This is a genomic window from Martinezella dioscoreae (assembly GCF_009176305.1).
Lineage (GTDB): Bacteria > Pseudomonadota > Alphaproteobacteria > Rhizobiales > Rhizobiaceae > Rhizobium > Rhizobium dioscoreae.
Window position 1 is genome coordinate 1 of record NZ_BLAJ01000006.1, and the last position, 56,004, is coordinate 56,004.

Here is a 56,004-nt window from a genome sequence, read left to right on the forward strand (position 1 = left end):
AGGATGTCATCACAGAGATTGCCGCGTTCCTGATGCCACATGCCATTGCCGCCGTGAGGCTGCGCAATTGAGCATTTTGCTCACAATCGTCCGGTTATGGACCAGCGACAAATCGACTTCGCTGACGAAGTAAACAAAGGGCTCACAGGTTCGTATCCCTTCACATCAACGGACTGGATTTTGTCGAACATGAGTCGATCTTTGAAAAGTGGCATTTAAGCCAGGCGAGGGGATGGCCACTTTGCTCCTTCCCTCCGCAACCTAATGTTCAGTCGATAAATTCAACCACTACGCCCGGCTTAACCATCCCTGCGAGCTCTTCCACATCCCAGTTGGTCAGGCGGACGCAACCGTGAGAGTCGACCTTGCCGATAAGTTCCGGATCCGGCGTTCCGTGAATCCCATAAGTTGGTTCCGTCAAATCAATCCAGACGGTGCCGACGGGATTATTCGGCCCGCTCGGCAGCTTTAATATCTTCTTATTGTGACCCTGCTGAAAGTTGATCGTCGGGTTGTAGATGTATGTCGGCAATCGCGCGACACCTTTGACCTTGTGCTTGCCGGAGGGAGAAGGTGTCTCCTCGCTGCCGATCGTAGCAGGGTAGACTGCCAATAACGACCCATCTTCTGCAAATGCGAATACCTGTCCCGATTGCCTATGGACCTCGATTCGTTTCACTACACCGCTCTTTCCAGCGCCGGTTGCTGCGACCGAGATCGTTTCACCGGGAGTGAAGGAGGCGGTCGGATTGAGCGCCTTGAGGAGGGCAATACTCATATGGAAACGTTCGGCTAGTTTCTCGGCGATGCTGGTATAACCAAGATGATCCATCTTTGCCTGCAAGGCATAGTCCTTGGGAATCTTCGGTACCAGGTCCTTCCCGTCGTCTGCGGTTATGGAATAACTCTGAACGACCGGGCCTTGCTCTTCGAGCCGCCCGAGCACGGCCGTATCGGGCTTATTGCCAGCTGGAAGTCCCTGCAATGCGTTAAATCCCGCAATTGCCTTGTTGAGGTTGTCCCCGCCAAAACCGTCGATCGCGCCCGGTGAAGCGCCAGTTCGATCTAGCAGAATTTGAAGTTTTACGATTGCCGCATCAGGATTGGTCGGTTTGGGGCTTGGTGCTTCGATGTGCACGGACGAAATGGAAGCGGCATTCACATCTTGTGCGGTTATGGTGGCGGCGACAGCCGGATACCATGATGTCAAAATAATCCAGATCGCAAGGTAACAGCGCGCGGTGGCCATAGGCAGAAAATCGCGATAGGCGCCAATTGGTTCCATCCGAATGGGCGGAATACTTATCTCGGGGCGAGGGCTGGGCGCTCACACATGTTGAGAAATGTGGTCCAAACGGGAATCTTCTGGGAGGTGCTCAAATGCCGTCGTCTGTGTGGTGACGTGCTTGGCAATTGCGGTGCGTGTTGTGCGATCGCGAAACTGGCGGCGGCTTTATCCATTGAGAAGCAGCCGTCATACGTCCGCAGAATAGGGCCGGAGTTGTTGCTCCGGCCATCATGGTTCAGCTTGGGTTCGCTTAGGAAAAATAATGACGATATTGATGGCTAGCGCCTCTCATTCGCGAGTGCGAATGATCGTTTTCCCTGTCCGCCGTCCGGTGGGAGTGAATGCAGCGACCGCATTATCCAAGGTCGAGATGTAGCCGATGTTCGTCCGAAGGCGTTCGTCACGTACCCGCTGAACAACCTCATTAAGTTGAGCGCGATCGGATTCCACGACGAAGTCAATTGCCCGGCCATCGACGGGTCGCGCTTCAACCGGGCCAACTACGGAAACGAGCGTACCTCCGGGTCGTACCAGACCTGCGGAGCGCTTCTGGATCTCGCCGCCGATCATGTCAAGCACGAGATCGACGCTCCCGATTTCCTCGAGCGTATCATTTGCCAGATCGACGAACTCGTTCGCGCCAAACTCCACCGACTTCTGCCGGTCGGCGGCACGTCCGGTGGCAATGACGTAGGCTCCGAACTCGCGCGCAAGCTGCGTCGCGATCGAACCGACCGCACCGGCGGCGCCATGAACAAGGACGCTCTGGCCTGCTTGGAGGCGGCCATGTTGCAACAGTCCTTGCCAGGCGGTCAGGCCGGAGATCGGCAGGCTGGCAGCCACTGTGAACTCCACGTCGCCGGGAAGTGGTACGAGGTTGCGAGCCTCTACGGCGACATATTCCGCCAGGGTGCCGTCGCGGTACCAGTCCGTCAGGCCGAACACGCGCTGTCCCAAAGAAAGGCCGGTCGTACCATAACCGAGAGCGGTAACCACACCGGCGAACTCATGGCCCGGGATCGATGGCGTTCGTTTTTGGCCGATGCGATCGGTCCAGGTGGAGGGCCAGCTCAGTTCGGTCGGCACGAAGCCCGACGCGTGAACCTCGACGATGACGTCGTTTATCGCCGCCTGCGGCTGCGGGTGCTCCGCCAATGACATGCCGGCCGCGCCGGCGGCTTCGTCGGTTGCTATGATGGCTTTCATCGATTTGTCTCCTTCGATGCTTTGATGATTTGAGGTGATACAGCGCGGAAGACCACTTCGATCTTCCTTGGGTGCCGTGGGTAGATGTCTTTGGGTCCGGTGTCGGCTCGTGAGAGGAACGATTGCAGATGACGGGCTAGTCAGCGTGGGAGCGGCGGACGCTTCATCGCCAGAAGCTCTGTCACATCCTGCAGCTCATCTTTGGACAAGACTGGAAGCGTTAGCCATTTCCCGTCGATGTAGGTCTTCGCGTCATCGTAGGCTCTGACCAATCGCGGGCGCCAGAAATAACGCCGCTCCTCGAACTTCTCGCGTTCGGCTCCGCCCATCACGACGATGGCGGAGAACCGCTGATATTCCGGCACCAAAGTAGTAAGCGCCCTAGTCTTCTTGAAGCGCAAGGACCAACCGCGCTTCTTTCCGCCGTAAAGCCAGTCGGGTGCGAATACTCCGGGATAGGATGCATCGATCCAGGTCCGCAGTTCGCTCCATTGACCGTATGCCTCTGAGCCCAGCCATTCGCGGATGGCGCGGTCATCGGGCGGTGTCGAATTGCCGGTGATCCTGTCACCGATCTTGGGAAGCGTAGACGTAGATAAGATCATCTGAAGCCTCATGTTGATTGGCCGGCGGCGTCGGATGGTTGATGAACAAACGTTGGAAGCTGTCGGTCCCTCAGTGTGCGCTTGGCGATGCGTGCCTGGGCAAGGCGAGGTCGGCATGGTTCCAGCCGACGCTCGCGACCATTGCGGGTTGATCCTGGATTTCGGTCAGGCGCTTCACGGCGGTGACGTCGAGAGCTGCAAGCGTCTTGTCTCTCGTCTCTGCCGCCTGCTCCCAGTTAAGGAAGGCCGTTCCTTGAAGCGGGAAAAACTGCTGGCTCTTCAGCCCGATCGAGCTAAGCGCAATCGACAGGTAGGGGGTCAGAAAATCCGGTTGGTTGGCGCGCTCGCCGGTGAAGAAGCCGCCGGAAGCCACGCCGATAAGGACCGGACGGTCCCGAAGCATTCCGACCTTCCCGACCGACGTCGATTTTATTGTACGGCCTACACGCAAGATCTGGTCGACCCAGGCCTTCAGGACCGAGGGAATGGTCAGATTGTGCATCGGCGTTCCTATGACGACCACATCCGCCGCTTCGACTTCCCGCACAAGCTGTTCGGAAAGATCGAGCGACCCGGCCGGCGGGGCCGCCAAAGTGGCCGGTGACGCCAGTGCAGCGGCATAAAGGGCCGCGGTCTGAGGTAGGGGATCAGTGCCGAGGTCACGTCGGATGATGTCCGCGCCAGGTGCAACCTCAAGAAGCCTTTTAACGATCGCCGCCGAAAGCTGACGGCTATGGGATTGTTGGCGCGGACTGTTGTCGATGTGGAGAATGTTCATGGGGTTGATCCTACAGATTCATGAGACTAGGAGAGATGGGACTCAGATCGCGCCGGCCGGGGCAACGGCAGGAAAGTCCTTGTCCGGATCGAAGACGTTGTTGAACAGGTTCGTCAGGGTGTACATTGCGACCAGAGCAACGATCTCGATGATGTTCGCTTCGGTGAATTCGGCATCGCGAACAGCCTTCAGATCCGCGTCACTGACTTTCCCGCGGGTCTCGATAACCTTTCGCGCGAATTGCACCGCCGCATCCCGCTTCGAGTCGGTCGCATGGCCCTTGCGAGCGAGAATGATCTCTTCGGCTGGCAGCTTGGCCATATGTTCGGCAGTGAAGCTGTGAACCGTCAGGCAGTAATTGCAGCCATTCACTTCGGAGACGGCAAGGCCGATGCTGTCTCGAGTCCTCACGTCAAGCACCTTGCTGAGCGACCCGAGTAGGGCAGCCCATGCGTTGAAGGCGATCGGGCTTTGAGCAAAGGCCGCCATCATGTTTGGGGTGAACCCGATGTTTCTTTTGAAAGCATCGAGGGTCTCTTTGGATGCAGCCGGCACCTGTTCCGGCGTCAGAACGGTCGTTCTGGTCATGGTCGTCTCCATAAATGTTGATTGAGTTGCGGGTTATGCGAAGGACAGGACGTCGGCTACGGGCAGGCGTGGCTTCTGCGGCCAGTTGCCGGACCGCTCGGGTCCGACGGTCAAGAGCATGACCGGGATTTCATCTTCGGCGAGGCCAAATTCGCGATGCACCGCTTCCGCGTCGAAGCCGATCATCGGCGTGGAACCGAGGCCGAGCGAGCGCGCCGCGTAGATGATCGCAGCCGTACCGAAGGTCGCGGAGCGCACCGCTTCGTCCCGCTGCCGTTGGGGTTGGTTGTCATAGAGGCCGCGGGCGGGCGCCTCCCATTCCGGCACCAGGTGGGCCGGCATGATGCCGGCTTCCACGACCGGCGCCAGACGGGCAGGCACGGCGCTGGCATCGGCCAATTGGCCGACGATAACGAAGGTAACCGCGGCATCGAGGATCGCGGGCTGCTTCCAGGCGATCGGATGGAGCCGAGCCTTGGCGTCAGGTGTGCGGACCGCGATAAACCGCCAGTTCTGAAGGTGAAAGGAGGTCGGCGCCGACGTGCCGATGCGCACCAGATCTCGGATCTGATCGTCGCTCAGTGTGGCGGTGGAGTCGTAATATTTAGCGGCGCTGCGGCTGAGGATGGCTTCGATGACCGCATTCGTCGGTACCGCTTCGGAGGCTATGTTGTTGATGTAGTTCATCGGGTGGCTCCCTCATCAAGTGATTACGGAGCCGATTTTACGACCGCATGTGATATTATCGAGATTGAATTGCCTCAATATGATGCTTAAAAGGATCAAACCTCAGGCCGGCGCTAACTCGCACTTTTCCCGCCGGTCTGCGCGAGCCTGCGCCATTCCCCTGGCGTCATTCCCATTTTCTCGGCGAATACGCGCCGGAATGCCGAAACAGATTGATAGCCGACCGTTTCGGCGATTGTCTCAGTACTGATCGCTGGCTTCTTGAGCTCGTTGGCAGCCAAACTCATGCGCAAATCGGTCAACAGGTCGAGGGCGGAGCAACCGAGCCTGTCCCGGAAGTGTCGCATGAACGTTGCGCGAGACATGCCACACAGCTCTGCCAGATCAGGTAGTTTCCAGGGCTTGGCGGGATCAGCGAGCATGGCGCTGATTGCCGGCGCCAAGCGCGGGTGGCCGGCCAGTGCCAGCAGACCCTCACGAGCTGTTGCTGATTGGCTGGCTGCACGCAACACCAACGTAAAAAGAGCCGAAGACAGTGCATTGAGAACAGCGCGTCCTCCGGGTCGATCGCCGGCCGCTTCCATTCGCATCAACCCCACCAGATTAGAGAGTTGGCCAGTTGCGGACGCGACACCCTCTTCTCCTGGGGCATCCATGGTCCGTGCCACCAGATCGAGGGGCAGGTAGTTGCGGACCAATCGATCGTGAGGAGGCGAAATGAAAAATCGGCCACACAACAGATCTAGTTGTTCGCCGTCGCTGTCGTTCTCGCTCAGCATCCACCCGGCAGTACTCTGCCGCTGCTGCGTAGGAGCGGGCGTCTGCCCGCTGCCATCGTGCAGCACATGCGCCGCACCGTGCGGTAACAGCACGATATCGCCGCTCGTCAACTCCCGCCGGGTTCTTGCCTCCGGATCCTCAAAGATCGCTCGGCCCCTGACGACGACGTGGTAGGGAATTTCGTTCGGCGCAGCCCGGTTCCACATAATGCGCCAGGGAGCGCCATAGGCGCAGCGCACCTCGAGCTGGCCGGTGACCGTGATGATTTGAAGCAGTTGGCTCAACCAATCGAGTTCAGACATAGGATCTCGTCAACGTGAAGGGTGCCGGCATCCTATTCTATCTGCACCAAGGCTCAATGCACCGCCTGCAAGGCAACATGGCGGGCAAAGTGTAAGCCGAGCTCAAGCTCATGCGCCAAAATGAAATCAAATACTTCGGCATCTGGAACCAAGTAGGGCGTTGTGGTTCAGATCCCTTCAAGAGCTTGAGACATTGGACCGGAGCGCGATGCCTATCGAAGGAGCTATCCTAGCAGTTCTTCATCATCTGCGGCTTTGCGTTATTTGCAACAGCAACGAATCCGGCCCAACGATCGCATCGAACTCGACGCGCTGGATGCAATCGCTGTACTCGTTGACCGCGGGATTGGTGTTTCGCTCGTCCCGGATCGGGTGCTGCCTTGGCCGGGAGGCTTGTCGATCGTAAGACACCGCCTCCCTGATCCGGCTCCCGAACGAGTGCTTGGACTGCTCTGGTCGCAGGCCCCGGCACACGCGCGGCTCATTCAGGCTGTAGAGCGTGAAGCCATCCTGACGCTCGGTGGTGCGGAAGCGACGAACTCTGCAGGTCCTTAGCGCAAAAAAACATGGCGATAGAGCGACCAAACCTTGCAGGTACTCTCAGCTCCTAGTTCCGACCTGCTCCTTGTTTTGCAAAGATGCCGATCGTCGCCGCGATGATCCCTGATGCCGCCGCAATGGCCATCGCCCAGCGCGGGCTTTCATGATCGGCCACCCAGCCGACGATGGGCGCTCCGATCGGCGTGCCACCGAGTGCGATGCCGACGCGCAGCGCCATCACCCGCCCGCGCATCGTAGCCTCAGTCGAAAGCTGCATCAGGCTGTTGGTGGCGTTGGTGAAGGAGAGCGCGGCGACGCCGATGACGACAAGCGCCACCGCGAAGAGCCAGTAGCAGGGCGCAAGCGCCGCCAACGCGCAGCCGAGGCCAAATACCGTGGCGCTTACGATCAGATTGCGGAATTCGATGCGGTCGCGGCCGGCATTCAGGAATGCCCCCGTAATCGTCCCGACCGCCATAATAGACGACAACAGCCCGTAGCCGGTGGCATCGGCATGGAAGATGCGCACGCCCATTGTCGAGACGAAGATCGGAAAATTCAGGCCGAAGGTGCCGATGAAGAACAGCATGAACAGGATCGCCACGAGATCGGGGCGGCCCCGGACATAGCGCAGGCCCTCGACAAAGCGGCCCTTGCCACGTGGCGCCCGTCTGTTCGGCCGCAGCTCCGACCGCCGCAGCAGCGTCAGAGAAATCAGGACGGCCAGGAAGGATACGCCATTGACGAGAAAGCCCCATCCGGTCCCGATAGTGGCGATCGCGACACCCGACACGCCCGGACCGATCATCCGCGCGAGATTGAACGACATGGAGTTCAGCGCCACCGCATTCGGCAGATCGTCGTCGCCGACCAGCTCCGCGACGAAGGTTTGGCGGACCGGCGCGTCGAGCGCGGCCACGCTGCCAAACAGGAAGGCGAACACATAGACGTGCCAGAGCTGCGCGAGGCCCGTGGCGGTGAGAATACCGAGCGCCAGCGCGAGCGCGCCCATCGTCGCCTGCGTCGCCATCAGGAGCTTACGCTGGTTCAGACTGTCGGCGGCAAGACCCGACCAGGGAAGCAGCAGAAACTGCGGTGCAAACTGCAGAGCCATGACGATACCGACAGCCGAGCCGTTATGTCGCGTCAGTTCGGCGAAGACGAGCCAGTCCTGTGCGGTTCGCTGGACCCAGGTGCCGATATTCGACACGAGCGCCCCCGCCGCCCAGAGCCGGAAATTGTAGTGTCGGAGCGACCGGAAGGTCCGCAGCATCATTGCCGTTCCGGCGCGTTCCCGCCATGGAACCGGCCGAAGTGACGCGCGCAAAACAGCGCGATGGCGAAAGCCCCGAGGCCTGCAGATAAGACATCCGTGGCGCCATCCCAATTCACGCTGCCGAAACGGATGAGAAGCAGATAGGCCAGTACCAGATTGGCGAAGCCCCATAGGACATTGACGGTCGACGATGACAGGCCTTCACCGGGTGGCCTGGCGAAGGGCGATTGAAAGGGCCGGCCGAGAACGCCGCTGACGAGGTGCGGAATTGCATTCATCAGAAATGCACCGCCGGCAAGCAGCGAGAGAGTGTGGAGGAAGGTCATCCTTAAGCGTTCCGCTTTGCGAGTTCGGTCATGATCTCTTCCGTCGTGGCGGTTTCGCCGAGCCGGGGAAAGACGTTCTTGATGCTGTAGGCATGGGCCTCGGGCCGGGTATCGGTCATGGCGTCGATCGCGAGCGCGACATTGTACCCGGCCTCGAAGGCCTGCCGCGCGCTCGCCTCGACACCGGTACCGGTTGCGACGCCAATGACCACCACCTGAGTTACGCCGAGGCATTTGAGACGGGCGTCGAGGTCGGTCGTTGCGAAGGCGCCCCAGCTGTATTTCGTCACGACGATATCGCCGGGCTGCTGGTCGAGATCAGGAATGAAGTCCGCAAAGCCGTCCGGCAGCGGTCCGATGTGGCGTCTGGGCTGCTCCGCGCGCCCGGGCGCGGTGCCGGCAACCTTAACGAAGACGACGGGCAGATCGTGCTGCCGGAACGCGCGGATGAGCGCGACGGCGCGTTCGATGACGGGAGCGATCGGCTCGATGAAGGCCGCGCTCATGATCCCTTTCTGGAGGTCGACCACAATTAGGGCGGTCTGTTGATCCAATGCGGTCAGGGCCATGGGATATCCTAAGGTGTGAGGAAGGAAAGGACGGTCTAATCCTGCTCGACTAGTCGCTGCAGCAGGCCGATGGCGGCCAGCACTTGGCTTTGCTCTCCCGGCGAAAGCCTGGCTTCGATGGTGCGGCTGAGCCAGTCCTGGCGGGCGGCGCGGCCTTCCTGGATCAGGCGGCGGCATCGCTCCGTCAGCGAGAGAATGGTTTGCCGGCCGTCAGAGGGGTCGGGCATTCCCGAGACGAGGCCCATCGCATCCAGCGCCGATAGGAGCGTGCCCATCGATTGCGGGCGCATGCCTTCGGCGCGCGCCAGCGCCGAGGTGGTCATCGGGCCTTCTTTTTCCAGTCGGACGAGCGCCGACGCCTGACTTGGCGTCAGGTCGCCGGCGTGGCCCTGCTCGCGCAGCTTGCGCTTCAGCTTGCTTGCGAAGCCTCTGAGCTCTTCGGCAACTGTGGAGGCGAGGGGTGATTTGTCGGCGTTCTCGATCATGGCAGCATCTCTACTATATATGAAGGTAAACTGTAAAGATTAACTCCATACATCATCGCGCCACGAAATACGCCCCCTATTTCCTGACGATGTTCTCAATCGTCCGCTATGCCCGCGGCCAGAGCATCCTATGCCAGGGGTGGGGATCGGCCGCCAATTCCGCCGTCTGCTATATCCTCGGCATCACCTCCATCGATCCTGAGGCCAACAATCTGCTCTTCGAACGCTTCGTTTCCCAGGAGCGCGACGAGCCACCCGACATCGATGTCGATTTCGAGCACGAGCGGTGCGAGGAGGTGATCCAATGGATCTACAGGACCTACGGCCATGACAAGGCCGCCCTGTGAGCGACCGTCACGCGCCAAGGGCGCAATTCGAGATGTTGGCAAGGCGCTCGGCTGGTCGGAGCACGTGATCGAGACGCTATCGGCGGGCATGTGGTCGTGGCCGAAGGAACTAGTGACCGAGCGTAGCCTACGTGAGCTCAATCTCAATCCAGAGGATCGCAGGCTTGCCTTGACCTTGAAGCTGGCCCAGCAGCTGATGGGCGCTCCACGCCATCTCGGCCAGCATCCCGGCGGTTTCGTGCTCACACATGATCGTCTCGGCGATCTCGTGCCGATCGGGCCCGCCACCATGGCTGACCGGCAAGTGATCATGATGAGATCTTCAGGGTGCCGGCCGGCCGCGGCGACGAGTTCGCGCATGGGTCCCTGTCCGAAATGGTGTGGCATTCGCGCATGTTTCCCCACAAAGTAGAAAAACCGACTTGGCAAAGTCGAATTAGTCCGATACAAACTCTCCATCGCTGCACATCAAACAGAGGAGGCGTTGCATGACACCAGCATCCATCGAAACGCTTCCGTCCGGAATGAACCGAAATTAGATCATTCCCATTTGTGGCCCGCAGTGGGCACGCATGAAGCGGTTTTTGTTTCCTTCACAGTTCGATTGATTTGCCGAGGTCGGCTCGTTTCCGTTCCGGCAATGTCCGTTAACTCTCGATTTTTGGGGCCGACCGCCGAAATGTGCGGTCGGACTGGTTAAGATGACTCGCAAGAAGCTCGACTTCCGCGCCGATGCTTATCGCAATGTGCTCGGCTTTGTTTTTCGTCAGTGGACCCATCGTCCCGCTTTGGTGGGCACCATCATCCTGCTGGTAATTGTCAGTACGCTAGCCGAAGTTCTGGTGCCGGTGTTTTCAGGCCAGATCGTCGATGCGATTGCCAGCGGCAGTGCGGCGGCCGATGCCATCCGCGCCTTCGTTGTCGTCGTCACCCTTGGCTTGACCAGCGTTACGCTGCGCTGGTTTATCTTCGACGGGATCATCCGTCTGACGCTGCGCATCATGGCCGACGTGGTCAATAACGGCTTCCACAAGGTGCAGCGCTTCTCGACCGATTGGCATGCCAATAGTTTCGCCGGCTCGACGGTGCGCAAGATCACTCGTGGCATGTGGGCGCTCGACTCGCTCAATGACCTGTTGCTGATAGCCTTACTACCCTCGATCGTCATGCTCGTGGGCGCCAGCGTCGTGCTCGGTAGTTATTGGCCGGTCATGGGGCTGATCGTGGCTGCGGGATCGCTGATCTATATCGGCGTGACCATCTTGCTTTCGACCGGATACGTGTCGCCATCGGCGAAGCTTGCTAACGCATGGGATACCAAGCTGGGCGGCGCACTGGCGGATGCCATCAGCTGCAACTCGGTCGTGAAGGCTTTTGGCGCCGAAAACCGCGAAGAGGAACGCTTGCGCCAGGTGCTGCTCAAATGGGACAGTCGAACACGGCGGACATGGAAGCGCGGGACACTGAACGGCACGATCCAGGGTTTCATGATGGTCTCCATGCAGGCCGGCATTCTTGGCACTGGCCTTGTCATGTGGCGGCAGGGACTGGCGACGCCGGGGGACATCACATTCGTGCTAGCGATGTTTTTCATCCTGCAGGGTTACCTGCGCTCGGTCGGACAGGACATTCGAAACCTGCAGCGCGCCGTCAACGATATGGAAGAACTTGTCCTGCTCGACAAAACGCCGCTGGGCATTGAGGATAAGCCAAACGCGAAGGCGATCAAGATCGATAGGGGCGAAGTCCTGTTCGATCGCGTCACCTTCCAGTACGGGGCGCATCCTGCACCGCTCTATGAGGATTTCTCGGTGACGATCAAACCGGGCGAGCGTGTCGGATTGGTCGGCCATTCCGGCTCGGGCAAGACGACCTTTGTCAAGCTCATCCAGCGCCTCCATGACGTTAAGGCGGGGTCGATCCGCATTGACGGCCAGGATATCGCCCATGTCACTCAGTCCAGCCTGCGCAGCCAGATTGCCATCGTGCAACAGGAGCCGATCCTGTTTCATCGCACGCTTGCCGAAAATATCGCCTACGGCCGACCGAACGCGTCACGGCGCGAGATCGAGAATGCAGCGAAGCAGGCCAGTGCCCATAGGTTTATCATGGACCTGCCAAAGGGCTATGAGACATTGGTGGGCGAGCGCGGCGTCAAATTGTCGGGCGGCGAGCGTCAACGTGTCGCCATCGCCAGGGCATTTCTGGCTGATGCGCCGGTGCTGATCCTGGACGAGGCGACCTCGAGCCTCGACAGCGAGAGCGAGGTGCAGATCCAGCAGGCAATGGAACGCCTTATGGAAGGTCGCACGACGCTGGTGATCGCGCACCGACTTTCGACGGTACGAGCTTTGGATCGACTTTTGGTCTTCGACAAGGGAAAGATCGTGGAAGAGGGTGACCATCAGGCGCTCATTCGCCTCAATAACGGCATTTACCGCCGGCTGTTCGAGCGTCAGGCGCTGGAGTTGACCAAGGGCCTCGTGGCCTGAGGCAAACTCTTGAAGTGACAATCCTCTCTTACAATATGATCCTGGGAGAGGTCCTTGGCATGGAAAGGAGGAAGAAGATGCCACTCAACGATATTCCGTGGACCCGTCCGGTGACGATCAGGCTCCAATGCGGGCTGGAGCGCACCTTTACAGGCGTCTATGACGCTCTGGACTTTCTGGAAAATGAATGGCCGCTGCGGCATGGCGAGCGCCACGAACGTGCGGTGAAGACCTGCCGCGGCGCGCTCAATCGGGTTGTGCCTGCTGTCATAGCAAGAGAGGCGTTCCTGACCGCCTGTCTCGAAGCGGGAATGCCTGTGGTCCTGGCGCCGTCGAAGATAGCGCCGAAAACGCAGCCTATGCGACCGGCCGGCGCGCTATCCTTATAGTCTGCTGGCTTTTGGAGCTCGCCGCCTCTGAAGGCGAGCTCTCGAAAGCTGCATTACAAACAACAGCAGATTAGTCTTCGCTCATTGAAACGCGTCGATGCAGGTACGCTGCGTTGGAGCAATGCAATCACGCGACTTTTGCCGCGAGCATTTCATTGATGCAGTCTTCGTTCAGTGCTTCCAATTGCTGCAGCGGAAAGGCGTTGATGAAGATGCGAATTGTCTCATCGAAATTGGCGCCGGATTGGGACCAGGCAGGCCCAATCAATCTGCTTGCCGGCAAGATCCTCGACCTGGACAGGCCGCAGGTTTCATCGGCCTCGTCGTCGACCGCAAGCTCAAACGTACCGAAGTGCCGATCTCCATCAACAGCGAGCCATGGACCTCGTCGGTCGATGGCGGCTTTGGCTCGTCCCAGCAAAGTTCCTCGTCCAAGGTTGGGTGGTCCGTAACGTCTTCCGGCATCTCGCGCATTCTGTCGAGATGGCGAAGCATCTCGCGACTTGCCACGGAAGCGGGGCAGGTCGTCCCTGAAGGTGTCAAAGGCATCCCGGCCCCAAATGGCCGACAAACTCATGTAGTATCTTCGCTTGGTTCTGAGTGATGGTGAGGACACTTTCTCTCGGGTGCGGCTCTCTCGAATATTCAAATAGCTTGCCCGCTGGAGCAGCCTTATTCTGCGATTTCCACCACGACACGCCCCCTAATTTTGCCCTCGACGATATCCTGAGCAAGGCTCGGAAGCTCGGAGAAGGGCTCGATCCTTGCCAATGTCTCGATCCTTTCTGCTTTCAGGTGTTCGGCGAGGGTCTGCCATGCGCGGATCCGTTTGGACATTGGTGCCATAACGGAATCAATGCCAAGCAGTGCCACGCCGCGCAGGATATGCGGGAGTACCGTTGCCGGCAGGTCTGCGCCGGCTGCAAGGCCACAGGCAGCAACTGCCCCACCGTATACGGTCTGTGAAAGTGTGTTTGCGAGCGTCGTCGAGCCCACAGAATCAACCACGCCGGCCCAGCGCTCCTTTTGTAGAGGACCGCCCTTTTCTGAAAGCGATGCCCGGTCAACGAAAGCGCTCGCGCCGAGCGATCCGAGATAGTCCCGCGTTTCAGGGCGACCGGTCGATGCGGTTACTTTGTAACCCTTGTCCGCAAGCAGGCTGATCGCCACCGAGCCGACACCGCCCGCCGCACCGGTCACGAGAATTTCGCGATCGTCGTTGAGGATCGTGCCCCAATCCTCAAGCGCATTGACACAAAGCGCCGCCGTGTAGCCGGCCGTTCCAATTGCCATTGCCTGCGAAAGGCTGAAGGTTTCGGGAAGTGCGATCAGCCATTCCGCTTTCAGGCGCTGAAATCGCGAATATCCGCCCCATTCTGTTTCAGACAGCCCCCATCCGTTGACGATGACCTTGTCGCCACGCGCCCATTTGTCAGATCGGGATTCAACTACGATTCCGGCAAGGTCGATGCCTCCGACCATGGGAGTACGCCGGGCGATCCGCCCTTTGCCGGTCAGGGCCAGGCCGTCCTTGTAATTGACGGTCGAATAATGAACCTCGACGAGAACATCATGATCCGGCAGATCGGAGAGTGAAAGCTGGCGGAACCCGGTCTGCGGCTTGCCATCGGCCATGTCGATGACCATTGCCTGGAATGTATCGGACATGCGTCCCCCTTTTCCCACTTGAAATCGGCCGTTCGCCTTCTCAGGTCTGAGGCGCCGCCTTCATCCTGTCGCGTGCGTCCATCGCGGCTGCGTAGCTGTTGCGAATGTAGGCCAGCAGGTCCGCCAATGCCCTTGTCGCCGTCTCGGTGTCGCGCTTGGCGACGGCCTCCATGATCTGCCGGTGAAAGCCAGCGACCTTGCGGCGCTCGCGAACCCGGAACACGATCATGTTGGTTATGGGGATGAAGGACTCGATCACCGTATACATCATCAGCTTCAGCGGGCCATTGCAGGTGGAATCCACCAGCGCGCGATGAAAGCGCACGTCGGATGCGCAGAAGTCCTCGTCACTGATCGTCTCATCGCGTTGGATCTCGATCTCCGCCGCCATTCGTTCCAGATCGGCAGCGCCGTGATTTTCGCAGGCGAGCCTGCAACAGATCGTCTCCGTCTCAAGGCGGGCCGTAATAATCTCGTGGATATCGAAGGCGCCGATGCCGACTAGCAGGGTTGCTGCTGCGGTGATCGCCTTGGAAAGCCCTTCCGGATCCGGCCGTTTGACGAAGTTTCCGCCGAGCGGGCCGCGCCTTGAATGGATGAGATTTTGCGCTGCCAGACGTTTTAGCGCCTCACGCACGGTCGGCCGCGATATGCCGAAGCTTCTCGCGAGATCCTCTTCCGTGGGAAGCCGCTCGTCGATTTTCAGGCGGCCATCCATGATCGCGGATTTTATGTTCTCCGCGACCTGCTTGGCGATGCCAGCCCTCACGACCTCATCAAATTTCAGCGTCATTGATTGTCACCCTTACCTCGATTTCATAGATGCCACGGCCGCTTCGAAAACGCCACTGAAAATTGAATATAGGTTTGACAAATATCGGATAGACGATAACCTGCCCTCGATCCAGATAACCAAGGGGAACGAAATTGGGCGGATCGACTGGTCGGGCGGAGAGCGCCCAAGGTGCCCGTGCGCCTGTTGGCCGGCATGCAGAATTGCTGCGCCGGCTCGACGGAAGGATCGATAGTAAGGCCATTCTCGCTGGCGACGACGTCGGCGATGGCTATCGTGGTGACGCAACGGACGAGGCCGGCGAGCGCCCGATAATCGTTTTCCGGCCCGCGGATACGGCGGAAGTGTCCGCTATACTTGAAGAATGCAATCGTCTGGGGCAGCCCGTCGTGGTCCAAGGCGGCAGGACGGGCCTTGCCGGCGGGGCGAGGCCTCAAGTCGACGAAGTGTCGCTTTCGCTTGAGCGAATGGTGAACCTGTCGCCGGTGGATGAGAATGCCGCCACCATCATCGCACAGGCCGGCGTTACGCTTCAGTCGGTACAGGAGGCTGCGGCAGGCTGTGGGCTGTTTTTCGGTGTTGATATCGGCGCGCGCGGCACGTCCACGGTTGGCGGTAATGTTGCCACCAATGCGGGCGGTATTCGTGTCCTGCGCTATGGCATGTATCGGTCGCAGGTTCTGGGGCTTGAGGTTGTGCTGGCGGATGGCTCCGTGCTGACCAGCTTGAAGGGATTACCCAAGGACAATTCGGGCTTCGATCTCAATCAGCTCTTCGTTGGAAGCGAAGGTGTGCTTGGCGTGGTCACGCGGGCCTGTTTGCGGCTGCATCCTGAGCCGCGGTCGCAAGCGAACGCCTTTTGCGGATTGCCGTCGTTAAGTGCCGCTATTGCCCTTCTAAAACATTTACGCTCTACGCTCGGCCCGTCGCTGTCGGCCTTCGAAGTGATTTTTCCGAATGTTTATAACGGGGTTCTGTCGCAGACCGGTGCTCAGCCACCTGTTGCAGCAGGTGCGGGGATGTACGTTCTTGTGGAAATGCAGGGGCAGGACGAGGCCGGTGATCACGCGCGTTTTTCCGAAGCGCTTATGGCGTGCTACGAAAGCGGCGTCGTGACGGACGTGGCTGTTTCGGGGTCGCCGCGCGAATATCACGCAATCTGGAAACTTCGCGAGGCTGCCAGTGAATTCATTTTCTCGATGGACCACGTCTCCGGCTTCGATGTCAGCCTGCCCTTGTCCCGCATGCAGGCCTTCCTTGATGCTGCCAGCCGTGAGATCGCGGCGGCCGATCCAAATGCCGAGATCTATATTTTCGGCCATCTCGGCGATGGCAATTTGCATTTTCTTGTCCGCACTCACCATCATGAGCGGATCGCCGACATAATTCTTCCTGCCGTGATCCGGGCCGATGGCGCGATTTCCGCCGAGCACGGAATTGGCCTTGAGAAGAAGAAGTGGCTGCCTCTCGGCCGAAGTGCCGCCGAGGTGAATGCAATGCGCCGCCTGAAGGCCGCCTTCGATCCCAACAATATTCTCAATCCCGGCCGGGTTTTCGATATGCCGTTGCCGGGCGTGCCGGAGCGCGCGTAGATGCAGAACCTGTCCGAGACGGCCCGCGCATTGCCCAGTGAAAAAGGTCCGAGCCTTGATGACCGGTATACGGTCAATCATGGAAAAATCCTGGTGTCCGGCACACAGGCGCTGGTGCGTCTTCCGATGATCCAGCGACAGCGCGATCTGGCAAAGGGCCTCAACACTGCCGGATACGTCTCCGGGTATCGCGGTTCGCCGCTCGCAAGCTTCGACCGCGAGATGGCGCGCGCCAAGACCTATCTAGACCAGAACCATATCCGCTTTCAGCCCGGCCTCAATGAGGACATGGCGGCGACGGCTGTATGGGGAACGCAGCAGACGGCGATGTTCTCCGGCGTCCGCTACGACGGTGTCTTTTCGATGTGGTATGGCAAGGGGCCGGGCGTCGATCGCACCATGGATGTGATCCGGCACGCCAATGCCGTCGGCACCAATCCGAATGGTGGCGTGCTGCTGCTCGCTGGCGACGATCATGGGGCCGTCTCATCGACCTTGCCACATCAGAGCGAGCACAACTTGATATCGGTCATGGTGCCCTTGCTGTCGCCCGCCGGCGTCGCCGAATATATCGACTACGGTTTGCTGGGATTTGCGCTTAGCCGCTATTCGGGTGCATGGATCGGCTTCAAGTGCCAGACGGAGATTGTCGAATGCACGGCAACCGTCGATCTCGATCCGGCTCATCCGGCGATCGTCTATCCGGATGCGCAAGGCAATCTGTCGCTTCGCTGGCCTGACGGGCCGCATGCGATGGAGCGCCGGCTGGAAGACAAGCTTTCTGCCGTCCATAGATTTGCGCGTCACAACAGGCTTGACCGCACCATCTGGCAGGGGCAGCGCACCAAGGCGCGTCTCGGCATCGTCTCGACCGGTAAATCCTGGCTCGATCTGATGGGCGCGCTTTCGCGCCTCGCCGTAGACGAGCGGCGCGCAGGCGAGCTCGGCATCCGGCTCTACAAGGTTGGCCTTGTCTGGCCAATCGAGCCGGAGGGGGTCGCACGGTTTGCCGCCGACGTCGAGACGCTGCTGGTCATCGAAGAAAAGCGTCCGATTATGGAAGACCAGATCAAAGCTCTGCTCTTCAACATGCCGTCCGATGAGAGGCCGAGAGTGTTTGGCAAGCTCGGGCCGGCGGGCCGGCCGCTCCTGTCAGCCGTCGGTGAGATCGATGCGGTGGCCGTCGGGCGCGCCATCCTTGCCGTGCTCGAGCCGCAGGCCGACGATCTCGATAACCGGTCGCGGGAGATGGAGGCAATTGTTGCAGCCAGCGTGACGGAAAGTCCGGCACTCAGGCGCGATCCGTATTTCTGCTCCGGCTGTCCGCACAGCGTCTCGACCAGACTGCCCGAGGGAAGCCGTGCCTCGACGGGTATCGGATGCCACATGATGGTCATCGGGCTTGAAGACCGGAACACCTCGACCTTTACCCAGATGGGGGGTGAGGGCGGTGCATGGATTGGGCTTTCTCAATTCACCGATGAAAAGCATATCTTCGTCAACATGGGCGACGGCACCTATTTTCATTCGGGCCTGCTTGCGATCCGGGCTGCGATCGCCGCGAAGGTCAACGCCACTTACAAGATCCTCTATAACGATGCCGTCGCCATGACCGGCGGTCAAAAGCACGATGGTGAGGTCTCTGTTCCCGGTATCGTCGGCCAGATGCTGGCCGAAGGGGCTGCTAGAGTGGCTGTCGTCGCCGAGCGGCCGGAGCTCTGGCGCGGCCGCTTGCCACGCAATGTCACGGTCAATCATCGCGACGAACTCGATCAGGTGCAGCGTGAACTGCGCGAGATCGAGGGGGTGACGGTGCTGGTCTACGATCAGGTCTGTGCGGCAGAGAAGCGCCGGCGTCGCAAGCGCGGGGCGCTGGCGGTCTCGGACAAGCGAGCATTCATCAACGAACTGGTCTGCGAAGGATGCGGCGATTGCTCGGCCGTTTCCAACTGCATCTCGATCGAGCCGCAGGAAACGGAGTTTGGCCGTAAGCGCAAGATCAACCAGTCGAGTTGCAATACCGACCTTTCCTGTATCAAGGGCTTCTGTCCGAGCTTCGTCACGGTGGAGGGCGGAAAGATCAGAAAGCCGGCTGCGAAAGCCCAGCAAGCGACGTTCGATGACATGCCGTTACCTGTTCTGACGGAGATCGAAGCGCAGCCCTATAACATGCTGTTGGCCGGTATCGGCGGGACGGGGGTGATTACCGTCAGCGCTGTCCTCTCAATGGCGGCGCATCTCGATGGCCTTTTTGTGCAGACGCTGGATCAGACGGGGCTCGCGCAGAAGAACGGGGCCGTCATTTCGCATCTTCGCGTGGCGCGGATGGCTGGTGCTTTGTCGTCGGTCCGTATCGGCGTAGGCGAAAGCGATCTGGTGCTCGGCTTCGACATCGTAGTGTCGGCCGGTCGCAATGCGCTATCGACCTTTGGCGCTGGCCGCACGCACGCCGTCCTCGACAATCATTTCGCGCCGACGGCATCTTTCGTTCAGAACACAGCGATCGATTTCCAGCAGGAAGCGACGCTCAAAACGTTGCGTCGCGCAGCCGGCGAAGATGCCGTTCACCTCGTCTCGGCGACCAAGCTTGGCGCGGCGCTGATGGGCGATGCGATTGCAGCCAACATGTTCCTGCTTGGTCATGCATGGCAGCGCGGTCTGGTGCCGATCAGCCTTGCCTCCATCGATCAAGCGATTGCACTCAATGGGACCAGCGTTGCGATGAACCGTGCCGCCTTCGGCTGGGGTCGGCGCTCGGTGGTCTCCCCCGATATCGTCGCCGGCGCTGCGGGAGCTGATCTAGCCGAGGTCAGGCCCGCCGAGACACTCGACTCGATCATCGAGCGCCGTGAGGCTTTTCTTGCCGCGTATCAGAGCGCCGCCTATGCACGCCGGTACCGGGCACTGGTCGATGCTGCGCGGCAGGTTGAAAACGGGCTCATGGCCGGCGAGGAGTTTGCAACCGCCGTTGCCCAAAACGCTTTCAGGCTGATGGCCTACAAGGACGAATACGAGGTGGCGCGCCTGCACCGAGACCGGAGCTTCAAGGCTGCGATCGAAGCGCAGTTCGAAGGCGACTTCAGCATCAAGCATCATCTGGCGCCACCAATCCTGTCACGGCGGATCGACAAACGCACCGGAAATCCGGCGAAGATCGCCATCCCGCGGAAAATGATCGGCCCGGCCTTTGCGCTTCTGGAAAAGCTGCGCTTCCTCCGCGGCACGGCGCTGGATCCGTTCGGCTATACCGAAGAGCGCCGGATGGAGCGGCGACTGATCGCTGACTATCAGGCGATGATCGAGGATCTCACGAGACAGCTTTCCGTCGAAACGCACGGCCATGCCGTCGCACTTGCCCGGCTGCCGGAAGAGATCAAGGGATTCGGCCCCGTTAAGATGGCGTCGATCGGGCGTTTTGAAAAGAAAATGGCGGCCTTGCTTGCAACGCCGGCCAATGACGAGAAACGAACAGGGATGCCGGATCAGGACACGGCTAAGAGGAAAAGCATATGAGCACTTCCGATACCTTCGAGACGATCCTTTACGAGAAGGACGGCCACGATAAATTCGCGACGATCATCATCAATCGTCCTGAAAAGCTCAATGCGATGAACAAGACGACGGTGCGCGAAATCGACCGCGCCGTCGCCATGGCTGTCGCCGACAAGGAGGTCAACGCGCTCATCATCACGGGGGCGGGTCGTGCATTCTCGTCCGGCTATGATCTTCAAGGCGCCGATTACGATGTCGATATCGAGGACTGGCATGCGGACATGTCGGAGAACGCCCAGGCGCTCCTCAACATCTGGAAGGCACAGATCCCGGTCATCGCGTCCGTGAACGGTTATGCTCTTGCGGGTGCGCTTGAGCTGATGATGGCCTGCGATCTGGCCATCGCCAGCGATAATGCGAAGTTCGGCGAGCCGGAGGTGCGGCACAATTCCGGCCCGCCGGCACTGTTCATGCCCTGGCTGCTGGCCACCCGTGACGTGCGTTGGCTGATGTATACAGGCGATTTGGTCGATGCCGAGGAGGCCTTGCGCATGCACCTCATCAACAAGATCGTGCCCGCCGATCAATTGAGGGAAAAGACCGAGAACCTGGCCCGCAAGCTGGCTCGTATGCCTGTGCCCGCCATCAAGTTCGCCAAGTCCTCCATCAACAACCAGCAGATGGCCGCTGGCCTGATGACATCCTTCGATTTCAACGTCCACGCTATCGCCGCCCTGCATGTTAGTCGCGATGGGCAGGAGTGGATGCGCAATCTGCAGAAGATGTCGCTGAAGGAATATCTCGAGTTCCGCGATGCCCCGTTCAAGGGGCTCGACTGACCCTGTTTTACGATATCGCCCGGCGGCACCCATCCAGTGCTACCGCCACCGCCGATCAAGGAAGGAGGCATCCAGGATGCAGACGATCATAGCGCCGGATGAGGTGCAGGACGCAATCCCCGTCATCGATATTGCACCATTCATCGCAGGCGCGGAAGCCGGCCGGAAGGTCGTCGCTGCCATCGAGGATGCCTGCCGTCGAACCGGCTTCTTTCTCGTTACGGGGCACGGCGTCAGGGCTGACGTGACAACCCGTCTTTATAACCTCGCTCGCGATTTCTTCGATGAGCCGCCGGAGTGGAAGATCGGGCAGGGAAGGGGAACATCGATAGAGGGTGGAGTTGCCTTCTCGCCGATCGCCGACGAGGCGCTTGCGGCGACGCTCGGCATCAAGACGCCGGGCGATTACAAGGAAAGTCTGAACTTTGGCCCGCGCCTGCCTGGCGATCTATGGCCAACAAGGCCGGAAGGGCTGGAACAGGCCTTCGCCGACTATTTCACAGAGATGGAAAAGCTTGCGGGCCATTTGCGCCGGGCATTCTGCGAGGCGATAGGCCTCGCCCCGGATTATTTCGAGCCGGCGTTTGAAAAACACCTCTCGGCGCTACGGGTGATCAATTATCCTGAGCAGAAGGAGAGTCCGCTTCCGGGGCAGCTCCGTGCCGGCGTTCACACCGATTACGGCTTCATGACCATCCTGCGTTCGGAAGCCTCTCCGGGCGGACTGCAGGTGAAAAACCGGGAGGGTGACTGGCTGGATGCACCGAATGTCGAAGGCGCCTATGTCATCAATATCGGCGATGCCTTCATGCGCTGGTCCAACGATGAATGGCTGTCCACGCCGCATAGGGTCGCCAATCCGCCCAGTGCTTTCAAGGGAACGACGCGTCGCCAGTCCATCCCGTTCTTCCTCAATCCGTCCAGGGACACCGTGATTGAATGCCTCCCGCCTTTTGCAGCAAAGGGCGCCGCCAAATACGAGCCGATCACCTACGGCGACTACATTTCACTGAAGACCAGCCAGGCCTTCAGCAAGATCTGATGGCAAGAAGCGGAATGCCGCCTGCCCCGCAATGCATGACCAAGTCAGAACCAGTTTGAGGGAACGTCGATGATGAACATGAACAGGCGGCAGGTTCTTGCCGGAATGGGTGGAGTGACAGCGGCGGCCATGGTTGGCCTGCCGGCATGGGCGCAATCCAAGACACTTGTCGTGCCGACGCTCGGCGGCGCATGGGAGCAGTTTTGGCGCCAGACGCTGGCACCGGCCTTCACTCAAAAAAGCGGCGCGCAGGTGACGCTGGATGCGGGCAACGGGCGTGTCTGGAGCGCCAACCTGCGGGCGGCAGGGCCGCAGAAGCCGCCATATTCGATCCTGATGACCAATGAGGCATTCGCATCGAGCCTGCGCAAGGAAGGCTTCTTCGAAAAGCTCGATCTGGCGAAGTTGCCAAACTATGCCGACCTCTATCCGCTTGCCAAGAAGACCGACGGCTGGGGTGCCGTGGCCATGGTATCGCCGATCGGCCTCGCCTATCGCACGGACATGGTCCAGACGCCACCGAAAGCCTGGAAGGACCTCTGGGACAACCCGGAGTTCAAGGGGCGCATCGGACTCTACAATTTTGCCAATACGGCCGGCAAGATGGAACTGATGCTGGCTTCCAAGATCTTCGGCAAGGATCAATATGATGCAGATGCCGGCTTCAAGGCGCTGGAAAAGCTTGGCCCGGTCATCCAGGCCGATTTCAACCTTTCCACCGGCATCGCGTCCGGAGAATTCGTCGTCGCTCCCTTCGATTTCGGCGAAGTGGCGCGTCTGCGCGGCCAGGGTCTTCCAATTGACGTCATCGTGCCGGAAGAAGGGCTTTTGATGTTCGATCAGACCCTCAACATTCTCGCAAACGGTCCCGAGAAGGATCTGGCCTACCAGTACGCCAACTTCCTTCTGTCACCTGACGGCCAGCTGCCGCTGATGAAGCAGTTCTTCGTCTCGCCAACCAATGCGAAGGTTGTCGTCCCTGACGATCTGAAAAAGGACGTGCCGATTTCCGGTGAAGTGATGGACAAGATTCTCACCTGGGACTGGGACTTCATGAACGAGAAGCAGGCAGGCTTTGCCGAGACCTGGGCCAAGATCATGAAATGATCTTTGTCTTCTTCATCAGGCCACAAAGGATCGCCTTGTTGGGGCGGTCCAGCATTCTTCCCTGACGCAGCGAGATTTGCGGTACGCCGCACAGACAATCTGGAAGATCGATCATGACCGAGGTGAGCATCGAAGGGCTGACCAAGCATTACGGAGCCTCGCGCGCCGTCAACGGCATTTCCGTCAAGATAGGGCAGGGGGAATTCATCTCGCTGCTCGGGCCTTCGGGATGCGGCAAGACGACGACGCTGAAGATGATTGCCGGTTTCGAGGATGTCACATCCGGCGCCATTCGCTTCGATGGACAGGATGTCTCCCATGTGCCGGCTGAAAAGCGCGATATCGGCATGGTGTTCCAGAACTATGCGCTCTTCCCGCATATGACCGTGGCGCAAAACCTCGCCTTCGGGCTGGAAATGCGCAGGATTTCGCGGCCAGAAATCGCGATCCGCACGGCCAGGGTTCTGGATATGGTGCAGCTATCCGGATATGCCGACCGCTATCCGCGCCAATTGTCCGGCGGACAGCAGCAGCGCGTGGCGCTTGCCCGCGCGCTGGTCATCGAACCGCGTATCCTGTTGCTTGATGAGCCGCTTGCCAATCTCGATGCCAAGCTTCGCGACGAAATGCGGGTCTTCATACGCGACCTGCAGCAGCGCGTGGGCATCACCACCGTCTATGTGACCCATGATCAGGCCGAAGCAATGACGATGTCGGACAGGATCGTCGTGATGTTCGGCGGGCAGATTGCGCAGTATGGCACCCCGTCTGATGTTTATGATCGACCGGCAAGCCTGGAAGTCGCGCAGTTCGTCGGGCAGGTGAATACATTGCCCGGCCGCCTGAAGGGCAGGACGGATGACGGTACGTCGGTCGTCGAAACCGCACTTGGAACGGCGAATGTCAAGGGTACCCTGCCGTTAAACGACGGCTTCATCCCCGTATTGCTGCGGCCGGAGGCCATCGAACTTGCGGCTGCGGAGGGCGATGGCTCGGGCATCATCGCAACGGTTTCGCAGAGCTATTATTCTGGCAGTCTGATCGACTATCGGCTGGTGCTCGAAGGCGGCGAAACGTTGAGCGTCCAGACCTTCCCGCGAAGCCGCTTCCAGCCGGGTGATCGCGTGACGGTGAAGGTTGACAGTGAGCGTTTCTGGGTGCCGGGAACGATCGCATGATACGCCGTACCAGATCCGCCTATCCGCTTCTCCTGATCGCGCCCTCGGCATTGCTCCTCGGGCTGTTTCTTGTTCTGCCTTATCTCAATATTGTGGTGATGAGCCTGCGCAACCCGGCCAACGGCTCGCCCTATGCGCCTGGATTCACGATCGGCAATTACCTGAGGCTGGCGACCGATGCGTTCTACATGCGGCAGGTGGCGAACACGCTCTTGATCGGTCTGGTCACGACCCTTGCTTGCCTCATTCTCGGTTTTCCGGTTGCCTGGCAGCTGTCGCGCGAGAAGATGCGGTTTCGCGGCCTTGCCTATGGGCTCGTGCTGTCGCCGCTTCTCGTCGGCATTGTTATCCGCAGTTACGGGTGGACGATCCTTCTTGGGAATAACGGCATCATCAACAAGACGCTGATGAATTTGGGCCTGATCGAGCGTCCGGTCGGGCTGATGTACAACGCACTCGGCATCGTCATTGCGCTCGTCCACGTCTTCCTGCCCTTCATGATCCTGCCGTTGATGAGCGCGCTGCAGGGGATCGACCCGTCGTTGAAGTCGGCCGCACGGTCGCTTGGCGCCGGAAAGCTGACGGTCTTCAGGCGCGTAATCCTGCCGCTGGCCATGCCGGGTATCCAGGCGGGCTGCATTCTGGTGTTCGTGCTTTCATTGAGTGCCTATGTGACTCCCGCCCTGATCGGCGGCCTGAGGGTGAAGACAATGGCAGTCAGCGTCGTCGACGCGCTGATCGACACGTTCCAGTGGCCGTTCGGCTCCGCCATGGCGCTGACGCTTTCCCTTGCCGGAGCGGTGATCGTCGTGATCTTCGCGCGGCTTACCCGCATGAAATGGAAGATGAGTTGATGTCCAAACATATGTTGAATGGCTATTGCCTCATCATCTACGGCTTTCTACTGCTGCCCATTCTCGTGGTCGTCGGTGCCTCCTTCAACGCGGGGGCATTTCTGACCTTTCCGCCGCAGGGTCTCTCATTTCGGTGGTATGTCGTCTTCTTCCACAACGATGTCTTCTGGCGTGCCATCCGAACCTCGCTTTGGATCGCGGCCGTGTCGACCCTGATTTCAGGTGTCATCGGCACGATGGCTGCAATGTTCTACGTGCAGCATGCCGGGCGATGGAAGGAGAGTGTCCGGCTTGCGATGCTGTTGCCACTGCTCTTGCCGGAGGTTCTGACGGCGATCTCGCTTCTGTTCTTTGTCTACGCGATCGGCATCGGCACGACGACAATGGCCGGCATGCTGATCGGGCATGTGCTCATGACGCTACCCTTCGTCTTCATCAACGTGTCTGCGGCGATGGAAGCCTATGAACCGTCGTGGAGCCTTGCCGCCCGCAGCCTCGGTGCCGGGCCATTCACGCGCTTCAGACGCATCATGCTGCCGTTGATCAAGCCCGGCGTCATCGGCGGCTGCCTGTTCGCGTTCATCATCTCGTTTGACCTCTTCACTATATCGTTCATGTTGAAGAATGTCGGAACGGCCACGCTTCCGATCCAGATCTACGATTATCTCAGAACAAACTTTACCCCGGAGGCGGCGGCAGTATCGACGTTGTCTATCGCTATGACGGTGGTCGTGGTCGTCGTCTCTGAAAAGCTTTTTGGTTTGCGGATACACCGTTTTTAGATGGCTTTCGATCCTACGAACATCACTGTCGCAGAACCTAGGTTATGTGGAATGAGAGTGCCCGCGATGGTCGTCCGGCATTAGTGATCGCGCCGGCCGTGACGAAGCACCATAATCCGAAGTTATGTGCCGAGGTCAGAATTGTCAGTCATTAGAATTTTGAACAAGGTGTAGTCGGTTCAGATCCCATCAAGAGCGCAATTCACTCCTCGCAGGATCTCGGCGTTGGCCGCGCGGTGCGCGCGCTGGCAGTTTGTTCGGCGCTTTGAACAGCGTGGCTAGTTTGCCCGCAATGGGGGTTCCGATGCCGCTGCACGGGTCAGGGCCGATGCGAGCGCGAAAATAACCGTTGTCGCCTTGAGTGATGTCGTTGAAGCATGTGTGGTTGAGCCAAAGCTGCGGCGTCACGAAGCCGAGCTTGCGGCCGAAGGCGGCAAACAGCCCGGCATAAAGCGGTGCCACGGCGCTGGTGCCGCCGATTACTTCTTGTCGGCCGTGGACGAAGATATTGTATCCCGTAGATGGCGCGGCATTAGCCGAGACGTCAGGTATCATGCGCCCCGGTCCGTGCGGCGCCCCCGCCTGCCATGTCGGCATTGGCTGGAACAGCTTGGAAAAGCCGCCGCCTGTCCCCGAGCCATTTGGATTACCGGGGTCGTCGTTCCATACGGTCTCTTCCGCATTGGCGTGAGGCTTCATGGTACCGCCGCAGCCAACCACGAACGGACAGGAGGATGGGAGATCGACATTGGCCGAGTCCGCCCCGCCGTCAGACGAATCATTGTCGCCCGAAGCCGCGAAGATGATCATGCCGGTCTTCGCGGCTGCCTCCGCCGACGTGCTAAGTCTGTCGGGATAGTCGATGCCCACTGCCGCGGCCGCCGCCTTCCAGTTGGCCTCGTCCGAACCCCAGGAGATCGAGCAGACGTCACAGCCGTCGGCCGCAGCCGCGGTGATGGCGGTCGCCATCGAGCCCCAGTCGTTGGCGTCCGCCCAGTAGAACCGGATGCTTGCGGCTTCGCCGGTGGCGACGGAATATGCGGCGGCTGCGACTTCGATGTCGAGTGCAACCTCGCGGTCGGGATCGGCGGCAGGGTCACCCGAGTGCTTGTTCGGATCATTGTGGCCGGGTCCGATCGGCACGTCGACGATGTTCGGCACCGGCAGGCCCGTCGAGCGGAAATAAGTGTCGATATCCTTCTGGACCCAACCGCCGCTGAACTCGATGATCGCAATCACGCCGCCGCCGGCGAGGTCGCTCGGCCAGGAATAGGCCCGGCACAGATCCGACATTTCCCAGGGCTCCGCGCCTGCCGCGGCCGGACGGAAGGCGCCGGTGCCCATGCCAGGTAGCTTGAAATAGGGCCGGATGATATTGGGCACTAAATGCGACAGCTCTGCCCTGGCGCGCAGACGCGCACGGCGCGTGCCAACGGCACGGTCATACATGGCAGCGAGATCGGCTTTCATGGCCGTTCGTGAAGCACTGTCGAGATAGATCATATGTCCGGAGGGATAGTTCTGGATCGTCAGATTACGGCGCACCTGGGCGTCCTCGAGCGGCATCGCATCCAAGGTGAGCCTGGTCTGGAAAAAGGGCGTCACCGAATCGTAGTAGCCGTTGGCCGAGAGCACCAGTAGGTCGGGGTTGGCGGCCATGGTGGCGGCAAGATCGCCGGCCGTATAGAGCGTCGGGTTACCCTGGCGGTCCGGCTTCTGGACCGCGCCCGTCGGATCGGTGTGGCTGAAATCCCAAAACTGGAACGCCTGGTCGTTGAGGTCAACGAAGTTCGAGGTAGCGGTGAACTTAAGGTCGTTGTTGAGATAGCTGTTCCACATAGTGGTGTAAACGCCGCCCACGGCCGCCATGGTGGGGTCGTTCATACCACCGTCAGGCGAAACGATAGCCGCGATCCCCGTGTCGATCCCCGTCACTCGCCCGTCATAGGCGCCAAGTGCCAGACCCCGATCCTGCAGAAGCGCGACCAGGAAGGCAGAATGGCCGAGCCGGTCGGCAGTCTCTACGTTCAGCCGCCAGGCCTCGAGCATATTGGCGGGAAGGCCTAGATAGCGGCTCAGCGTCTCCTTCGCGATTGGATCCGCCTTCGGAAAAGCCTTGAGTGCTTCGGCGTAGGGACCCTCGGCGAACTGCGTCACGGTCTCCATGAATGAAGCGAGGTCCGCCGGCGGCGGCTCGATGCCGGTCTTTTTGTGAAACCAAGCGTCGGCGGCAAAGGTCGGCATCAAGCCGACGGCGTTGGAGAAATTCGCCGGGTAGTCGAGCACGCTGGACTGCAGCGTGATGCCGTTGAGGTCAAGGCCATCCTCGTGCAGCAGCCAGGCGAGCACGCAGCTGCGAGCCGTGCCGTAGGATTCGCCCAACAGGAAGCGCGGCGAGTTCCAGCGATTGAAGGCGCTGAGATAACGCTTGATGAATTGCTTGATCGAGACGGCGTCTTGATCGACGCCCCAAAAATCCCTGTTCTTGAAAGGTGCGATTGCCGCGGAATAACCGGTGCCAACCGGATTGATATAGACCAAATCGCTGCGGTCGATCAGGCTATCGGGATTATCCTCCATGGCGTAGGGCGGAGGCGGCGTGAACTCCGGCATGCTGGTTCTGATGCGCCTGGGTGCAAAGGAACCGAGCAGAAGGAAGACCGACGAGGAACCTGGGCCGCCATTGTAAAAGAAGGTCACCGGACGGGTTGTGAGGTCCAGGCCATCCGCCGTAAAGGCCACATAGAAGAACTTTGCGGCGGGCTTCGAGCTCGACGGATCAACGGTGACGAGATGACCCACAGTCGCGGTATAGGGAATAGAAACCCCGTTCACCATAGCCACATGATGGGTAATGGCTGCGTTCTCGGTAGCGTCTGAAATCGCGTCGTCCGGTCCGGATCCGTAAGCCGTGGTGTCAAGGAATGGCTGATCTTGTTGATGCTGACCAATCCCCGAGCCGTTGTTGACCGTCTTCGCCATGGCCGACCTTCAAACCTTGAGTTCACGCAAACCGATATCGTCCGGCTGACCCCAGTTACGAATGTCTTTCCTGCTGAATTCGTGAAGTCCGATACTATACTTCTGCAAGGTGCAAAAGTCGCAGGGATATTGTACCGCTGTTTCGTGTAGCCGACAAGTTTTGAGCTAGCTCCGCCAAACCGACAAGGGGTTCTGCCGACGTCGCCGTTCGCTCGTCATGTCGTCGTCGACCACATTGATTGCCGAAGAGACAGGTGGCAAGGAGGCGGGGTCCGCCGCCTTGCGCGGCACCTCTGCCGCTCGGCAGACGCCAACCTTCGCCTAGCTGGACGTCCATGCATGCTGGGCGCACGGTCCGGTGTGCCGATATCTAGTTCGCCGACCGAAAGTGCCGCCAACAGCCTCCTCAATGCCCGCATGAACAAGCAGCGCAAGAAGCGCTAGTCACCGATTGGCGCTCATCGGGTCTTGCGGGTCCGAGCCATCGTCGTGGACGGTCGCCTCAAGCAGGTAAAGCTCAGTCTTGCAGCGTAACCCCATCCTTTTTCCACTCCCCTTGCAATTCCGGCCTCCGCGAATCAAATGTAGTTGCGCAACCACAAATTCCGGGGTCACGAACTTTGGAGCTTATCATGACCGTCACCATGCTTTCAGGCCGTGAACTCAATCAGGATCTTGGGCGCGCGAAGCGGGCCGCGCAGGCTGGGCCCGTGATCATCACTGATAGGGGACGGCCCGCGCACGTCCTCTTGTCGTTCGACGAGTACAAGCGGCTTAGCGGCAAAATGCGGACCCTCGGTGACATGCTGGCCGCGCCAGGAGCGGATGACGTTGACTTGCCGCTCCCGCGGCGCGCTGAGTATGCCAAGCCGGTTGACCTGTCCTGATTGTTGCTCCATGCCAATGTCGTCTCCGAGCTCCGCAAGGTCGCGAGCGGCAAGGCCGACCCAATGTCGCGGTCTGGAACGAAACGGTAGATCCGGCCGAATGCTTTATTTCATCCGTAGTTCTGCACGAGCTAGAGATTGGGGTCCGGCTGGTCGAACATAATGACGCACTCGCAGGCAAGATGCTGCGCGGCTGGCTAGAAAATATCGTCCTCATGGCATTTTCCGGCCGCATCCTGCCTCTGGACGAGGCGGCGGCCGTTCAGGCGGCGAAATGGCATGTTCCCAATCCCAAATTGTCGCGAGCACGGCCAAGACCGCGACCCTCATCTATCGACAGGAGCGCTAATGAATGGTCCGTGCGCCGCATTGGTCTTCGCAACGCGCTCTTATGGTTCGGATCAGACTGGTGGCATTGTTGATGATGGTCTGGTTGTTTGGACTGCAGTCCGTTGCTAGATCCCACGCATGAGGCAATGAGCGGGAGCGATCAGTCGCAGCTCTGCGAACCCGCTTGCTCCTGGTTGGCCGACGTCGAGGTCATCGCGTTGGCCTGATTGTTGCAGCCGCCACTATTCTTGCTCGAATCCGTCTTCGTCTTCTTGCTGGAGTCCTGTGCGCCATTCCTTCCAGCTTTGTTGTCGCCTTGCACCGATTTGTCCTGGTTTGTTTCCGGATGGGGAGATAACTGATCGCTGGCCGCGCCATTGGAATTGCTGGATTGCGCCAGGGAGGCCGTCGCCAGGCAAAGTGAAATAAGCGCGGTCGCCGCGATTTTCGAGAGCATGGCTTTCTCCTCAACATTCTTGTAAGTTCACTTGGAACTTTTGCAGCTGCCCGAAGTTCCAACGCCCGTCGCAGATATCTTGGGCGGCCATATGTTTTCCGTTGCCGAGCGCGGCAATTCACTTCGATCCTACTCCTGTCGCTTGAGCCCGCCCGAATACTGGTTAATCGAGGGTATTTTCAATGGAACGCAAACGTGCTCGGGGCCATACCCGCCGCGCATTCCTCTCATCCACGGCAGTCGCCATCATCCTTGGGTCCGTGCAACGGGCGAGCGCTCTCGTCATCGGCGGGGAACGTCCCTGGATCCCATTTGACGCCAGTCCGCCGGATGTGCCCTCGGCGGCGGCGCCCGGACGATGGTTTTTCTTCACCGATGAGGAAGCGGAGACGATCGGTGCCATTACCGAGCAGTTGATCCCGGCCGATGAGCTTAGCATCAGCGGAAAAGAGGCAGGCTGTACCGAATATATCGACCGGCAGCTGGCAGGTTTTTTCGGCAACTTCGACCGGCTTTACATGCGAGGTCCTTTTCAGCCTGGGACGCCTGAACAGGGCGATCAATCGCCGCTTGCTCCGCGTGCCCGTTACCGCATCGGCATCGCGGCCCTCAACGAACACTGTTCCGCCACCTTCAAGCAGCCCTTCGCCAAATTGACGAGCGAACAGCGCGATCAAGTGCTGACGGATCTTCAGCATGGAACAATCGCCATGCGGGACATCGATTCGATGTCCTTTTTTTCGCTCGTCCATGCCAACACCATGGAGGGGTTCTTCGCCGATCCGATCTACGGTGGCAACAAGGACATGGTCTCCTGGAAGATGCTCGGCTTTCCCGGCGCCCATTACGACTACCGAAACTACGTGGAGCGCCATAACGAGACGCTTGATCTGCCGCCTGTCGGCATTGCTGGGCGGCCCGAATGGAACATTGGAAAGGATTGATGATGGCGACGAAGCTGCCTCACACCGATGTCGCCATCATCGGCCTTGGCTGGACCGGTGCCATTGTAGCAAGCGAACTGACGGCCGCTGGCCTCGACGTTGTCGCGATCGAGCGCGGACCATGGCGCGACACGGCGCGCGACTTCAGCATTGCGTCCGTTCCGGACGAACTCCGCTACGTCCACCGGCAGGAGCTCATGCTGCGTACGGCCCAGAATACGGTGACCGTCCGCAACAATCCTTCGGAAACCGCCTTGCCGATGCGCAATTGGGGTTCCTTCCATCCGGGAAACGGGACGGGTGGCGCGGGCAATCACTGGGCCGGCATCACCTTCCGCTTTCAGCCGGAGGAGTTCCGGCTGAAGAGCTATTTGCAGGAGCGTTACGGTGCAACAGCCATTCCGGACGAATTGACCTTACAGGACTGGGGGACCGATTGGAATGAGATGGAGCCGTTCTATACGGCCTTCGATCGCATCGTCGGGACTTCCGGCAAGGCCGGCAATCTCCGCGGTCAGATTCAAGAGGGGGGCAATCCGTTCGAAGGGCCCCGTTCGGAAGAATATCCAACGAAGCCGCTTCGCCAGCCTTATGGGCCTGTTCTCTTCGCCAGGGCCGCGGCGGAGATGGGCTATCGTCCCTTTCCTGTGCCATCCTCGCTGATTTCCGAGCCTTATACCAACCCTCTTGGCGTAACCATGGGGCCGTGCACCTTCTGTGGATTCTGCACCAATTACGGCTGCGCCAACTATTCCAAGGCCAGTCCTATCGTGAACATTCTTCCGGCTCTTGTTCGCCGGAAGAATTTTATGGCGAGGACGAATTCCGAAGTCTTGAAAGTGCTGACCGACTCGACCGGAAAAAAGGCGACTGGCGTTCTCTTCGCCGATACCTCCGGCCAGGAATGGGAGCAGCCGGCGGATCTTGTCGTTGTCGGCGCCTTTACCTTCGAGAACGTGCGTCTGATGCTGCTGTCCGGGATCGGTAAACCCTACGATCCGTCAACCGGAGAAGGTACAACTGGCCGCAATTATTGTTATCAGACCGCGAACGGCGTGCAGCTCTTCTTCGATGACAAGAACTTCAATCCCTTTATCGGCGGCGGCGCGGTCGGCATGGGGATCGATGAGTTCAACAACGACAATTTTGATCACAGCGGGCTCGGCTTCTTCGGTGGCGGGTCGATCCGTGTCACGCCGATCGGCGCTGCTCCGATCAGCTATCGGCCCGTGCCGCCGGGAACGCCCACCTGGGGCAAGGAATGGAAGAAGGCAACGGTGAAGAATTACCTCTCGGCCATGTCGATCGGCTGCGAGGCCTCGAGCTATGCGACCAGGAACAATTATCTCTCACTGGACCCGTCCTATACCGACCGTTTCGGGCGGCCGCTTTTGCGCATCACCTTCGATTTTCCCGAAAACGACCTTCGCATGGCGCAATATTGCACGTCGAAGGTTGCCGACATCGCCAGGCACATGGGGCCACGCCAGATCGTGGAGAACCCGATGAAAGGTCATTGGAATACGGTTCCCTATCAGTCGTCGCATGTGGTTGGTGGCTTTATCATGGGTGAAAACCCCACCAACAGCTGCGTCAACAAATATCTGCAAAGCTGGGATGTGCCGAACCTGTTTGTCGTCGGCGCTTCCGCCTTCCCGCAGAATCCCGGCTACAATCCGACCGGCACCGCGGCCGCCCTTGCTTTCAAGGCTGCCGATGCAATCAGGAACATCTATCTTAAAGATCCAGGCCCCATGGTGCGCGCATGACGAAGGCCCTTTGGAAATTCCGGCTCGGATTGACGGCAGCAGCAGTTGGGGGCTTATCGTCACTTGCCATGTCGCAATCGCTGGGCGACGCGGAGTTCAACGTGGTCGACCGGGGCCGCTATCTCTCCATTCTAAGCGATTGCGCTGCCTGCCACACCGCGCCAGGAGGGCAGCCCTTCGCCGGCGGTCTGAGCATCGAAACACCCTTCGGCGATCTGATCACGCCGAATATTACGCCCGACCGTGAAACCGGCATTGGCAAATACACGAAGGAAGACTTCCAGCGCGTCATGTCCGAAGGGATTGGCAGGGGCGGTTATCATCTTTATGCGGCCATGCCATATCCCGCCTACACCAAAATGACCGCGGAGGACAACGCAGCGATTTTCGCCTATTTGCAGACATTGCAGCCGGTTAAAAATCAGGTCGAGGTCAACCAGCTGCCGTTCCCTTATAATCAGCGCTGGTCGCTATTCGGCTGGAACGCCCTGAACTTCACCGCAGGTGTTTTCAAACCGGACACAAACAAGAGCGAGCAATGGAATCGCGGAGCCTATCTCGTGGAGGGGCCTGGGCATTGCGGTACATGCCATACGCCAAAGAATGCGCTCGGAGGCGACAAGGACAGCGAGGCGTTGCAAGGGTTTGTCATACAGGGATGGAATGCTCCCAATATCACCACCGATCAGCATACAGGCATCGGCGGTTGGAGCGTGAACGATATCGTTGCCTACCTCAAGAAGGGCGCGAACCGGTTTGATCTGGCGTCCGGACCGATGGCGGAAGTCGTTACCAAGTCCACATCCAAGATCAGCGATTCCGATCTCGCGGCGATCGCCACCTACCTCAAGGACAGCGGGGAGACGTCAACCGCGGCATCTGCCGCCATCGCGCAATCCGAGCCTGCCATGAAGGCGGGAGCGGCTCTTTATGCAGATCGTTGTTCCGGCTGTCATACGCCGGCGGGCGAGGGGATACCAAAACTGTTCCCAAGACTTGCCGATGCGCCGTTCGTCAATGCCGTCGACGCGACATCGTTGATCCATGTGGTCCTCGCCGGAAGTCGAGCCGGTAGCACCGATGCCGTCAGTACGTCCCCCGCCATGCCCGCCTTCGACTGGAACATGTCCGACGAACAGGTTGCAAGCGTCCTGACCTATGTTCGCAATAGCTGGGGCAATGCCGCACCGGCGGTGAAGCCCGCGGACGTCGCAAGCCTGCGTGACCATTTAAAGAAGCAGTGATCATGCAATCCAACGGTTTCTCGAAGAAATCCAAATGCGGCATGATCGATAGGGTATCATCAGGTCGTGGCTTGGTCGGTGTGTTCGCTGATCTTGAGGCTTTTCTCAAAAAATCGCGGGCGGGACCCCGGATTGACGGAGAAGCAGCATGATTGGCGCCAGCAATGGCCTAGACCTCGGAACCGCTTCTTCTCGATCAGCTGCGAACTCAGGAATGCGCGCGGCTGCATTCATCAGCAGGACCGGAAGGCAGAACGAGGACCGCTCCGGTTCGTCGGTAAACGGCAAGGGAAAGCTCACGTAGACGGTCAACCGCGGGGCCGAGGTTGCTCAGCCCTCCTCGCGCGAGCTCTGTCTTATCGACAATTCGGGTTAATCAAACAGGTTTGCCCACGTCTTTGCTCGGCCAGAAGCCACGCCGGCAGCGCTTACTGCTCGATAAACACCGTATGCAAGAATCCATAGGGAAACTACAAAGGTAAAAAAGCGTTGTCTTGCTGTGAACCTACCAGAAGGAGATACCAATGGCGGATAACAGCACCATGACGATAAGCGCCACGTTCCAAACACGGCAGGCCGCAGATCTTGCCATCGAACATCTGGTTCAGCAGCATGGAATTTCGAGGCCGGACATTTTCGTTCAATCCTCGAGCAGCGAAAACACCTCGGGTTCATCACCCTCGGGAGGAGATGCCTCGCACGACGACGGCGTTCGCCGTGACGCACGACTCGCAGGCGAGATCGAGGTCTCGGCGGATATTACGTCGAGCAAAGCTGTCACCGTCAGGCGCAGTCTCGCGGATGCCGGTGCGCTGCGTGTATGGAGCCGCTGAGCATGACCAACATTCTTTCGAAATACCGCGCCAAGCGCGACTTCAAGAAGACCAGCGAACCGAGTGGGAAAACGCGTGTTAAACCGTCGAATCGCCGGCGGTTCGTTATCCAAAAACATGATGCCACGCGACTTCATTATGATCTGAGGTTGGAACTCGATGGTGTCTTCAAATCCTGGGCGGTGACAAAAGGACCGTCACGCTCGGAGAAGATGCCTGGTAGTGCCGTGTTCTGAAATCTATTTCGACACGCAGAGCTATACGGGTAGTGGTGTCAGTAGCCAGCCTCTTTCTGATGTCGGAAAGCGAGGACAAACACGATATCGCCATCAGGCTCATGTCGGTAAAGCGCGACGTAGCCGGAGTCCCCAAAGGGAATCACCAGTTCACGCAATTGCGCGTCGTCCGGAAGCGGGCGGCCAATAAGAGGCGTTGATTCCACTAACAGGAACTGGCGTTCGATAGCCCGGCCCGCCCGACTTGCGGCAGTCGGCGCCTTAGCCGCCAGAAATCGCCTGCAGCGCTCCAAACCCTGTGCCGCACCTTCGGTAACGATCACTCGTGGCACTCAGGTACCATCTCTTCCGCATCGGTGCCCCAGGTGTCCAGCCAAGTGCGTACCTCCTGTCCGGTAAGATGTCGGCCGGTCTCCTGATAGGCCGCCCAGGATGCCAAAGCCTCCTGTTTGAAGTTTTCGCGCGCTTCCTCACGTTCGACATACTGCTGAATGGCTTCGAGCATGATCCAGTGTGCCGAGCGCCGTCTTTGGCTGGCGAGGTTCTGAACTCGGTTCTTTAGCTCGTCATCAATCTTGAGAGAAGTAGCCATGGCAGCCTCGTATTACCAGGTATTACCTAGCGATAAGATAGGCATTGTTTTGCTTTTTGTCCATGATCTTACTTTATGACGAACGCCACCCCAATTTGATCGTGTTTCCTTCTGGCGGCATCGTGGCCGGCGGACTGTGAAGTGATGCATTCCATCACAATGACATGGCCAGAGTAGGATTTTTGATCGCTCTTTAAGCAAGCGCAACCTCACTTAAATAAGTGCCAGACTAAGGTAAGCGGCCTTAAATAAGCGAGTTTTGGAGAAAGCACTCTGCAATCAAAGAGTCGCCGATCCGTACCCCTTCAAGAGCGGGATGCTCAGAGTTCAAGCAACCATTAGCTGCTTGCTCATTCTGCCGGAGAGCATTCACGCTTCATCACCCTTGCAGCAAAAATCCGCGCGGCAACGGACCAGCCGTTTCCATGTATCGTGCCCCACTTTGTCAACATGGCCTAGCGTGCTTGAGAGACCTGCAAAGCTTCTTTAATGACCTCTTCGAGTTCCGCACGCGTCGCCCCGTCTCGAGCCTGGACGGACATGCCCTGAAGCACGGCCACCAGAAAGCGAGCGAGGGAGCGGGATCGGGCCGGATCGAGCCAGCGTCCCAATGCGTCAGCAATAGCTTCCCGCATAGCGTCTCGGCGGTCGGACAAAACCCGCGCGAGAGAGGCGTGTTCTTCGGCACACTGCAGCATGCCGCTCGAGACCATGCATCCTCTTTCTCCGGCGGGATCGGTTACGGCGTCGGCGGCTTGACGCAATATCGCTGCCACCGTTTCATCAAGCGTTGACGCCAAACCAAGGTTCATCGCGCCCGACACTGTGGAATAATGATCCAAGGTCTCACGATATAGCTGGGCTTTGCTGCCGAACGCAGCATAGAGACTCGGCGGCGCGACGCCGATCGCGGCCGTCAAGTCGTTGAGCGAAACACCTTCATAACCGTGTTGCCAGAACAGCCGCATAGCGATGTCGACCGCCTGTTCACGGTTGAATGTGCGCGGTCCGCCACGCCGCTTTCTGATTTCCTTATCCATAGTGATCACTAAATACTGCTTGACGGGGGAGGTCAAGTCGCTAGTTTGTAGTGATCGCTAAATATTACACGATCCAACAAACAAAGGTAAAATCGATGACCGGAAATTCTCTTACGAGGGCGATGAAAAGCATGTTCGCCGTCGTCTTACTCGTGGCGACCGCGTCCGCAGCTGCGGCTGCCGGCAAGGAATACACCGTCAAATCATCCGATGGCGTGGTGATCGCTGTCGAGGAAACCGGAAATCCGCAGGGTTGGCCAATCGTGTTCATCCATGGTCTGCTCGGCAGTCGCATCAACTGGGATAAGCAAACGTCCAGTCCCGACCTGCAGAAATTTCGGACCATCACATACGATCTCAGGGGTCATGGCCGTTCGGGGAAGCCGGATAGCGCGGACGCCTACAAGGATGGCGGTCGTTGGGCAGACGATCTCGCTGCGGTGCTGAAGCAAAGCAAAGCCAAGAAACCCGTCCTCGTCGGCTGGTCTCTGGGTGGCGTAGTTCTCTCAAACTATCTCGCCGCTCATGGCGACGCCGGGATTGGTGGTGTCGTTTATGTCGACGGTGTTATTGAGCTCAAGCCGGACTTCATCACACCGCACCCGGAGGTCTATGCAGGGCTGGGGTCTGAGGATCTGCGAACACATCTCGACACCGTGCGCACCTTTCTTGCCCTCTGCTTTCAGACGCAGCCGGACCGGGCAACATTTGAACGTCTGCTTTCAAACGCCGCGATGGCGTCGTGGGTGATGACCCGCACTGTCCCCTTGATGACGGTTAAGGCAGAAAAAGGCCTCCCCAAGGCAAAAGTGCCTGTTCTATTGATCTATGGCGGCAAAGACGACTTGGTGCGGCCCGAGGCGAGCATCGCACGTGCAAAGTCTCTGAACGGCCAGATCGAGTCGAGGATCTATGACAATTCCGGCCATGCGCCTTTCCTCGAAGAAGCGGCGCGTTTCAACAAGGATCTTGCCGACTTTACGGCTTCCGTCGAGGGCAGCAAGTAATATTGGCAGCCGGCATGAGGCAGCCGGCTTCCTCTTGCACCGGTGTGCTCAAGCGTGGACGACCTATGACAGCCGCGGGGTTATGCGCAACTGACCCTTGGCGGTCGGCGCCTTCGTCATCCGCTTCGAGTGTAAGGTCAAAACGAGATTGCCCCATGACCTTAGAAAGTTGCCTGTGATTATTCCGGCGTTCGTATTCTTTCAAGAGCATTCAGTCCGAGCACTTCTGTTCTGGCGATCTAAAAGACCACAGGGTACAACGGGCAAGAGATCGGTATAATGAGGCAGTCAAAATCTGCTTCTGACGGAGCACCCCACATCACCTGATCTAAGATAATGGTTTTTCAGCTAGCTCTCCGGCAACAGCCTCATCGATCGGAGTGTCATAGGTCATCAGCACATAGCCAAGCACTGTATAGAAGCCGACTGTGGCAATGAGGTCGAACACCCCTTGCTTTCCCAGCAGGGCCGAAAGCCCTTTTTCCAGATCGGGCGGCAGGCGACGCAGATCGAACAGTGCATCGACGGCCTGAGTAATAAGACCGTCCTCTCCCTCCGGCGTGCCTCGTAGTGTACGGATACGCGCATCGGACATTCCGAGCGCGCGGGCGCGACTGACATGGTGCGCCCATTCATAGGCAGAGCCCATCCGGTGAGCAGCACGCAGGATCACGACTTCGGAGCGGATTGGACCAAGGACGTTATCCTTGACGATGTGCTGGCGCAGCGGAGCCCAGGCTTTGAGGAGCGCTGGATGATGCGCCATGGTGCGGTAGACGTTCAGTGCGCCCGCGAAGCCCGGCAGCATGTCGGTGATTTCGTTCGGCCATTTGTCGTCTGAAAGGGGCGGGCAGGGGGATGTTGTCATCACGAGGGCTCCGGAGATCAGGCCGTTACGGCGGCGTGAATAGCGTCGGTCAGCCGGTCGGCGATCATATCAATCTCGTCCTCGCGGATGATGTAGGCAGGAGCGAGCAGGACATGGTCCCCGTAGCGGCCATCGATCGTGCCACCCATGGGATAGCACATCAGACCTCTCTGCATGGCTTCCTTCTTGATCCGGGCATGGATCTTACGCGCAGGGTCGAAGGGCGTCTTGCTGTCCCTCTCCGCTACGAGCTCGACTCCGCGAAACAATCCGCGTCCACGAATATCTCCCACATAGGGCGAGCCGCCGAGACGGGCTTCGAGCCCGGCCTGAAGGCGCTCACCCATCACAGCGACATTTTCCATCAGGCCGGGCCGTGTGAGGATTTCGACGACTTTGTTGGCGGCAGCAGCAGCCATCGGATGGCCGATATAGGTATGACCATGCTGAAAAAGCCCCGAACCTTCAGCGAAAGCCTTATAGATCCTGCGTGACAGCATCACTGCGCCGATCGGTTGGAAACCGCCGCCCAGACCTTTAGCGATGGTGACGAGATCGGGCACGATACCTTCCTGCTCCAACGCGAAAATCGTTCCCGTACGCCCCATGCCGCACATGACCTCGTCGAGGATCAGGAGGACGCCGTATTTGTCGCAGATGTGCCTAATCTTCTTGAAATAATCAGCGATCGGACCGACCGCACCAAGCGTGGCGCCGACGACGGGTTCGGCGATGAAAGTCATGACCTGATCGGGCCCAAGTTCCAGGATTTTGGCTTCCAGCTCCGCTGCCAGACGGGTTGCGTAGGCTTCCGGCGTTTCTTGCGGCAACTTATCGCGATATGCGTAGCAGGGCGAGATATGGTGCGTCTCTGGCAGAATGGGCTGGAATTGCGCGCGTCGCCATGCGTTGCCACCTGCGGCCAGCGCACCGATCGTATTGCCGTGATAGCTCTGCCGGCGTGCGATGATATGGCGCCGCTGCGGCTGACCGATCTCCACGAAGTACTGGCGGGCCATCTTAAGCGCAGCCTCCACGGCTTCCGAGCCGCCCGAAACCAGATAAACGTAATCGAGACCCTCAGGCGTCAGCACCACAAGTTTCTCGGCAAGCTCTTCGGCTGCATCCGTGGTGAAGAAGGATGTATGGGCATAGCTGATGCGGCCCATTTGCTCCCTCATAGCTTCCAGCACTTCGGGGTGATTGTGGCCGAGGCAGCTGACGGCGGCACCGCCCGAACCGTCCAGATAATGGCGGCCTTCGCTGTCAATAATGTAGACCCCCTCTCCAGCAACGGCGTGTGGCAGATCGGATGCGATGGAGCGGTGGAGAATTTTGGTCATCGGTGTGTCCTGGCTGCGCGCTGTTCGCGGTGACGGAGAGAATGTCGTCACGAGCCAGATTGCAGATTTAAAGGACGAGTGCAACGATTGTTTTATATTATGCGAAACGAGACGATTGTATCTTCTCTCGACAATTCGGTGCGGAGCGAAGTGGCGCGCTGTAAAACATTGACTTGCGTGCAGGTCTCGGGAACAGCATGATTGAAACAGTGAGGCACGGCATGAACCAAGTGTTGCAGAACGATTCTCTGCGTTCGCATATTGTCGAACGCTTCGACGGTATGTCGCCGCAATTGCAACAGGCGGCTCGTCACATCATCGAGCATCCACAGGAAGTGGCGCTCGTCTCCATGCGGGAACTTGCGCGGAACGCCGGTGTGCAGCCCTCGACTATGACTAGGCTTGCGAAGTTCCTGGGTTTGTCCGGTTATGACGACATTCGCGTGCATTATGCCGAGATTATCCGTGGCGGTGGCGAGGGCTTTGCCGCTCGCGCGGCTCTAAAAGGAGGGCATCGGAGCGGTGAAGCCAAAGAAGGCTTGGCGGAACGGATGCTCAGCGGGCTTTCGGCACAGATTGCCAGCCTTTGCGAGCCCCATTCGCTGGAACGGCTCGGTTCGGCCGCAACTCGGCTGCACGAAGCACGCCGGATCTATGTTCTCGGGCTCCGCTCCTGCCACTCCGTGGTATGGCATTTCCACTATGTCATGAACTTGCTCGGCGAAAAAACCGTGCATCTCGATGGTCCGGCTGGAACGGGCGGCGACGGGCTCATTCGCGCCGGCGCGCAGGACGTTCTGCTCGTAATCTCAATCAATCCTTATGCCCGCGTGACGCTTGAACTGGCGGAAACCGCCCGCGGCAAGGGAATGGGAATCGTTGCGATCACCGACAGCGAGGTTTCTCCGCTGGTTTCCATCGCCGACGACCTCATTCTCTGTCCGACCGAAAGCCAGACCTTCTTTCACACGTTGACGCCGGCGCTCGCTATCTCGGAAGTCCTATGTGGGTTGCTGGCAGCGCGGGACGAGTCTGCGGGCCTTGAGGAGTTGAAGCGCGTAGATCAGCATCTTAAAGCCCTGAACACCTATGCGACATCTATTCCGCGTCGGAAGATATGAGCCGGATCGCCGTCATGGGTTATCCGCTTCGATCCGCAGGTCCTTGATCAGCGCTTCACGCCTCGCAAGGGCGCTGACGGCGCTTTCGCCCAGAATGCGGGCAACGAGGTTGAGCAGGCCCTCGCAGAAAACGACATAGGCACCCATGCTGTTGCTGAAGAAGCTGCTGGCATGCGGCACGAAAAAAGCATGTTCGGAAGGCGCGACAAGCGGTGACGACCGGGTGTCTGTCACAGCTATCACACGAATGCCGTAACGCGCGGCAATGGTCGCGACATCCGCTACATTTCGCGTATAGGGCGCGCAACTGGCGACGACAAGCACGTCGCCGGCCGCAAGCTGCGCAATCCCTTCCGCTTCACCGAGTCGCGGTGCGTCAAGAAGGCCGATGTCGTCGCGCAGCATTGACAGTCCGTAGGTGAGGAAGCTTGCGAAGGCATGGAATTGCCGCACTCCATAGACGCGAATACGGGGCGCATGGGCCAACAGCGCCGCGGCGGCGCGCAGGTGCCTGTTGTCGAGTTGGGCAAGGAAGCCGTCGATGTTGGCTTTCGATTCCGTTGCCAGCCTTTCGAGCACCGCATGCTCTTCGCCATCGCCTTGTCGTGCGGAAATCAGCCGGCCTGCCTGACGACTGTAGAAGTAGCGCTCGTCGTCGGTGATTGCTTCGCGAAAAATGCCCTGAAAATCGTTGAAGCCACCATAGCCCAGACGCTGAGCCAGCCGGGTGAGCGTCGATGGGTTGACGCCAAGCGCCGCTGACAGTTCCGAAATGGTCCGTACCGCTGCCTGTTCTGGGATGTCGACCAGTCGCGATAAGACATCGAGCGCTTTGCTGCCCAAAGACAGGCTCGTCTCCCCACGCCTTATGCCGACGGTCAGCGCCCGCAGTTCTTCCAGCGTCTGCGGACGCTCAAAAGTGGTTGGCAGGTCGCTGCCCGTCATTCAAAACCCTCAAGCGAAACAAAGCGCATCGTTTGAAAAACGAAAGCGCGGAACCGATTCTGGGCCATCATAGACGGTGCATTCCACCTTGTCCGCCCCGATGGCAAAGTGTGCGGTCGCCAGCGTGTTCTCGTTATCGGGATCGTCTGGTTGCGTGCGATAGATGGGCAACGCCTCCTCGTTCGTGTCGCGCAGAATGGCAAGGGGTTCGACGCCCGCTTCACCGGCCAATGCGATCATCGCATCCCCGCGTCGTTGTCGTGACTGGGAGGAAGCCGTCACCACCTGTTCTTCCTTCCCCATTCGGTCGTGGATCAGATGGTTGGCATGGCTGGAGGGCGCCATCAGCCGCACAACCGATACATCCTCGTGGGTGAATTCGACGCTGAAAATGTCCTTTGCGCCAGGGGAGGCAAGGGTAAGGTGGAAGGCGCCCGATCTCGGCATGGCCCGCAGCAAATCGATAGCTTCTTCCGGAGACGCACAGTCGAGCAGCGCCCGTGTCAAGACCATGCGGGGCAGTCCGTCACCGCTCCGTCGCGAACGGATATTGTTGACGGTCACTACGAGACCAGCATCGTTGATCGCGAATGTGTGGCCGGGAATGGAGGCGGGATAGACGAAAGCCGAGAAAGTGTGACCCTGCTTGGGCCGCACCGTGGCCATCGCGCATCCGGCGCGCAAGCCCGGGTCCCCATCCTCGTTATGGGCGACAACCGGTTGAATGCCCGGGAGCTGCACGGTCGTACAGCCGTCCGGACTCATCGTCCAGATATCGCCTCGGCAGTTCCAGGCGAAGACCTTCTCAAACGGAAGATCGAGCCCTTCGGCAAGGCCATGCAGCTCCTCCAGGTGTTGTGGGTAGTGCTTTTCGGTCAAGGACAGCGCTGTGCGCACACGGTCGCTATCGCAAAAGGAGCTTACGACCGCCCAGGCGTGCGTGCGAACGAGATGATGATGCGCGGCGGCAGCGCCCTGGCGACCGAGCGCCTTGCCAATGCCATGGCTGTCACCTTCCATGGTGATTGATGTAAGCTGATTGGAAATATTAATGGACATGCTGGAGGAACTCACGAAGGCGGGGATTTTCGGGATTATCGAGAAGAGCAGCCGGGTTGCCGTCAACAGTGATCTTGCCGCCCTCCATGAAAATCAACCGCGTTCCCACCTGCCGCGCAAAGGCGATCTCGTGGGTGACGACGACCATCGTCATGCCCTCTTCGGCGAGTGACTGCATCACTTTGAGCACTTCCTGTCGCAATTCAGGATCGAGGGCCGAGGTCGGCTCATCGAACAACATGAGCTTCGGTTTGACCGCGAGCGCACGAGCAATGGCGACGCGCTGTTGCTGTCCACCGGACAATTCCGAGGGGTAGTGGTGGCCCCGCTCCGCCAGCCCCACCTTCGCGAGCAGTGTTTTGGCTTGTTCCGTCGCTTCGGCTTTGCTGAGGCTGCGGACGCGGCGAGGGCCGAAGGCAACGTTTTCCAGTGCCGTCATCTGCGGGAAGAGATTGAATTGCTGGAACACCATGCCCGCTTCCTGGCGGATGAGGCGCACGCGCGAGCGTCCCTCGCGCACGCTGATATTATCGACGACGAGATCACCGCCATCGATTTCCTCCAGCGCATTGATGCAGCGCAAAAGGGTGGATTTGCCTGAGCCGGACGGACCGATCAGCACCACGACCTCGCCAGCCTCGATGTTGAGATTGACATCCTTGAGCACCGTGATTGGACCGAAGGTCTTGGTGACGTTTCTGAATTCCACGATGCTCATAGGATGCGCATCCTCTTTTCGGTGAAGCGGAGGGCGAAAGTCAGGACGCCGGTCAGGATGAGGTAAAGGATGGCAACTGCGGTCCAGATCTCCACGGCACGGAAATTGGCCGCCATGATCTCCTGTCCCTGCCGCGTCAATTCGCCGACACCGATGACGATGAAAAGCGACGTGTCCTTCAGGCTGACGATGAATTGATTGCCGAGCGGCGGGATCATGCGGCGAAAGGCGATCGGCCCGACGACATAGGCCAGCACCTTCCACATCGGCAGGCCGAGCGCGAGGCCTGCTTCCTGGAGGCCTTTGCTGACGGAAAGCAGGGTGCCGCGAACGATTTCCGCTATGTAGGCGCCCGCATTGACGATGATCGCGGTGATGGCGGCCGTCATGGGATTCACGCGGATATCGGCCAGCATCGGCAAGGCGAAATAGATGAACATCACCTGCACGACGATGGGCGTGCCGCGAATGATTTCCACATAGACGAAGGCGATGGCGTTGAGCAGCCAGTTGCCATAGGCGCGCATGAAACCTGCGACGGCGCCGACGGCGATGCCGCCGACAAGACCCGCAAAGGCGATAAGAACGGTCAAGCGCGCGCCGCCGAGAAGGGCGGGCAGTGCGTCGATGACCACCGACCAGTCGAATTGCATTGGAATACTCCCGTGAACTGCGCGTCGGAGGAACCGACGCGCATGAGGCTACCGGGCGATCAGAGCTTCGGCTCAGCGCCGAACCACTTCTTGTAGATGGCCGTGTAGGTGCCGTCCTTCTTGAGCTTGGCAAGCGAGGCGTTTACCTTGGTGACGAGATCGCTGCCCTTCGGAAAGGCGATGCCATATTGCTGCGCCATCATCTGCTCGCCCACGGCCTTTACCTTTCCGCCGCCGGCGGTTTTGATGTAATAGAGCACGTTCGGCGTATCGTGCATGGCGGCGTCCACTCGACCGGTCTGAAGTTCCATGTAGGCGTTGTCGACATTGGGGAACTGGCGCAGTTCCGTGTCCTTGAAGTTCGCCTTGGCGTAGTCGGCGGCAGAGGTGCCGGTCTTGATTGCGAGCGTCTTGCCTTTCAGGTCGGCTGGGCCGACAATTTTGCTGTCTGCAGGTACCATCAGCAGGAAACCGCTATCGTAATAGCCGTCGGAGAAATCGATGACCTTCTTGCGCTCGTCCTTGATGGTGATGCCGGCGAGGCCAACATCGACCTGCTTGGTCTGGAGTGCAGGGATGATACCGTTGAAGTCCATCGGCTGAAGCGTGTAGGTCACGCCGATATCCTTGGCGACCGCATCCCACAGGTCGATATCGAAGCCTACATATTTGTCGCCTTGTTTGAATTCGAACGGCACGAAGGCGGTATCGGTGGCCACGACGAGGTCTTTCGCCTGAGCGGCACCGAAGGATATGGCGGCTGCAACCGCGCCGATCAGCAGATGACGAATGCGCATTTTCATGGAGACGTTCCCCTTTGTTGACGCGTCCGAAGTTTGCTCTTCGACGCTGTACGCAAATGTAGAACGCTTTATTGATCTTGTCGCATTGAAAATTTGCGTGGCGATTTCGCGTGGAAATCAGCCTCTGCCCCAATTTTGTGCCTTCGTCGTACCCATCACCTCCGTAGGTAGACAAAGATCATGGCGAAAAAACCATATGGCAGAATGACTTAGGATGCACGGGAAGCACGTGCGGACGAACCCTCGTCAAGCCGATTGATTAAACACGATGCGATCTGCTGAAATATGAAACACATGAACCGCACGATGCAAAATCGCAACATCTGTTTCAAAACTCAAGAAAAGCTCAATTGTCCCTGATGTTTCGGAAGGGTTTCGGGGGGCTTGGCTCCCAGCCCGCCGAGGGCGAACAGCCTTGCTATGACCGGTTTCGCTGTCCTGCAGCGCGAGGCATGAAAAATCCAAATAATGGGCGCAACTGGTGCTCCGCCATCAGCGCGTGACGATCGCCGCCGCCAGTTGCCGTGATGAGGATCGGTTTCGACTTGAGCTCATGGGGGGCGATGAGATCGATCAGATGCTTGAACAGGCCAGGATATGTACCCTTATAGGTTGGAGCACCGACGATCAAAATATCGGCGTCGACAATCTCCTCGATGACATGCTGTGCCTTGTCATCGAGTTCTTTGCGCCAGAAGAGAAGTACCGAGCGATGGCCCGACATCAATCATGTCGTAAGTCACCCTATCAAAGCCGTAGCGATCGCTTGCGCGTCCGGCGACATGCTGCACGAGCGCTGTGGTTTTGGAAGGCCGACTAAAGCTTCCAGATATCGCGGCGATCCTAGGGGTTCCCATATCTTTCCTTTCTGTCGGTTTGCGGGGCCGCAGGCCCGCTCAGTGCTGCCCTTTCGGTAATGACGAGATAGAATTCGCCAATATCTCGCGTGCCTGGGGAATGGCCATCGATCGCAAGCCTCGCTGCTGCCCGCTGGAAGGCTGCGTTGATAGGTGCTGCGACGCCGTGAATTCTTCCTAGCCGGACGATTTCGCCGTTCAGATAATCGACCTCGCTTGAGGTGCCGCGGGTGAAGCTTTGCCAGGTCGATTGCTGGCCGGGCTTGATGCCGCTCTCTGGCGCGACGCGCCAGGACGAGATGTCGATCGTCCACTCCGAGGGGGCTGCCGGATCGTAACCGGCAGCAATGAGAACGGCGCGTGCCTCTTGGGCCAACCTGGCTGCGGCCTCTGAGCGAAGCTCGGGAGAACCTGCGAAAAGCTCGACCGCATTGGTAACGTTATGTTCGAGCTTGGCTGCCTTCCATCGCCGGATGTCGGGGCGTGCTTCGGCGAGGTAGCCCGCCTTTGCAAGATCGGCGACGATCGACACGGCCGTGTCGTCGAGCCCTTCGGGATAGCGGCCAAGGGCGACGATGCCGACATTTGGCTCGCCTCCGACGACGACCTCGCCGGTGACGGTGTAGCACGCCGGAATGCGGATACTGGCCGCATAGACACGATCGAAGCGCCGCAGCGCGATATCTTCCGCGGCGAGCCCGTTTTGCAATGTTACGAGAGGCAGTTCCGATGCAGAGCCTTTACCCTCGACCTGCCGCCAGGCCCAGAATTTCGTGGCCGACTCGACATCCTGTGCCTTGACCGCAAGGACAAGAATATCACCCGGGCGAAGCGTTGGCGGCGAAGCTGTGTCGGCGGTCTTGAGCCGGAGCACACTGTGTGCGCCCGCCCGTCGATACGAGAGACCGTGAGCGGCGATATGGGCAATCTGGGCGCCGCGTCCAACGAGCACATAGGGAATGCCATGCGTTTCGAACTCGGCAGCAAGGCTCGCGCCGACCGCGCCGGCACCGATGATGATGTAGCGTGTCATGATCAGGCCGTCTTCAATACGGTGAGACTGGCCGGAGGCGCCAATGGCGCGTCCCTTTCGCTCTTCCAACGTTCGAAGGCGGCGCGCCCGAGAATGGAAATGGATGTGTCTTCCTGCGGCGCATGGACGAGCACCGACTGAATGTCCCGGAAATGGCGTTCCAGTCCCAGTTCGTTCCCGAGGCCGGGATTACCAATGCCGCGCACGGCGATCTGTACCGCGTCGCGCAGCTGCCGGCCCGCAAGCAGCCGGGCCCGTATGTGCTTTTCGGCCTCGGCTTGCTTGTCCTTCAGGGCATCGAAAATGATCTGCCGGGCGCCGGAGACGAGGAGGTCGATTTCACCGGAAAGCGTCACGAAGCGTTCGGTACGAGCGATCGGATGGCCGAGGTTTGTTGGAACACGCTCGTGGGCAAAACGGATGAACGCCTCCTGTGCCGCTTCGGCCACCCCCAGATAGAGCGCGGTCAGCGCCAACGTGATTGCTGCGTGGGCACGGTTGTCCTGCTGGGCAACGGATGGATCGACGAGATCGATGACATTTTCCAGCGGGATTTCCACATCGGTATATTCGACATCGTGAGAGCCGGAGGCACGCATGCCAAGGCTGTTCCAGTTCTCGATCACGCGAATGCCCGGAAGCTTGTTCGGAACGACGAATGTTCCCACCTGGGCGGGTGTTTCATCGGTGTGTGCCCAGACCAGGAAATGGGTCAGTCCGTGCGCGCCGGTGACGAAGCGCTTGCGGCCGGTGATCGACCAGCCGGTGGCGGTACGGCGAGCGACCGTCGCCGGCAGGCCGCCACGGGCGGGTGAGCCGAGCTCGGGCTCGACACGCGCCGCGTTGAGAAGCAGCGGACGCTGCTTGGCCTGCGCGAGCAGGCTCGTATAGAGATCCTCCGGCCAATGGCTTTTTGTTGCCTGGCCGAGATGGCTAAAGATCGTCATTGCGCTGATGAGCGCGACCGACGGATCACCCCGCCCGAGCGCCGCAAGGATCGTCGCGACCTCGTATAGGGTTGCGCCGGCGCCACCATATCTCTCCGCGACGGTGCTTTCGAGCAGGCCGCTTTGATGAACCGCGCGGATACCGACCCATGGGAAGTCCCCGGTCCGGTCCGCCTCCGGGGCAGCGTCCGCAAGAGCACGCGTTGTCGCCTTCAGCAGGCCTGGATCGAAAGGCGTGTCATGGGCGATCATCAAGCCGCGGCCTTTTTCTTTGCGTCTTCCCGTTCGCGTATGCCCTCACGCACCAGCGGCAGGATGTGGCGGCCGTAGTCGACGGCGTCGTTGAAGTTGTCGTAGCCGCGGATAGAGATCAGGTCGGCGCCGAGATCGATATAGTCGAGGATCGAATCGGCGATCGTGCGCGGCGATCCGACAAGCGCGGTAGTTGCCCCGGAGGCATTGGTCGCAGTAACCGTCGGATACCATAGGGCGCGATCATGGACGTCGCCGCGTGCGGCAATGTCGAGAAGCCGCTGCGATCCGACATTGGCGGGGCGAGGGGCGGTGGGCGGCGCGCGATGAAGGCCCTTTTCCCGGTTTTCCTTAAGGCGATCGAGGACCCGGTGAGCTTTTTCCCAAGCCAGTTCGTCGGTCTCCGCGACGATCGGACGGAAGGTCACCCAGATTCGAGGCCGGTCGGTCCTACCGGCCTTTGCCGCCTCGGCATAGATCCGCTCGATCTGCTGCTTGGTTTCCGCCAGAGGCTCGCCCCACAGTCCGAAGATGTCGCAGAGAGAGCCGCCAATGCGGTAGGCGGCGTCCGATGATCCGCCGAGCGAGATCGGGATCAGTCCGTGCGTCGGGCGAACGGCACTGCGGAATTGCTTGAATTGGTAGTATTTGCCGTCGAAATCAAAGGGCTCCGTTGAGCTCCATGCAAGCCGCAGGATACGGATATATTCCTCCTGCCGCTCGTAGCGCTGCTCCTTGTCGAGGAAGTCGCCCTCGCGCGCCTGTTCCTCGTCGCTGCCGCCGGCTATGAAGTGGACGACCACGCGCCCGCCGCTCAACTGGTCAAGTGTGGCAAGCGATTTGGCCGCGACCGTCGGATAGATGGTATTAGGCCTGAGCGCGACGATGATCTTGATGTTCTTCGTATGCGCAAGGACGGTGGCGCCAATGGTGAATGGGTCGAAGGAGGAGGACGAGTAGGGGATCAGCGTATAGTTGAAGCCGTAGTCATCGAGCGCGCGTGCATAGCGCTCGAGATAGCTGGGATCCACCGGAGCGTCCGGGATGGGATTGAGATCGTTCGAGGCGTTGGGAAAGCTAACGCTGATGAATTCCGCGGACATGGGAGCTCCTCTGATTGTCGAATGTTGGACAAAAGTTAGGCGGCAGCTAAGAAGTAAGGAAGACAGGTCTTTCTATTTCCATTGAAACTATAGAAAATATTCCCTAATCGCTCCCGCGGAAGATCTGGCCGGGCGGCGGCCTTACCAGTCGGGCGACCAACCGAGGCTTGGAGCGACGGTTTCAGTAAGATCGGTGAGCAGCCGGATGTTCTCGGCAAGGTCGAAGGCAGGCGGCAGAAAGAGGACGACTTCGTCGGCCGCGGCAAGGCCGGGATCACTGAGCACCGCTTCCATGACCTGGTCCGGCGTGCCGTGGAAGACCGGTGAGATCTGGCTTCCTGGCGGCTGATTGGTCCGCGAGCTCGGCTCAAGCGCGCCCTTCGGCCGCGATGCCGCAATGCCTTGGGTGCGACGCTCGAGATCATAGGCGGCGTATTTTTCGCGAAGGTCCGGCGTGGTGCCGACCAGGATTGACGCTGCCACAGCAACAGGCGGCGGCTCGCTTGTCCGTTCCCTCCGCCAGGTGGCTCGGAAAGCCTCGATGCAGCGCGCCTGATAATCTGCGAAGCTCTCACCTTCGGCGTGATCATGCTGTACGGTTCCCGCTATCAGCCCGATGCCGAGTTCGGCGGCTTGTATCGCCGATCCAAGGCTGGCGGAGCCCTGTCTGATGCGCGAGCGAAGGGTCGGACTATGCGGCGTCACCCTCAGTTGGCTGCCCTCCGCGGCACCCTGGCCGGGTCCTGTGATGGTGTGCAGAACTTCGCCTGCGATCGCGGAAAGAAAACGGGCCTGACGGCGCTTGGCTTCCGTCCGGGCATCGGTATCGACCGTGCCGAAGACGGCATCGAAGGCGGCGTTGGAGCCGGTCGAGATCGCCAGTTCCAGCCGGCCGCCGATCAGGAGATCTGTCGTGCCTGCGGCTTCCGCCAGCAGGATGGGGTCCTGATAGCGCATCGGAATGACGGCCGAACCGAGGACGATATGGCTGGTGTGTTGGCCGGCTGCGGCAAAGAAGGGGAGCGGTGAGGACAGATAATGGTCGAAATGGCGCTGATAGGCCCAGCCCGACTGGTAGCCCAGACGTTCGGCCGCCTTGAAAAGTTCGATGCCCTCCCGCAAGCCGTGGGCAGGCCCGGTCTCGTCGTTGAACGAGACGCGCGTGTTGAAGCCAAGCCGCTTCTTCGGACGGAATGACGCGGACGGCGCCGCGGCGGGGGCGATGACGGTCATGCAATCTTTTCCTTGTCGAAGATCGGCCGGTGCTGCGGGGGTTGGGTGCGTGTGAAACGTGCGGCACCCGAAGGGATCGATTCCAACAGCGAGCGCGTATAGGCCTGGCGGGGGGTGTCGAAGATCTCACCCACGGTGCCATGCTCGACGATGCGTCCGCGCTGCATGACCGAGACCGTGTGGGCAAGCTGGCGCACGAGCGCCAGATCATGCGACACGAAAATATAGGTAAGGCCGAGCTTGACCTGCAGCGACAGCAGTACCTCGACAATATCGGCCTGAACGCTGACGTCGAGCGCGGAGGTAGGCTCGTCAAGCACGATCACGTCAGGTTTCAGGACAAGCGAGCGGGCAATGGCGACGCGCTGGCGCTGGCCGCCAGACAAGGCGGCGGGCTTGCGGGACAGGAGATGCTCTCCCAGCCCGACGTTTGCGGACGCCCTGCGCACCGCAAGTGCCCGCTCCTGATGGGTCCCGATCTTGAAGCGGTCCAGCGGCTCGCGCACGAGCCTCTCGACGTTCCAGGTCGGATCAAGCGATGTGAAGGGGTTCTGGTAGACGAGCTGCAGGTGCCGCCAGACAGAGCGCAGCTGTTCGGGTGATCGACCATTGACCTGTTCGCCGCCAACAGTGATCTTCCCGGCGTCGGGCTGCTCAAGCCCGAGCAGAAGCCGGATCGCCGTTGTCTTTCCGGATCCGGATTCACCGACCAGCGCATGCGTCGTTCCCGCCTGAACGTCGAACGAGACGTCGTTGACGGCGGTCAGCACCTTGCCGTCGACGGTGAAGGTCTTCGTTACGCCGCTGACCTCGATCTTCGGTGTCCTTTCACGCGGGGCGCCAAGATGCCGGAAACCGGGCTCTCGCAACGGCCGGTACCGGTTCGGGTTGAGTGCCGGCACGTCGCCGTGAAGTTTTCTGGCGTAAGAGGAGGAAGGCGCGGAGAATATCGTAGCGGTACTGCCAGCCTCCTGGACGATGCCGTCCTTGAGGACCACGATGGAATCCGCGCGCTCGGCTGCGATCGCCAGGTCGTGGGTGATCAGGAGAAGGCTGATCTGCAGTTCCTCCTGCAACGTCGACAACAGGTCGAGAATCCGCTTTTGGATCGTCACATCGAGCGCGGAGGTCGGCTCGTCTGCGACCAGCAGCGACGGCCGCGGCAGAACGGCGAGCCCGATCAGCACGCGCTGGAGCATGCCGCCGGAAAGTTGATGCGGATAGGAGTCGTAGACGCGCTGGGGATTGTCGAGCCCGACCTGTGCGAATGTCTCAAGAACGAGTGCCTTGCGAAGCACCTTGTCCGTTTCGTCGAGCAGTGCGGCCGCTTCCATCGCCTGCGCGCCGATGGTGCGGACCGGGTTCAAGGAGTTGCCGGGGTCCTGCGGCACGAAACCGATCCTGCGTCCCCTGAATGGACGGAAGCGGCGCTCCGGAAGCCCCAGAAGCTCCTGGCCCTCGAATTCGACGCGGCCCGTGGCATGTCCCGCTGCGGGAAGCAGTCGCAGGACGGCGCGGGCGATGGTCGATTTTCCCGATCCGGATTCGCCGATCAGCGCGAGACCTTTGCCGCGTCCAAGCTCGAAGCCGACATTGCTGACGACCCTATGGGTACTGTAGGCGACCGACAATCCTTCGGCCCGCAGCAGCGGGGTCGATGGGCGGTTTGAAAGCATGGTCAGTCTGTCTTGCGGAGCCATCGGCTGATCCTGTTTACAGAGAGGACGGTTGCGATCGTGACGAGGGCCGGGGCATAAACCAGCCAGGGCCATTTGAGGTAATCCTTGCCGATCGAGATCAGCAGACCCCAGTCGGAGGCCGGCGGCGGATCGCCGTAGCCAAGGAAGGCGAGGCTGGCGATCACCAGGATGGAATCGCCAAACTGCAGGACGGCAAGCGGCAGCACCGATCGCGATGCGTTCGGAAGCACGTGACGCCACAGAATGTGCCAGCGCGAGCCACCGAGGAGGAAGGACGATTCGACGAATGTGGCCTGTCGGGTCTTGATGACTTCGGAGCGCATCACCCGGGCAAACAGCGCAACGGCTGAGATGCCGGTCGCGATTGCCGCATTGGTCGTGTCGAAACCGATTGCGGTGACGACGATGACCGCCAGCAGGAATTTGGGGATGGCCAGCAACACATCGACGAGCCGGGCAAAGACCGTGTCCACCCAGCCGCCGAAGAAGCCGGCCAGCAGTCCGATAATTCCGCCGGCGACGACGCCGATGACGACTGCAATCAGTGCGCTCGCCACCGAAGAAGCCGTGCCATAGACGACGCGTGTATAGAGGTCGCGGCCGAGATGGTCAGTACCGAACCAGTGTGCCGCACTTGGGCCGAGCAGCTTTTGAGCGGGAGTGCCGTTCACCGGATCGTAATGGGTAAACAGGCTGGGCGCCAAAGACCAGCCGATCGCCAGAGCAACGACCAGAAACGAAAGGATGACGACGGGCGGCACGCGCAGGCCCGTCAGACGGCTGAGCGCGGTCGTGCGGGGGGTGGAGGAAACAGAGGCAAGTGTCATGGGGTCAGCCCCTTGGAGATGGGGAGAGAGCTGTCGTCGGCGGTCGTCGGACGGCGGTCTTGCCCGCCGAGAAGTTTGACGCGCGGATCGAGCAGCGGATAGGTAAGGTCGGCGATCAGGTTGACGACCACGAAGACCACTGCGGCGAGCGAGACGACGGCTTGCAGGACCGGCAGGTCCTGCGTGCTGACCGACCGCTGCACCAGGCTGCCGAGCCCGTTTCGGCCAAACACCGTCTCGGTTATCAGCGAGCCCCCGAGCAATTCGCCGATCGTCAAAGCGACGACCGTGATGACCGGAAGCGATGAGGGCTTGAGCAGGTGCATGACGAAGAGACGCATCTGGCCGAGCCCGCGTCCACGTGCGACGGCGGCATAATCCTGGCTGGATTCATGGTCGAGATTGGCAATCAGGACTTCGGCGATCTGTGCCGAGATCGGAATGCCGAGGGCGATCGCCGCGAAAAGCGTTGCCCAGAAACTGTCGGGCTGGATGACGCGAAAGACGCCGAGCTGAAAGCCGAAGAGATGGATCAGCACCAGGCCGATCACGAAGTTCGGAACCGACAGGAACAGCGACGGGAAGCCGCGGAGCAGTCCCTGGCCAAGCCGCCGGGGCAGAAATTGCGTGCCGTAGGCGATGATTGCCGCCAGGAACAGCGCAACCGCGAGCCCCGCCGAGGCAAGCACGAGTGTCGACGGCAGAACCTCCGCAATCAGCGTTGCCACCGGCCGGTTAGTTCGCATCGACAGACCAAGATCGCCAGTCACGAAGCCGGAAAAGGCGTTCCAGAGCTGCACGGGGACCGGCTTGTCCAATCCCTGCGCGGCGATGATCTCCTTGATCTCATCCGGGGTGAAGCCGTTCTGCGGGTTGTTCAGGACGTTGGTAATCGGATCGCCGGGCAGGATGCTGACGACGACAAAGGTGAAGACATAAGACAACAGGATCACGACGATCGCTTGCAGGAGCCGCTTTCCGGCATACACGAAATAGGCTTTTCTCATGCCCATCACCTCTGTGTCTGTTGAACGGCCGGACTATTCGCTTTTCGTGGCGGTGTAGTAGCTGGCATAGGCGACGCCGTTGTAGACCGCTCCCTTGAGCTTAGGCGACTGCACATAGATGCGCTGGACGATCTGTGTCCGCGGAATGAAATAACCCTGGTCGAGGACGTATCTCTGCAACTCATCGAGCAGCGGTTTGCGGGCTTCGATGGAGCCGGCGCCGGCGATCTTGTCGCGCAAGTCGTTGAGGGTCTTGTCGCTCTCGTCGAGCGCAAACCAGTTCTCGCCATTGTTGGCATTCGTCAGGATGCTGGCGACGGTGCCGGCGTCGATGAAGGAGCGCGTCACCTCATATGCCGGTACGCCCGCGCCGCCATACTTTACCTTCTGCCCGAAGGTGACGACGTCATAGGCACGGATATCGACCTTCCAGCCGATCTTGCCGAGCTGCTGGGCAATCAGTTCGTCGATCGATTTCGATGTCGCGAGGTAGGGGTTGGAATTCAACGTCAGCGACAGCGGCTTGCCATCCTTGACGCGAATGCCGTCCGTTCCCTTCTTCCAGCCTGCCTCGTCGAGAAGCTTCTCTGCCTTTTCAGGATTGTAGGCAAGCAGCGGGCTCTGGTCGGTCGCACCCGGAACGTTGCTCTGGATGAACGACGTCGCAAGCTTCCAGTCGGGCGTATAGACCGTGTCGATGATCTCCTGGCGATTGATGCCAGCCTGAAGTGCTTGGCGAACCCTCACGTCGTCATAGGGCGCAAGCTTGGTGTTGATCGCCCAGCCGTTGACGAAGCCGAGATAGCGAGGCGTCGCTACCGTGAGGCCTTCCGACTTGAGAGACTCGAGCTCCTGCGGCGATGCGTTGTAGGCAACGTCGGCCTGCCCGGACTGGACGGCCGCGACGCGCAGCGACGGTTCCGAGACGAGCTTGTAGGTGATCGTATCGAGATGGGCGGGACCGGTCTGGCCGACCGCGGCAGGACCCCAGTTGTAATCCTTGCGCTTGGCAAGCTTGACGTAGTCGCCTTCCTTCCAGGACTCGACGACATAGGGGCCGCTGCCGGAGGTCCTGCTCAGGTCCGCTTGGGCGCTTGCCGGCGAGGCGATGGTCTTCGGGGAGATGAGGATAGAGCCGTGATAGCCGAGTGTCGGGATGAAGCCGAGGGTCGGCTTCTTGAAGAAAACCTTCACGGTCGTCGCATCGAC

General features: G+C 59.6%; 53 protein-coding genes and 4 pseudogenes (1 of these 57 only partly in view). 22 read left to right on the forward strand and 35 right to left on the reverse strand.

Annotation, left to right across the window (positions count from 1 at the left end):
• Positions 1 to 268: 268 nt before the first annotated feature.
• From GDN47_RS22930 to GDN47_RS22960, 7 genes are all read right to left on the reverse strand, one after another.
• Positions 269 to 1,249 carry a L,D-transpeptidase family protein gene (locus tag GDN47_RS22930; RefSeq protein WP_113353649.1) on the reverse strand — a complete coding sequence of 327 codons (981 nt, stop codon included), beginning with the start codon at positions 1,247 to 1,249 and terminating at the stop codon, positions 269 to 271.
• A gap of 327 nt (positions 1,250 to 1,576) precedes the next feature.
• Positions 1,577 to 2,494 carry an NADP-dependent oxidoreductase gene (locus tag GDN47_RS22935; RefSeq protein ID WP_152094320.1) on the reverse strand — a complete coding sequence of 306 codons (918 nt, stop codon included), beginning with the start codon at positions 2,492 to 2,494 and terminating at the stop codon, positions 1,577 to 1,579.
• A 140-nt stretch (positions 2,495 to 2,634) separates the two neighbouring features.
• Positions 2,635 to 3,099: a DUF3788 domain-containing protein gene (locus GDN47_RS22940; protein ID WP_113353626.1), complete on the reverse strand. Its 465-nt coding sequence runs from the start codon at positions 3,097 to 3,099 to the stop codon at positions 2,635 to 2,637.
• 70 nt (positions 3,100 to 3,169) lie between these two features.
• Positions 3,170 to 3,877, reverse strand: a complete 708-nt coding sequence (locus GDN47_RS22945) for an FMN-dependent NADH-azoreductase (RefSeq protein WP_113353627.1) — start codon at positions 3,875 to 3,877, stop codon at positions 3,170 to 3,172.
• 42 nt (positions 3,878 to 3,919) lie between these two features.
• On the reverse strand, positions 3,920 to 4,465 hold the full coding sequence (locus GDN47_RS22950) for a carboxymuconolactone decarboxylase family protein (protein ID WP_113396203.1): 546 nt from the start codon (positions 4,463 to 4,465) through the stop codon (positions 3,920 to 3,922).
• A gap of 33 nt (positions 4,466 to 4,498) precedes the next feature.
• On the reverse strand, positions 4,499 to 5,152 hold the full coding sequence (locus GDN47_RS22955; protein ID WP_145322810.1) for a nitroreductase family protein: 654 nt from the start codon (positions 5,150 to 5,152) through the stop codon (positions 4,499 to 4,501).
• Positions 5,153 to 5,265: 113 nt separating this feature from the next.
• Positions 5,266 to 6,234 carry an AraC family transcriptional regulator gene (locus GDN47_RS22960; RefSeq protein ID WP_152094321.1) on the reverse strand — a complete coding sequence of 323 codons (969 nt, stop codon included), beginning with the start codon at positions 6,232 to 6,234 and terminating at the stop codon, positions 5,266 to 5,268.
• Positions 6,235 to 6,498: 264 nt separating this feature from the next.
• On the opposite strand from GDN47_RS22960, the gene GDN47_RS32765 reads away from it, so the two are divergent.
• Positions 6,499 to 6,789, forward strand: a complete 291-nt coding sequence (locus GDN47_RS32765; RefSeq protein ID WP_210296505.1) for a LysR substrate-binding domain-containing protein — start codon at positions 6,499 to 6,501, stop codon at positions 6,787 to 6,789.
• Positions 6,790 to 6,841: 52 nt separating this feature from the next.
• Here GDN47_RS32765 and GDN47_RS22970 read toward each other — a convergent pair whose 3' ends face one another.
• Genes GDN47_RS22970 through GDN47_RS22985 form a run of 4 tightly spaced genes read right to left on the reverse strand, consistent with a single transcriptional unit; the run spans position 6,842 to position 9,430 of the window.
• Entirely contained in the window at positions 6,842 to 8,047 is a 1,206-nt protein-coding gene (locus tag GDN47_RS22970; RefSeq protein WP_152094401.1) for an MFS transporter, read from the reverse strand.
• Positions 8,047 to 8,376, reverse strand: a complete 330-nt coding sequence (locus GDN47_RS22975) for a hypothetical protein (protein ID WP_113367599.1) — start codon at positions 8,374 to 8,376, stop codon at positions 8,047 to 8,049. The genes GDN47_RS22970 and GDN47_RS22975 overlap by 1 nt, the downstream gene beginning before the upstream one ends.
• Positions 8,377 to 8,378: 2 nt before the next feature.
• Positions 8,379 to 8,945 (reverse strand): cysteine hydrolase family protein, encoded by a 567-nt coding sequence (locus tag GDN47_RS22980; protein WP_152094322.1) that lies wholly within the window; start codon positions 8,943 to 8,945, stop codon positions 8,379 to 8,381.
• Between the two features lie 35 nt (positions 8,946 to 8,980).
• Positions 8,981 to 9,430 (reverse strand): MarR family winged helix-turn-helix transcriptional regulator, encoded by a 450-nt coding sequence (locus GDN47_RS22985; protein ID WP_069614899.1) that lies wholly within the window; start codon positions 9,428 to 9,430, stop codon positions 8,981 to 8,983.
• A gap of 65 nt (positions 9,431 to 9,495) precedes the next feature.
• Here GDN47_RS22985 and dnaE2 point away from each other — a divergent pair.
• The 3 genes and pseudogenes from dnaE2 to GDN47_RS23000 form a co-directional block, all read left to right on the forward strand.
• Positions 9,496 to 10,087, forward strand: a pseudogene (dnaE2, locus tag GDN47_RS22990) (error-prone DNA polymerase); the annotation flags it as partial.
• Between the two features lie 391 nt (positions 10,088 to 10,478).
• A complete protein-coding gene (locus GDN47_RS22995) occupies positions 10,479 to 12,269 on the forward strand; it encodes an ABC transporter ATP-binding protein (protein ID WP_152094323.1) in 1,791 nt (596 codons plus the stop codon).
• A 77-nt stretch (positions 12,270 to 12,346) separates the two neighbouring features.
• Complete coding sequence (locus GDN47_RS23000; RefSeq protein ID WP_113390861.1) at positions 12,347 to 12,658, forward strand: DUF982 domain-containing protein; 312 nt, start codon at positions 12,347 to 12,349, stop codon at positions 12,656 to 12,658.
• 127 nt (positions 12,659 to 12,785) lie between these two features.
• Here GDN47_RS23000 and GDN47_RS23005 read toward each other — a convergent pair whose 3' ends face one another.
• From GDN47_RS23005 to GDN47_RS23015, 3 genes are all read right to left on the reverse strand, one after another.
• Positions 12,786 to 13,235, reverse strand: coding sequence for a hypothetical protein (locus GDN47_RS23005; protein WP_152094324.1), 450 nt, complete (start codon positions 13,233 to 13,235; stop codon positions 12,786 to 12,788).
• 95 nt (positions 13,236 to 13,330) lie between these two features.
• Positions 13,331 to 14,326: an MDR family oxidoreductase gene (locus GDN47_RS23010; protein ID WP_069614895.1), complete on the reverse strand. Its 996-nt coding sequence runs from the start codon at positions 14,324 to 14,326 to the stop codon at positions 13,331 to 13,333.
• Between the two features lie 40 nt (positions 14,327 to 14,366).
• A complete protein-coding gene (locus GDN47_RS23015) occupies positions 14,367 to 15,119 on the reverse strand; it encodes a FadR/GntR family transcriptional regulator (RefSeq protein WP_069614894.1) in 753 nt (250 codons plus the stop codon).
• Positions 15,120 to 15,253: 134 nt separating this feature from the next.
• On the opposite strand from GDN47_RS23015, the gene GDN47_RS23020 reads away from it, so the two are divergent.
• The 8 genes from GDN47_RS23020 (at position 15,254) to GDN47_RS23055 (ending at position 26,005) form a co-directional block, all read left to right on the forward strand.
• Entirely contained in the window at positions 15,254 to 16,711 is a 1,458-nt protein-coding gene (locus GDN47_RS23020; RefSeq protein WP_152094325.1) for an FAD-binding oxidoreductase, read from the forward strand.
• Positions 16,712 to 20,224, forward strand: a complete 3,513-nt coding sequence (locus tag GDN47_RS23025) for an indolepyruvate ferredoxin oxidoreductase family protein (protein WP_152094326.1) — start codon at positions 16,712 to 16,714, stop codon at positions 20,222 to 20,224.
• A complete protein-coding gene (locus GDN47_RS23030) occupies positions 20,221 to 21,042 on the forward strand; it encodes an enoyl-CoA hydratase/isomerase family protein (protein WP_152094327.1) in 822 nt (273 codons plus the stop codon). The genes GDN47_RS23025 and GDN47_RS23030 overlap by 4 nt, the downstream gene beginning before the upstream one ends.
• 76 nt (positions 21,043 to 21,118) lie before the next feature.
• Positions 21,119 to 22,084 carry an isopenicillin N synthase family dioxygenase gene (locus tag GDN47_RS23035; protein ID WP_152094328.1) on the forward strand — a complete coding sequence of 322 codons (966 nt, stop codon included), beginning with the start codon at positions 21,119 to 21,121 and terminating at the stop codon, positions 22,082 to 22,084.
• Between the two features lie 69 nt (positions 22,085 to 22,153).
• Complete coding sequence (locus GDN47_RS23040) at positions 22,154 to 23,191, forward strand: ABC transporter substrate-binding protein (protein ID WP_069614889.1); 1,038 nt, start codon at positions 22,154 to 22,156, stop codon at positions 23,189 to 23,191.
• A 113-nt stretch (positions 23,192 to 23,304) separates the two neighbouring features.
• Entirely contained in the window at positions 23,305 to 24,369 is a 1,065-nt protein-coding gene (locus GDN47_RS23045) for an ABC transporter ATP-binding protein (RefSeq protein ID WP_152094329.1), read from the forward strand.
• Entirely contained in the window at positions 24,366 to 25,223 is an 858-nt protein-coding gene (locus GDN47_RS23050; RefSeq protein WP_113396192.1) for an ABC transporter permease, read from the forward strand. Before GDN47_RS23045 ends, GDN47_RS23050 begins: the two co-directional genes overlap by 4 nt.
• Positions 25,223 to 26,005 (forward strand): ABC transporter permease, encoded by a 783-nt coding sequence (locus GDN47_RS23055; RefSeq protein WP_069614886.1) that lies wholly within the window; start codon positions 25,223 to 25,225, stop codon positions 26,003 to 26,005. The genes GDN47_RS23050 and GDN47_RS23055 overlap by 1 nt, the downstream gene beginning before the upstream one ends.
• A 189-nt stretch (positions 26,006 to 26,194) precedes the next feature.
• Here the strand turns inward: GDN47_RS23055 and GDN47_RS23060 are convergent, their stop codons facing one another.
• Entirely contained in the window at positions 26,195 to 28,987 is a 2,793-nt protein-coding gene (locus GDN47_RS23060; protein ID WP_152094330.1) for a S10 family serine carboxypeptidase-like protein, read from the reverse strand.
• 354 nt (positions 28,988 to 29,341) lie between these two features.
• Between GDN47_RS23060 and GDN47_RS23065 the strand changes: the two are divergent.
• The 3 genes and pseudogenes from GDN47_RS23065 to GDN47_RS32410 form a co-directional block, all read left to right on the forward strand.
• Positions 29,342 to 29,521 (forward strand): annotated as a pseudogene (locus GDN47_RS23065) (ISKra4 family transposase); the annotation flags it as partial.
• Between the two features lie 98 nt (positions 29,522 to 29,619).
• A complete protein-coding gene (locus tag GDN47_RS23070; protein WP_152094331.1) occupies positions 29,620 to 29,874 on the forward strand; it encodes a type II toxin-antitoxin system Phd/YefM family antitoxin in 255 nt (84 codons plus the stop codon).
• Positions 29,875 to 30,170: pseudogene (locus GDN47_RS32410) on the forward strand (PIN domain-containing protein); the annotation flags it as partial.
• A 194-nt stretch (positions 30,171 to 30,364) separates the two neighbouring features.
• On the opposite strand, the gene GDN47_RS23080 reads toward GDN47_RS32410, so the two are convergent.
• The gene (locus tag GDN47_RS23080; protein ID WP_113420308.1) at positions 30,365 to 30,661 is read right to left on the reverse strand and encodes a hypothetical protein; all 297 of its coding nucleotides are present in this window, start codon (positions 30,659 to 30,661) and stop codon (positions 30,365 to 30,367) included.
• 182 nt (positions 30,662 to 30,843) lie between these two features.
• Here GDN47_RS23080 and GDN47_RS23085 point away from each other — a divergent pair, with 182 nt between their 5' ends.
• From GDN47_RS23085 to GDN47_RS23105, 5 genes are all read left to right on the forward strand, one after another.
• Positions 30,844 to 31,605: a gluconate 2-dehydrogenase subunit 3 family protein gene (locus GDN47_RS23085; RefSeq protein ID WP_113396189.1), complete on the forward strand. Its 762-nt coding sequence runs from the start codon at positions 30,844 to 30,846 to the stop codon at positions 31,603 to 31,605.
• A gap of 2 nt (positions 31,606 to 31,607) precedes the next feature.
• On the forward strand, positions 31,608 to 33,374 hold the full coding sequence (locus GDN47_RS23090; protein WP_152094402.1) for a GMC family oxidoreductase: 1,767 nt from the start codon (positions 31,608 to 31,610) through the stop codon (positions 33,372 to 33,374).
• Positions 33,371 to 34,618: a c-type cytochrome gene (locus GDN47_RS23095; RefSeq protein ID WP_152094332.1), complete on the forward strand. Its 1,248-nt coding sequence runs from the start codon at positions 33,371 to 33,373 to the stop codon at positions 34,616 to 34,618. Before GDN47_RS23090 ends, GDN47_RS23095 begins: the two co-directional genes overlap by 4 nt.
• 524 nt (positions 34,619 to 35,142) lie before the next feature.
• Positions 35,143 to 35,451 (forward strand): hypothetical protein, encoded by a 309-nt coding sequence (locus GDN47_RS23100; protein ID WP_113396187.1) that lies wholly within the window; start codon positions 35,143 to 35,145, stop codon positions 35,449 to 35,451.
• A 2-nt stretch (positions 35,452 to 35,453) separates the two neighbouring features.
• A complete protein-coding gene (locus tag GDN47_RS23105) occupies positions 35,454 to 35,687 on the forward strand; it encodes a DNA polymerase ligase N-terminal domain-containing protein (RefSeq protein ID WP_267904835.1) in 234 nt (77 codons plus the stop codon).
• Between the two features lie 38 nt (positions 35,688 to 35,725).
• Here the strand turns inward: GDN47_RS23105 and GDN47_RS23110 are convergent, their stop codons facing one another.
• The 3 genes from GDN47_RS23110 to GDN47_RS23120 form a co-directional block, all read right to left on the reverse strand.
• Entirely contained in the window at positions 35,726 to 36,010 is a 285-nt protein-coding gene (locus tag GDN47_RS23110) for a type II toxin-antitoxin system RelE/ParE family toxin (protein ID WP_233790070.1), read from the reverse strand.
• Complete coding sequence (locus tag GDN47_RS23115; RefSeq protein WP_152094333.1) at positions 36,007 to 36,279, reverse strand: CopG family ribbon-helix-helix protein; 273 nt, start codon at positions 36,277 to 36,279, stop codon at positions 36,007 to 36,009. Before GDN47_RS23115 ends, GDN47_RS23110 begins: the two co-directional genes overlap by 4 nt.
• A 455-nt stretch (positions 36,280 to 36,734) precedes the next feature.
• On the reverse strand, positions 36,735 to 37,319 hold the full coding sequence (locus GDN47_RS23120; RefSeq protein ID WP_152094334.1) for a TetR/AcrR family transcriptional regulator: 585 nt from the start codon (positions 37,317 to 37,319) through the stop codon (positions 36,735 to 36,737).
• Between the two features lie 95 nt (positions 37,320 to 37,414).
• Here GDN47_RS23120 and GDN47_RS23125 point away from each other — a divergent pair, with 95 nt between their 5' ends.
• Entirely contained in the window at positions 37,415 to 38,326 is a 912-nt protein-coding gene (locus GDN47_RS23125; protein ID WP_152094335.1) for an alpha/beta fold hydrolase, read from the forward strand.
• A gap of 328 nt (positions 38,327 to 38,654) precedes the next feature.
• On the opposite strand, the gene GDN47_RS23130 is transcribed toward GDN47_RS23125, so the two are convergent.
• Together GDN47_RS23130 and GDN47_RS23135 are read right to left on the reverse strand one after the other, a co-directional pair.
• Positions 38,655 to 39,194 carry a carboxymuconolactone decarboxylase family protein gene (locus tag GDN47_RS23130; protein ID WP_113352295.1) on the reverse strand — a complete coding sequence of 180 codons (540 nt, stop codon included), beginning with the start codon at positions 39,192 to 39,194 and terminating at the stop codon, positions 38,655 to 38,657.
• 17 nt (positions 39,195 to 39,211) lie between these two features.
• Complete coding sequence (locus tag GDN47_RS23135) at positions 39,212 to 40,537, reverse strand: aspartate aminotransferase family protein (RefSeq protein WP_113331656.1); 1,326 nt, start codon at positions 40,535 to 40,537, stop codon at positions 39,212 to 39,214.
• Positions 40,538 to 40,758: 221 nt separating this feature from the next.
• Here GDN47_RS23135 and GDN47_RS23140 point away from each other — a divergent pair, with 221 nt between their 5' ends.
• A complete protein-coding gene (locus GDN47_RS23140; protein ID WP_210386769.1) occupies positions 40,759 to 41,658 on the forward strand; it encodes a MurR/RpiR family transcriptional regulator in 900 nt (299 codons plus the stop codon).
• Between the two features lie 12 nt (positions 41,659 to 41,670).
• Here the strand turns inward: GDN47_RS23140 and GDN47_RS23145 are convergent, their stop codons facing one another.
• The 14 genes and pseudogenes from GDN47_RS23145 to GDN47_RS23210 form a co-directional block, all read right to left on the reverse strand.
• Positions 41,671 to 42,603 carry a MurR/RpiR family transcriptional regulator gene (locus tag GDN47_RS23145; RefSeq protein ID WP_113331657.1) on the reverse strand — a complete coding sequence of 311 codons (933 nt, stop codon included), beginning with the start codon at positions 42,601 to 42,603 and terminating at the stop codon, positions 41,671 to 41,673.
• Positions 42,604 to 42,612: 9 nt separating this feature from the next.
• A complete protein-coding gene (locus GDN47_RS23150) occupies positions 42,613 to 43,662 on the reverse strand; it encodes a C45 family autoproteolytic acyltransferase/hydrolase (protein WP_113352292.1) in 1,050 nt (349 codons plus the stop codon).
• Positions 43,652 to 44,380: a glutamine ABC transporter ATP-binding protein GlnQ gene (glnQ, locus tag GDN47_RS23155; protein ID WP_113331659.1), complete on the reverse strand. Its 729-nt coding sequence runs from the start codon at positions 44,378 to 44,380 to the stop codon at positions 43,652 to 43,654. The genes GDN47_RS23150 and glnQ overlap by 11 nt, the downstream gene beginning before the upstream one ends.
• Complete coding sequence (gene glnP / locus GDN47_RS23160; RefSeq protein WP_113331660.1) at positions 44,377 to 45,033, reverse strand: glutamine ABC transporter permease GlnP; 657 nt, start codon at positions 45,031 to 45,033, stop codon at positions 44,377 to 44,379. Before glnP ends, glnQ begins: the two co-directional genes overlap by 4 nt.
• A gap of 59 nt (positions 45,034 to 45,092) precedes the next feature.
• Positions 45,093 to 45,836, reverse strand: coding sequence for a glutamine ABC transporter substrate-binding protein GlnH (glnH, locus tag GDN47_RS23165; RefSeq protein ID WP_113331661.1), 744 nt, complete (start codon positions 45,834 to 45,836; stop codon positions 45,093 to 45,095).
• Positions 45,837 to 46,287: 451 nt separating this feature from the next.
• Positions 46,288 to 46,693, reverse strand: a pseudogene (locus GDN47_RS23170) (NAD(P)H-dependent oxidoreductase); the annotation flags it as partial.
• On the reverse strand, positions 46,680 to 47,726 hold the full coding sequence (locus GDN47_RS23175; protein WP_152094336.1) for a ketopantoate reductase family protein: 1,047 nt from the start codon (positions 47,724 to 47,726) through the stop codon (positions 46,680 to 46,682). The pseudogene GDN47_RS23170 and the gene GDN47_RS23175, both read right to left, overlap by 14 nt.
• Before the next feature lie 2 nt (positions 47,727 to 47,728).
• Positions 47,729 to 48,925, reverse strand: a complete 1,197-nt coding sequence (locus GDN47_RS23180; RefSeq protein WP_152094337.1) for an acyl-CoA dehydrogenase family protein — start codon at positions 48,923 to 48,925, stop codon at positions 47,729 to 47,731.
• Positions 48,925 to 50,028, reverse strand: a complete 1,104-nt coding sequence (locus GDN47_RS23185; protein WP_113396178.1) for an LLM class flavin-dependent oxidoreductase — start codon at positions 50,026 to 50,028, stop codon at positions 48,925 to 48,927. Before GDN47_RS23185 ends, GDN47_RS23180 begins: the two co-directional genes overlap by 1 nt.
• Before the next feature lie 141 nt (positions 50,029 to 50,169).
• Positions 50,170 to 51,261, reverse strand: coding sequence for an LLM class flavin-dependent oxidoreductase (locus GDN47_RS23190; RefSeq protein WP_113396177.1), 1,092 nt, complete (start codon positions 51,259 to 51,261; stop codon positions 50,170 to 50,172).
• A complete protein-coding gene (locus GDN47_RS23195) occupies positions 51,258 to 52,961 on the reverse strand; it encodes an ABC transporter ATP-binding protein (RefSeq protein ID WP_152094338.1) in 1,704 nt (567 codons plus the stop codon). The genes GDN47_RS23190 and GDN47_RS23195 overlap by 4 nt, the downstream gene beginning before the upstream one ends.
• Entirely contained in the window at positions 52,940 to 53,788 is an 849-nt protein-coding gene (locus GDN47_RS23200; RefSeq protein WP_113352285.1) for an ABC transporter permease, read from the reverse strand. The genes GDN47_RS23195 and GDN47_RS23200 overlap by 22 nt, the downstream gene beginning before the upstream one ends.
• Complete coding sequence (locus GDN47_RS23205; RefSeq protein ID WP_113331855.1) at positions 53,785 to 54,795, reverse strand: ABC transporter permease; 1,011 nt, start codon at positions 54,793 to 54,795, stop codon at positions 53,785 to 53,787. Before GDN47_RS23205 ends, GDN47_RS23200 begins: the two co-directional genes overlap by 4 nt.
• Positions 54,796 to 54,828: 33 nt before the next feature.
• Positions 54,829 to 56,004, reverse strand: partial view of an ABC transporter substrate-binding protein gene (locus tag GDN47_RS23210; protein ID WP_152094339.1) — the 3' portion only. Its footprint extends 477 nt past the window's final position; only the last 1,176 of its 1,653 coding nucleotides appear in the window; the start codon falls outside the window, past its right edge; its stop codon occupies positions 54,829 to 54,831.

What these genes read in the sequence shown, in the direction of transcription:
- GDN47_RS22930 (WP_113353649.1), bottom strand. Translation starts at nt 1,249, where the DNA reads ATGGCCACCGCGCGCTGTTACCTTGCGATCTGGATTATTTTGACATCA.
- GDN47_RS22935 (WP_152094320.1), bottom strand. Translation starts at nt 2,494, where the DNA reads ATGAAAGCCATCATAGCAACCGACGAAGCCGCCGGCGCGGCCGGCATG.
- GDN47_RS22940 (WP_113353626.1), bottom strand. Translation starts at nt 3,099, where the DNA reads ATGATCTTATCTACGTCTACGCTTCCCAAGATCGGTGACAGGATCACC.
- GDN47_RS22945 (WP_113353627.1), bottom strand. Translation starts at nt 3,877, where the DNA reads ATGAACATTCTCCACATCGACAACAGTCCGCGCCAACAATCCCATAGC.
- GDN47_RS22950 (WP_113396203.1), bottom strand. Translation starts at nt 4,465, where the DNA reads ATGACCAGAACGACCGTTCTGACGCCGGAACAGGTGCCGGCTGCATCC.
- GDN47_RS22955 (WP_145322810.1), bottom strand. Translation starts at nt 5,152, where the DNA reads ATGAACTACATCAACAACATAGCCTCCGAAGCGGTACCGACGAATGCG.
- GDN47_RS22960 (WP_152094321.1), bottom strand. Translation starts at nt 6,234, where the DNA reads ATGTCTGAACTCGATTGGTTGAGCCAACTGCTTCAAATCATCACGGTC.
- GDN47_RS22970 (WP_152094401.1), bottom strand. Translation starts at nt 8,047, where the DNA reads ATGCTGCGGACCTTCCGGTCGCTCCGACACTACAATTTCCGGCTCTGG.
- GDN47_RS22975 (WP_113367599.1), bottom strand. Translation starts at nt 8,376, where the DNA reads ATGACCTTCCTCCACACTCTCTCGCTGCTTGCCGGCGGTGCATTTCTG.
- GDN47_RS22980 (WP_152094322.1), bottom strand. Translation starts at nt 8,945, where the DNA reads ATGGCCCTGACCGCATTGGATCAACAGACCGCCCTAATTGTGGTCGAC.
- GDN47_RS22985 (WP_069614899.1), bottom strand. Translation starts at nt 9,430, where the DNA reads ATGATCGAGAACGCCGACAAATCACCCCTCGCCTCCACAGTTGCCGAA.
- GDN47_RS22995 (WP_152094323.1), top strand. Translation starts at nt 10,479, where the DNA reads ATGACTCGCAAGAAGCTCGACTTCCGCGCCGATGCTTATCGCAATGTG.
- GDN47_RS23000 (WP_113390861.1), top strand. Translation starts at nt 12,347, where the DNA reads ATGCCACTCAACGATATTCCGTGGACCCGTCCGGTGACGATCAGGCTC.
- GDN47_RS23005 (WP_152094324.1), bottom strand. Translation starts at nt 13,235, where the DNA reads ATGAGTTTGTCGGCCATTTGGGGCCGGGATGCCTTTGACACCTTCAGG.
- GDN47_RS23010 (WP_069614895.1), bottom strand. Translation starts at nt 14,326, where the DNA reads ATGTCCGATACATTCCAGGCAATGGTCATCGACATGGCCGATGGCAAG.
- GDN47_RS23015 (WP_069614894.1), bottom strand. Translation starts at nt 15,119, where the DNA reads ATGACGCTGAAATTTGATGAGGTCGTGAGGGCTGGCATCGCCAAGCAG.
- GDN47_RS23025 (WP_152094326.1), top strand. Translation starts at nt 16,712, where the DNA reads ATGCAGAACCTGTCCGAGACGGCCCGCGCATTGCCCAGTGAAAAAGGT.
- GDN47_RS23030 (WP_152094327.1), top strand. Translation starts at nt 20,221, where the DNA reads ATGAGCACTTCCGATACCTTCGAGACGATCCTTTACGAGAAGGACGGC.
- GDN47_RS23035 (WP_152094328.1), top strand. Translation starts at nt 21,119, where the DNA reads ATGCAGACGATCATAGCGCCGGATGAGGTGCAGGACGCAATCCCCGTC.
- GDN47_RS23040 (WP_069614889.1), top strand. Translation starts at nt 22,154, where the DNA reads ATGATGAACATGAACAGGCGGCAGGTTCTTGCCGGAATGGGTGGAGTG.
- GDN47_RS23045 (WP_152094329.1), top strand. Translation starts at nt 23,305, where the DNA reads ATGACCGAGGTGAGCATCGAAGGGCTGACCAAGCATTACGGAGCCTCG.
- GDN47_RS23050 (WP_113396192.1), top strand. Translation starts at nt 24,366, where the DNA reads ATGATACGCCGTACCAGATCCGCCTATCCGCTTCTCCTGATCGCGCCC.
- GDN47_RS23055 (WP_069614886.1), top strand. Translation starts at nt 25,223, where the DNA reads ATGTCCAAACATATGTTGAATGGCTATTGCCTCATCATCTACGGCTTT.
- GDN47_RS23060 (WP_152094330.1), bottom strand. Translation starts at nt 28,987, where the DNA reads ATGGCGAAGACGGTCAACAACGGCTCGGGGATTGGTCAGCATCAACAA.
- GDN47_RS23070 (WP_152094331.1), top strand. Translation starts at nt 29,620, where the DNA reads ATGACCGTCACCATGCTTTCAGGCCGTGAACTCAATCAGGATCTTGGG.
- GDN47_RS23080 (WP_113420308.1), bottom strand. Translation starts at nt 30,661, where the DNA reads ATGCTCTCGAAAATCGCGGCGACCGCGCTTATTTCACTTTGCCTGGCG.
- GDN47_RS23085 (WP_113396189.1), top strand. Translation starts at nt 30,844, where the DNA reads ATGGAACGCAAACGTGCTCGGGGCCATACCCGCCGCGCATTCCTCTCA.
- GDN47_RS23090 (WP_152094402.1), top strand. Translation starts at nt 31,608, where the DNA reads ATGGCGACGAAGCTGCCTCACACCGATGTCGCCATCATCGGCCTTGGC.
- GDN47_RS23095 (WP_152094332.1), top strand. Translation starts at nt 33,371, where the DNA reads ATGACGAAGGCCCTTTGGAAATTCCGGCTCGGATTGACGGCAGCAGCA.
- GDN47_RS23100 (WP_113396187.1), top strand. Translation starts at nt 35,143, where the DNA reads ATGGCGGATAACAGCACCATGACGATAAGCGCCACGTTCCAAACACGG.
- GDN47_RS23105 (WP_267904835.1), top strand. Translation starts at nt 35,454, where the DNA reads ATGACCAACATTCTTTCGAAATACCGCGCCAAGCGCGACTTCAAGAAG.
- GDN47_RS23115 (WP_152094333.1), bottom strand. Translation starts at nt 36,279, where the DNA reads ATGGCTACTTCTCTCAAGATTGATGACGAGCTAAAGAACCGAGTTCAG.
- GDN47_RS23120 (WP_152094334.1), bottom strand. Translation starts at nt 37,319, where the DNA reads ATGGATAAGGAAATCAGAAAGCGGCGTGGCGGACCGCGCACATTCAAC.
- GDN47_RS23125 (WP_152094335.1), top strand. Translation starts at nt 37,415, where the DNA reads ATGACCGGAAATTCTCTTACGAGGGCGATGAAAAGCATGTTCGCCGTC.
- GDN47_RS23130 (WP_113352295.1), bottom strand. Translation starts at nt 39,194, where the DNA reads ATGACAACATCCCCCTGCCCGCCCCTTTCAGACGACAAATGGCCGAAC.
- GDN47_RS23135 (WP_113331656.1), bottom strand. Translation starts at nt 40,537, where the DNA reads ATGACCAAAATTCTCCACCGCTCCATCGCATCCGATCTGCCACACGCC.
- GDN47_RS23140 (WP_210386769.1), top strand. Translation starts at nt 40,759, where the DNA reads ATGAACCAAGTGTTGCAGAACGATTCTCTGCGTTCGCATATTGTCGAA.
- GDN47_RS23145 (WP_113331657.1), bottom strand. Translation starts at nt 42,603, where the DNA reads ATGACGGGCAGCGACCTGCCAACCACTTTTGAGCGTCCGCAGACGCTG.
- GDN47_RS23150 (WP_113352292.1), bottom strand. Translation starts at nt 43,662, where the DNA reads ATGTCCATTAATATTTCCAATCAGCTTACATCAATCACCATGGAAGGT.
- glnQ (WP_113331659.1), bottom strand. Translation starts at nt 44,380, where the DNA reads ATGAGCATCGTGGAATTCAGAAACGTCACCAAGACCTTCGGTCCAATC.
- glnP (WP_113331660.1), bottom strand. Translation starts at nt 45,033, where the DNA reads ATGCAATTCGACTGGTCGGTGGTCATCGACGCACTGCCCGCCCTTCTC.
- glnH (WP_113331661.1), bottom strand. Translation starts at nt 45,836, where the DNA reads ATGAAAATGCGCATTCGTCATCTGCTGATCGGCGCGGTTGCAGCCGCC.
- GDN47_RS23175 (WP_152094336.1), bottom strand. Translation starts at nt 47,726, where the DNA reads ATGACACGCTACATCATCATCGGTGCCGGCGCGGTCGGCGCGAGCCTT.
- GDN47_RS23180 (WP_152094337.1), bottom strand. Translation starts at nt 48,925, where the DNA reads ATGATCGCCCATGACACGCCTTTCGATCCAGGCCTGCTGAAGGCGACA.
- GDN47_RS23185 (WP_113396178.1), bottom strand. Translation starts at nt 50,028, where the DNA reads ATGTCCGCGGAATTCATCAGCGTTAGCTTTCCCAACGCCTCGAACGAT.
- GDN47_RS23190 (WP_113396177.1), bottom strand. Translation starts at nt 51,261, where the DNA reads ATGACCGTCATCGCCCCCGCCGCGGCGCCGTCCGCGTCATTCCGTCCG.
- GDN47_RS23195 (WP_152094338.1), bottom strand. Translation starts at nt 52,961, where the DNA reads ATGGCTCCGCAAGACAGACTGACCATGCTTTCAAACCGCCCATCGACC.
- GDN47_RS23200 (WP_113352285.1), bottom strand. Translation starts at nt 53,788, where the DNA reads ATGACACTTGCCTCTGTTTCCTCCACCCCCCGCACGACCGCGCTCAGC.
- GDN47_RS23205 (WP_113331855.1), bottom strand. Translation starts at nt 54,795, where the DNA reads ATGAGAAAAGCCTATTTCGTGTATGCCGGAAAGCGGCTCCTGCAAGCG.